Annotated in this window: 43 protein-coding genes and 3 pseudogenes (1 of these 46 running past the window's edge); 19 read left to right on the top strand and 27 right to left on the bottom strand. The window is 72.9% G+C overall.

Annotation, left to right across the window (positions count from 1 at the left end):
* Positions 1 to 1,659, bottom strand: the 5' portion of a protein-coding gene (locus tag AAH979_RS23840; RefSeq protein WP_346260340.1) for a histidine kinase. 297 nt of this gene lie to the left of the window's left edge; 1,659 of the gene's 1,956 nt are visible here — the first part of the coding sequence; it begins with the start codon at positions 1,657 to 1,659; the stop codon falls past the left edge of the window.
* A gap of 130 nt (positions 1,660 to 1,789) precedes the next feature.
* Here AAH979_RS23840 and AAH979_RS23835 point away from each other — a divergent pair.
* Both AAH979_RS23835 and AAH979_RS23830 read left to right on the top strand, forming a co-directional pair.
* Positions 1,790 to 2,446: pseudogene (locus AAH979_RS23835) on the top strand (ABC transporter ATP-binding protein); the annotation flags it as partial.
* A 127-nt stretch (positions 2,447 to 2,573) separates the two neighbouring features.
* Complete coding sequence (locus AAH979_RS23830) at positions 2,574 to 3,389, top strand: ABC transporter permease (RefSeq protein ID WP_346260339.1); 816 nt, start codon at positions 2,574 to 2,576, stop codon at positions 3,387 to 3,389.
* Positions 3,390 to 3,516: 127 nt separating this feature from the next.
* On the opposite strand, the gene AAH979_RS23825 is transcribed toward AAH979_RS23830, so the two are convergent.
* The 3 genes from AAH979_RS23825 to AAH979_RS23815 all read right to left on the bottom strand — a co-directional run bounded on the left by AAH979_RS23825 (position 3,517) and on the right by AAH979_RS23815 (position 6,319).
* Positions 3,517 to 4,275 (bottom strand): hypothetical protein, encoded by a 759-nt coding sequence (locus AAH979_RS23825; RefSeq protein ID WP_346260338.1) that lies wholly within the window; start codon positions 4,273 to 4,275, stop codon positions 3,517 to 3,519.
* Positions 4,276 to 4,606: 331 nt separating this feature from the next.
* Positions 4,607 to 5,671, bottom strand: a complete 1,065-nt coding sequence (locus AAH979_RS23820; protein ID WP_346260337.1) for a hypothetical protein — start codon at positions 5,669 to 5,671, stop codon at positions 4,607 to 4,609.
* Positions 5,672 to 5,689: 18 nt separating this feature from the next.
* Complete coding sequence (locus tag AAH979_RS23815; protein ID WP_346260336.1) at positions 5,690 to 6,319, bottom strand: MBL fold metallo-hydrolase; 630 nt, start codon at positions 6,317 to 6,319, stop codon at positions 5,690 to 5,692.
* 115 nt (positions 6,320 to 6,434) lie between these two features.
* Here AAH979_RS23815 and AAH979_RS23810 point away from each other — a divergent pair, with 115 nt between their 5' ends.
* Entirely contained in the window at positions 6,435 to 7,451 is a 1,017-nt protein-coding gene (locus tag AAH979_RS23810; protein ID WP_346260335.1) for a DUF4349 domain-containing protein, read from the top strand.
* Between the two features lie 90 nt (positions 7,452 to 7,541).
* On the opposite strand, the gene AAH979_RS23805 is transcribed toward AAH979_RS23810, so the two are convergent.
* Together AAH979_RS23805 and AAH979_RS23800 are read right to left on the bottom strand one after the other, a co-directional pair.
* A complete protein-coding gene (locus AAH979_RS23805) occupies positions 7,542 to 8,795 on the bottom strand; it encodes an amidohydrolase (protein WP_346260334.1) in 1,254 nt (417 codons plus the stop codon).
* A 506-nt stretch (positions 8,796 to 9,301) separates the two neighbouring features.
* Positions 9,302 to 10,885: a methylmalonyl-CoA mutase family protein gene (locus tag AAH979_RS23800; protein ID WP_346260333.1), complete on the bottom strand. Its 1,584-nt coding sequence runs from the start codon at positions 10,883 to 10,885 to the stop codon at positions 9,302 to 9,304.
* A gap of 281 nt (positions 10,886 to 11,166) precedes the next feature.
* Here AAH979_RS23800 and AAH979_RS23795 point away from each other — a divergent pair, with 281 nt between their 5' ends.
* Complete coding sequence (locus AAH979_RS23795) at positions 11,167 to 13,092, top strand: protein kinase (RefSeq protein ID WP_346260332.1); 1,926 nt, start codon at positions 11,167 to 11,169, stop codon at positions 13,090 to 13,092.
* Positions 13,093 to 13,181: 89 nt separating this feature from the next.
* Positions 13,182 to 14,888: a phospho-sugar mutase gene (locus AAH979_RS23790; RefSeq protein ID WP_346260331.1), complete on the top strand. Its 1,707-nt coding sequence runs from the start codon at positions 13,182 to 13,184 to the stop codon at positions 14,886 to 14,888.
* A gap of 43 nt (positions 14,889 to 14,931) precedes the next feature.
* On the opposite strand, the gene AAH979_RS23785 is transcribed toward AAH979_RS23790, so the two are convergent.
* Together AAH979_RS23785 and upp are read right to left on the bottom strand one after the other, a co-directional pair.
* Positions 14,932 to 15,609, bottom strand: a complete 678-nt coding sequence (locus AAH979_RS23785; RefSeq protein ID WP_346260330.1) for a GPP34 family phosphoprotein — start codon at positions 15,607 to 15,609, stop codon at positions 14,932 to 14,934.
* A 157-nt stretch (positions 15,610 to 15,766) separates the two neighbouring features.
* Positions 15,767 to 16,399 carry a uracil phosphoribosyltransferase gene (gene upp / locus AAH979_RS23780; protein WP_318397650.1) on the bottom strand — a complete coding sequence of 211 codons (633 nt, stop codon included), beginning with the start codon at positions 16,397 to 16,399 and terminating at the stop codon, positions 15,767 to 15,769.
* Between the two features lie 134 nt (positions 16,400 to 16,533).
* On the opposite strand from upp, the gene deoC reads away from it, so the two are divergent.
* Genes deoC through AAH979_RS23765 form a run of 3 tightly spaced genes read left to right on the top strand, consistent with a single transcriptional unit; the run spans position 16,534 to position 19,915 of the window.
* On the top strand, positions 16,534 to 17,664 hold the full coding sequence (gene deoC, locus AAH979_RS23775) for a deoxyribose-phosphate aldolase (RefSeq protein ID WP_346260329.1): 1,131 nt from the start codon (positions 16,534 to 16,536) through the stop codon (positions 17,662 to 17,664).
* A 3-nt stretch (positions 17,665 to 17,667) separates the two neighbouring features.
* Positions 17,668 to 19,098: an aldehyde dehydrogenase family protein gene (locus AAH979_RS23770; RefSeq protein ID WP_346260328.1), complete on the top strand. Its 1,431-nt coding sequence runs from the start codon at positions 17,668 to 17,670 to the stop codon at positions 19,096 to 19,098.
* Positions 19,091 to 19,915, top strand: a complete 825-nt coding sequence (locus AAH979_RS23765) for an aldehyde dehydrogenase family protein (RefSeq protein ID WP_346260327.1) — start codon at positions 19,091 to 19,093, stop codon at positions 19,913 to 19,915. The genes AAH979_RS23770 and AAH979_RS23765 overlap by 8 nt, the downstream gene beginning before the upstream one ends.
* A gap of 144 nt (positions 19,916 to 20,059) precedes the next feature.
* Here AAH979_RS23765 and AAH979_RS23760 read toward each other — a convergent pair.
* Positions 20,060 to 21,646 (bottom strand): annotated as a pseudogene (locus AAH979_RS23760) (alkaline phosphatase D family protein); the annotation flags it as partial.
* Between the two features lie 229 nt (positions 21,647 to 21,875).
* Between AAH979_RS23760 and AAH979_RS23755 the strand changes: the two are divergent.
* The 4 genes and pseudogenes from AAH979_RS23755 to cydC all read left to right on the top strand — a co-directional run.
* Complete coding sequence (locus tag AAH979_RS23755) at positions 21,876 to 22,283, top strand: BlaI/MecI/CopY family transcriptional regulator (RefSeq protein WP_346260326.1); 408 nt, start codon at positions 21,876 to 21,878, stop codon at positions 22,281 to 22,283.
* 4 nt (positions 22,284 to 22,287) lie between these two features.
* Positions 22,288 to 23,211 carry a M56 family metallopeptidase gene (locus tag AAH979_RS23750; protein ID WP_346260325.1) on the top strand — a complete coding sequence of 308 codons (924 nt, stop codon included), beginning with the start codon at positions 22,288 to 22,290 and terminating at the stop codon, positions 23,209 to 23,211.
* 238 nt (positions 23,212 to 23,449) lie between these two features.
* On the top strand, positions 23,450 to 25,207 hold the full coding sequence (cydD, locus tag AAH979_RS23745) for a thiol reductant ABC exporter subunit CydD (RefSeq protein WP_346260426.1): 1,758 nt from the start codon (positions 23,450 to 23,452) through the stop codon (positions 25,205 to 25,207).
* Between the two features lie 26 nt (positions 25,208 to 25,233).
* A pseudogene (gene cydC, locus AAH979_RS23740) lies at positions 25,234 to 26,997 on the top strand (thiol reductant ABC exporter subunit CydC); the annotation flags it as partial.
* Positions 26,998 to 27,033: 36 nt separating this feature from the next.
* Here cydC and AAH979_RS23735 read toward each other — a convergent pair.
* Positions 27,034 to 27,375 (bottom strand): helix-turn-helix transcriptional regulator, encoded by a 342-nt coding sequence (locus AAH979_RS23735; protein ID WP_346260324.1) that lies wholly within the window; start codon positions 27,373 to 27,375, stop codon positions 27,034 to 27,036.
* Between the two features lie 153 nt (positions 27,376 to 27,528).
* On the opposite strand from AAH979_RS23735, the gene AAH979_RS23730 reads away from it, so the two are divergent.
* The 3 genes from AAH979_RS23730 (at position 27,529) to AAH979_RS23720 (ending at position 32,419) form a co-directional block, all read left to right on the top strand.
* Positions 27,529 to 28,503, top strand: coding sequence for a DNA primase (locus tag AAH979_RS23730; protein WP_346260323.1), 975 nt, complete (start codon positions 27,529 to 27,531; stop codon positions 28,501 to 28,503).
* 38 nt (positions 28,504 to 28,541) lie between these two features.
* Positions 28,542 to 30,890 carry a transposase gene (locus AAH979_RS23725; RefSeq protein WP_346260322.1) on the top strand — a complete coding sequence of 783 codons (2,349 nt, stop codon included), beginning with the start codon at positions 28,542 to 28,544 and terminating at the stop codon, positions 30,888 to 30,890.
* Positions 30,891 to 31,204: 314 nt separating this feature from the next.
* Positions 31,205 to 32,419, top strand: coding sequence for an ABC transporter substrate-binding protein (locus AAH979_RS23720; RefSeq protein WP_346260321.1), 1,215 nt, complete (start codon positions 31,205 to 31,207; stop codon positions 32,417 to 32,419).
* A gap of 510 nt (positions 32,420 to 32,929) precedes the next feature.
* Here AAH979_RS23720 and AAH979_RS23715 read toward each other — a convergent pair.
* The 5 genes from AAH979_RS23715 to AAH979_RS23695 form a co-directional block, all read right to left on the bottom strand.
* Positions 32,930 to 33,517: an ATP/GTP-binding protein gene (locus AAH979_RS23715; RefSeq protein WP_101369592.1), complete on the bottom strand. Its 588-nt coding sequence runs from the start codon at positions 33,515 to 33,517 to the stop codon at positions 32,930 to 32,932.
* A 1-nt stretch (position 33,518) separates the two neighbouring features.
* Positions 33,519 to 33,896 carry a DUF742 domain-containing protein gene (locus tag AAH979_RS23710; protein WP_101371820.1) on the bottom strand — a complete coding sequence of 126 codons (378 nt, stop codon included), beginning with the start codon at positions 33,894 to 33,896 and terminating at the stop codon, positions 33,519 to 33,521.
* Between the two features lie 108 nt (positions 33,897 to 34,004).
* Positions 34,005 to 34,409, bottom strand: a complete 405-nt coding sequence (locus AAH979_RS23705; RefSeq protein ID WP_130465005.1) for a roadblock/LC7 domain-containing protein — start codon at positions 34,407 to 34,409, stop codon at positions 34,005 to 34,007.
* On the bottom strand, positions 34,406 to 37,834 hold the full coding sequence (locus tag AAH979_RS23700) for a sensor histidine kinase (protein ID WP_346260320.1): 3,429 nt from the start codon (positions 37,832 to 37,834) through the stop codon (positions 34,406 to 34,408). Before AAH979_RS23700 ends, AAH979_RS23705 begins: the two co-directional genes overlap by 4 nt.
* A 581-nt stretch (positions 37,835 to 38,415) precedes the next feature.
* Positions 38,416 to 39,495, bottom strand: coding sequence for an adenosine deaminase (locus AAH979_RS23695; RefSeq protein WP_346260319.1), 1,080 nt, complete (start codon positions 39,493 to 39,495; stop codon positions 38,416 to 38,418).
* Positions 39,496 to 39,600: 105 nt separating this feature from the next.
* Here AAH979_RS23695 and AAH979_RS23690 point away from each other — a divergent pair, with 105 nt between their 5' ends.
* On the top strand, positions 39,601 to 40,461 hold the full coding sequence (locus AAH979_RS23690; protein ID WP_346260318.1) for a putative RNA methyltransferase: 861 nt from the start codon (positions 39,601 to 39,603) through the stop codon (positions 40,459 to 40,461).
* Between the two features lie 11 nt (positions 40,462 to 40,472).
* On the opposite strand, the gene AAH979_RS23685 is transcribed toward AAH979_RS23690, so the two are convergent.
* From AAH979_RS23685 to AAH979_RS23645, 9 genes are all read right to left on the bottom strand, one after another.
* Positions 40,473 to 41,153 carry a DUF4272 domain-containing protein gene (locus tag AAH979_RS23685; protein WP_346260317.1) on the bottom strand — a complete coding sequence of 227 codons (681 nt, stop codon included), beginning with the start codon at positions 41,151 to 41,153 and terminating at the stop codon, positions 40,473 to 40,475.
* Positions 41,154 to 41,369: 216 nt separating this feature from the next.
* Positions 41,370 to 42,650: a thymidine phosphorylase gene (locus AAH979_RS23680; RefSeq protein ID WP_346260316.1), complete on the bottom strand. Its 1,281-nt coding sequence runs from the start codon at positions 42,648 to 42,650 to the stop codon at positions 41,370 to 41,372.
* Between the two features lie 254 nt (positions 42,651 to 42,904).
* A complete protein-coding gene (locus tag AAH979_RS23675; RefSeq protein WP_346260425.1) occupies positions 42,905 to 43,609 on the bottom strand; it encodes a cytidine deaminase in 705 nt (234 codons plus the stop codon).
* Positions 43,610 to 43,639: 30 nt separating this feature from the next.
* Positions 43,640 to 44,917, bottom strand: a complete 1,278-nt coding sequence (locus AAH979_RS23670) for an ABC transporter permease (RefSeq protein WP_346260315.1) — start codon at positions 44,915 to 44,917, stop codon at positions 43,640 to 43,642.
* 6 nt (positions 44,918 to 44,923) lie between these two features.
* On the bottom strand, positions 44,924 to 46,387 hold the full coding sequence (locus AAH979_RS23665) for an ABC transporter permease (RefSeq protein WP_346260314.1): 1,464 nt from the start codon (positions 46,385 to 46,387) through the stop codon (positions 44,924 to 44,926).
* Entirely contained in the window at positions 46,384 to 47,952 is a 1,569-nt protein-coding gene (locus tag AAH979_RS23660; protein ID WP_346260424.1) for an ABC transporter ATP-binding protein, read from the bottom strand. The genes AAH979_RS23665 and AAH979_RS23660 overlap by 4 nt, the downstream gene beginning before the upstream one ends.
* Before the next feature lie 312 nt (positions 47,953 to 48,264).
* Positions 48,265 to 49,329: a BMP family ABC transporter substrate-binding protein gene (locus tag AAH979_RS23655; protein WP_346260423.1), complete on the bottom strand. Its 1,065-nt coding sequence runs from the start codon at positions 49,327 to 49,329 to the stop codon at positions 48,265 to 48,267.
* Between the two features lie 338 nt (positions 49,330 to 49,667).
* Positions 49,668 to 50,009 (bottom strand): hypothetical protein, encoded by a 342-nt coding sequence (locus tag AAH979_RS23650; protein WP_346260313.1) that lies wholly within the window; start codon positions 50,007 to 50,009, stop codon positions 49,668 to 49,670.
* Between the two features lie 124 nt (positions 50,010 to 50,133).
* On the bottom strand, positions 50,134 to 51,180 hold the full coding sequence (locus AAH979_RS23645; protein ID WP_346260312.1) for a hypothetical protein: 1,047 nt from the start codon (positions 51,178 to 51,180) through the stop codon (positions 50,134 to 50,136).
* 99 nt (positions 51,181 to 51,279) lie between these two features.
* On the opposite strand from AAH979_RS23645, the gene AAH979_RS23640 reads away from it, so the two are divergent.
* Positions 51,280 to 51,885, top strand: a complete 606-nt coding sequence (locus AAH979_RS23640) for a TetR/AcrR family transcriptional regulator (protein ID WP_346260311.1) — start codon at positions 51,280 to 51,282, stop codon at positions 51,883 to 51,885.
* 212 nt (positions 51,886 to 52,097) lie between these two features.
* Positions 52,098 to 52,814 (top strand): DUF305 domain-containing protein, encoded by a 717-nt coding sequence (locus AAH979_RS23635; protein ID WP_346260310.1) that lies wholly within the window; start codon positions 52,098 to 52,100, stop codon positions 52,812 to 52,814.
* Positions 52,815 to 52,892: 78 nt separating this feature from the next.
* Here AAH979_RS23635 and AAH979_RS23630 read toward each other — a convergent pair whose 3' ends face one another.
* The 3 genes from AAH979_RS23630 to AAH979_RS23620 all read right to left on the bottom strand — a co-directional run bounded on the left by AAH979_RS23630 (position 52,893) and on the right by AAH979_RS23620 (position 56,171).
* Complete coding sequence (locus AAH979_RS23630; RefSeq protein ID WP_346260309.1) at positions 52,893 to 53,738, bottom strand: sugar ABC transporter permease; 846 nt, start codon at positions 53,736 to 53,738, stop codon at positions 52,893 to 52,895.
* Between the two features lie 2 nt (positions 53,739 to 53,740).
* Positions 53,741 to 54,760 (bottom strand): sugar ABC transporter permease, encoded by a 1,020-nt coding sequence (locus tag AAH979_RS23625; RefSeq protein WP_346260308.1) that lies wholly within the window; start codon positions 54,758 to 54,760, stop codon positions 53,741 to 53,743.
* 106 nt (positions 54,761 to 54,866) lie between these two features.
* The gene (locus AAH979_RS23620) at positions 54,867 to 56,171 is read right to left on the bottom strand and encodes an extracellular solute-binding protein (protein ID WP_346260307.1); all 1,305 of its coding nucleotides are present in this window, start codon (positions 56,169 to 56,171) and stop codon (positions 54,867 to 54,869) included.
* A gap of 229 nt (positions 56,172 to 56,400) precedes the next feature.
* Here AAH979_RS23620 and AAH979_RS23615 point away from each other — a divergent pair, with 229 nt between their 5' ends.
* Positions 56,401 to 57,477 (top strand): LacI family DNA-binding transcriptional regulator, encoded by a 1,077-nt coding sequence (locus tag AAH979_RS23615; RefSeq protein WP_346260306.1) that lies wholly within the window; start codon positions 56,401 to 56,403, stop codon positions 57,475 to 57,477.
* Positions 57,478 to 57,671: the final 194 nt, after the last annotated feature.

Genomic DNA, 57,671 nt, shown 5'->3' with positions numbered 1-57,671 from the left:
CGGCAGTTCCCCGGTCACCCGTACCGGGACCGGGCTGTCCAGCGCCACGGCCCGGAGCGCGTCCGGCAGACCCCGCTCGGCGAGTACCGGCGGATGGATGCCCCGGACCAGGTCCCGCAGTTCGGTCAGCGCGGTCGCCGAGGCGTACCGGGCCTGGGCCACCATCGCCTGCGCGGCGGACGGATCCTCCTCGATCAGCCGCTCCACCCCGGCCAGGCTGAGCCCGACCGCGATCAGCCGGGCCTGCGCCCCGTCGTGCAGGTCCCGTTCGATCCGGCGCAGTTCGGCCGCCTGGGTGTCGACGGCGTCGGCCCGGGTCTCGGTCAGTCGCCGTACCCGCAGCGCCAGCTCGGCCGACCGGGTCGGGGCGAGCAGCAGCCGGTCGTACCGCAGGCGCAGCCGGAGCAGGGCCGGGGCGAGCAGCACACCGACGCCGGCCATCGCCAGGCCGAGCAGCGCGCTGGTCCAGCCGGGAATTCCGCCGAGGTCCGGCGAGAGGTACGTCACGCCGTACCAGAGGTACCACGGCGTGACCCACTCCCCGCTGAACAGTCCCAGCGGCACCGCCCAGGGCGCCCACCAGATCGGCTGCCCGACCAGCCCGAACAACCCCAGCGAGATCAGCGCGGCGGGGACCAGTCCGAGCGCCCCGAGCAGCGGGTTGGTGGCCATCCAGAGCTGGTCCCGCCAGAACGCCGGATCGGTGAAGGTCCACTCCCACGCCTGGGCGCGGATCGCCGACGACCGGTCGGCGTGCAGGGTACGGCCGACCCGGTAGCGGCCGTCCTCCTCCGGCCGGGGCAGCGTGGGAAAGGGCCGGTACGGCTCCGGAATCGTGACCCCGGCCCAGGTGTGGACGTACCGGCGGTAGCGGGTCACCAGCGTTCGGGTCAGCTCGGACACCTGCGGCGACAGGGCGGTCCAGGCGCCCAGCAAGGTCACCAGGTTCAGCAGGAAGCCGCCGAACGCCGCGGCCCCGAGACCGACCAGCCCGGCACCGTGCCAGGCGGCGGACGACCGCCGCGTCGTCCAGCCGGCCAGCCTCGACCGGTGCCACCAGGACCGCTCCGCCGGCTGGAGCAGCAACCGGCTCCACAGGGCGTGCAGCCGCAGCGTCAGCGGCGCGACGGCGAAGCCGAGCGCGACCAGCGCCAGCCCGACCGGCAGCGCCAGCGCCAGCGGCGGCGAGCCGACGACCGGGGCCGTGCCGCCGGTCAGCCCGAGCGCGCCGAGCCCGACCCCGGCACCGGCCAGCACCGGCGGGACCAGCGTGCCGAGACCGCCGACGAAGGGCGTGAGGTGCAGCCAGACCCACTCGCGGAGCAGCGCCCGGTCCTCGCCGCGCCAGGTGATCTCCATCAGGTACGCCGGCAGCCGGGGCGAGCGGTAGAGCTCGTTCTCGTAGACGTACCAGCCGTCTGCCCTGCGCCGCGGCACCGGCGGTCCCGGACGCTGCTCCACCGGAATCGGCACGCCGCCCCAGCGCCCGGCCAGCCGCCGGCCCAGATCGGCCAGCCGCTTGCCGGCCCGGGCCGCCGGCAGGTACGGCACGACCAGGGTGGCCGCCGCCACCAGCAGTACTGACATCCCCAGGCCGAGCAGACCCAGCCCGGCCTGGGCGAGGTTACGGACGAACGCGAGACCGTACCGGCGCGACATGCGTCAAGTCTGGCCGCCCGGCGCCTCGGGCGGACTGCTGCCAGGCGCCCGGCCGGGGTGTAGTTACCTGCACCCCGGCCGGGCGGGTGGACGCATTCCGGGTGACGGCCGGGATTCCTAGCGTTTTGGCATGACAGTCATCGAGATCGGCAACCTGCACAAGCGGTACGGCGACCAGGTCGCGGTCCGCGACGTCTCCTTCGAGGTATCGGCCGGAGAGATCTTCGGGATCGTCGGCCCCAACGGCTCCGGCAAGACCACCACCGTCGAGTGCCTGACCGGGCTGCGCCGGGCCGACGGCGGAACGATCCGGGTACTCGGGCTGGATCCGGCCCGGGACCGCGCCGCGCTGCGCCGCCAGGTCGGCATCCAGCTCCAGGAGAGCCACCTGCCGGACCGGCTGAAGGTCTGGGAGGCGCTCGACCTGTACAGCTCGTTCTACGCCGAGCCGGCCGACTGGCGGGCGCTGATGGACGAGCTGGGGCTGGCGGCGAAGCGGAACACGGTGTTCGGCAAGCTCTCCGGCGGGCAGAAGCAGCGGCTCTCCGTCGCGCTCGCCCTGGTCGGCAACCCCCGGATCGCGGTCCTCGACGAGCTGACCACCGGGCTGGACCCGCAGGCCCGCCGGGACACCTGGCAGCTCGTCCGGGAGGTCCGGGACCGGGGTGTGACCGTCGTCCTGGTCACCCACTTCATGGACGAGGCCGAGCGGCTCTGCGACCGGCTGGCCGTGATCCGGGCCGGTGAGGTGGTCGCGATCGACACCCCGGCTGAGCTGGTGGCCCGGGCCGACGTGCCCGGCGTCGAGCGCCCCACCCTGGAGGACGCCGTCCTCGCCCTGACCGGTTCGACCGCCAGCAGCCCGAACTGACCCGCCCTCCTACCCGCCCGAACCGAAGGATCGAGGAATCCTGATGAATGCCACCGCCCGTCCCGAAACCGTCCCGTCCGGCGCCACCGGCCGGGGGCGCCGAGGCCGTACCGCCGGCCGGAGCACCGGCAAGCTGGTCGTCACCGAGGCGAAGCTCTTCGTCCGGGACCCGCTGGGCTCCTTCTTCGCGGTGATCTTCCCCGCCGCCCTGGTCCTGATCCTCGGCAGCGCCATGCCGGGATTCAACGAGCCGAACGCGGACATCGACGGACGGAAGCCGATCGAGTTCTACCTGCCGATCACCCTGGCCCTGGCGATCGGCACCGTCGCCCTGGTCAACCTGCTGAACACGCTCGCCGCCGACCGGGAGAAGGGTGTACTGCGCCGGCTCTCCACCACGCCGGTCTCGCCGATCCGGCTGCTGGTGGCACAGTTGGCGGTCAACGTGGCCGCGCTGCTCGCCGGCTCCGTGCTGGCGCTGCTCGCCGGTCGGCTGGTCTTCGGGATCGAGGCCCGACCGAACGTACCCGGACTGCTCACCGCCTTCGTGCTCGGCTCGGCCTCGATGGTGACGCTGGCCCTGCTGGTCGCCGCCTTCACTCCGACGAGCCGGGCCGCGACGGGCATCGGCAGCCTGATCTACTACCCGATGCTCTTCGCGGCCGGAGTCTGGACCCCGGGCCCGCTGATGCCGGAGGCGGTACGCCGGGTCGCCGACGTCACCCCGCTGGGCGCCGCCTCCCAGGCGCTCCAGGACACCTGGACCGGCGACTCGCCGCAGCCACTGCACCTGGCGGTGCTGGTCGGCTCCACCGCGCTCTTCGGCGCGCTGGCCGCGAAGCTGTTCCGCTGGTCCTGACCCCACGGGCCACCACCGCCCGCGGACGGGGGTGCGGACCGGCGCCGTGGTTCCGTCGAGGGTGGGCGGAACCACGGCGATCGCGTGCACTCGGCCCGACGGGACCAGTTGGCCGGGGAGGGTGTGGTCAGTCCAGGTTGGGCGGCGACATCCGCACCCCGGTCAGCGCGGCGCCGAGCAGGCTGACCAACTCCACCCGCTCCGCCGGGTCGAGCACCCCGTACGCCTGGGCCACGATCCGGTCGGTCACCGACTCGGCCCAGAGCCGCCGCCGGACCAGCGGCCCGACCGGCGGGTACGGCGGCGACCAGCCGTACGTCACCGCGCCGGACTCGCCCTCCGGACCGGCGAGGATGACCTCCATCGCCGTCATACCAGCCGCGCGTACCGCCATCAGGCTGGCGCCGGAGTAGTACTCGAAGAGCAGGTGCAGCAGCACCGCCGCCCGGGCGGCCGGGGCGGCGTCCGCCGGCACCGGCATGCCCCGCCAGGCCGCGAAGAGCGGCATCCCGGTGGCGTCGGCCGCCACCACGACCGGCTCGACCAACTCGATCAGCCGGGCCAGCGGCGGGAAGCCGGCCAGGTAGTCGATCCCCCAGCGGCAGCACTCGGCCCGGCTGACCTCGGCCACCGCGCTCGGGGTGGCCACCCGGACGGCGGTCTCCCAGCCGTCGGCGACCGCGTCCGGCGAGAGGATGCCGATCGCGGCGGCCACGGTCTCGGTCCGTACGTCACCGAGGACCGCACCGCGACCGGTCACCAGGAACGCCCAGCCGGAGATGCCCATCTGGCGCGCCCGGCGCAGCGTGCGGGGACACTCGATGAAGGCGCTGCCCAACTTCAGCACGGTCGGCCTGGCCGCGCCGGCGGCCTGCTCGGGGGTCAACGACACTGCCTTCCGGTCTGAGTTCCGGGTTGTGCCCGCGTCACCCGGTTGAGTCTGCCTCGCGGACCGGGATTTCGGCAGCCCCGACCGCCAGCCGCGCCGGAACGACGCCGGGCGCCTCCCGGCCCGACCGAGCCGGGCGCGTCCAGCCCGACCGAGCCGGCACGCCCTACCGGCCAGGCCAGGACCTTCGGGCCGCGCCCCGCGCACGGCCCTCCGGCCAGCACCGTCGCACTACGCGCTGCCACCGGTGTCCGGCTCGACGCCGAGGAAGAGCCGGGCGCCCGGGCGTGCATCGGCCGGCCGGAAATCGGTGACGGCGGCGCGTGCCTCAGGGCGTGTCGTCGCCGTCCTCCGCCATCGCCTCGACCGCCGCCTGCACCTCGCCGGCCCGGCGCCGGGCGGCGACCGCTCCCCGCTCGGCGGCCCGCCTCGCCAGTTTGCGCCGCCCGGACTCCTGTTCGGCGGCGGCCCGCCGCCGCTCCAGTTCGGCGAGTTCGGACTCGATCGCGGTCAGCGCGGCGGCGGCGTCCCGCTCGGCCGCCACCGCCGCCGCCAGCTCCGCCTCGGCCCGCTCCTGCCGGGTACGCGCCTCGGCCAGCGCCCGATCGAGGGTACGACGGCGGGCTGCCCGGGCAGACTCCTCGGCCCGGGCGGCCCGGGCGGCTGCCCGCTCGGCGGTCGAGGTGCTCCGCTGCCCACCGGCACCACCCGGTCCCCCCGCCCCGCCTCCGGTACGTCGGCCGCGCGCCGCCGCCCGACCCGCCGCACCGGTCCGGGTCTCCCGGCCCGCCTCCGTGGCCTCGGCGACGGCGGCCTCGGTGGCATCCTCGACCAGTTCGTCGACGGCGCCTTCGGTCAGCTCGTCGGCGTCCGGGCCGCCGACGATCAGTCGCAACTGCGGCCGGGGTACCTCGCCGAAGCCGGCGTAGCTCGCCGCCCGGACCAGCCGGCCGGACCGGGCCTGCTCGGCGACCTCGACATCGGCCAGCGCCGCGTTCAACGTCGCCTCCACCTCGGCCAGCGGCAGCTTTCCGGCAGCCAGTCGGGGATCCTCCTCCTCGGCGAGCACCCGGGCCTGGCCGACCAACGCGCCCACCACGCCCCGCCGCTGGGCGGAGAGTTCCCGCAGGCGGTCACCGCGCAGTTCCCGCTGTGCGCCCCGGAGCGCGGCGGAGAGCTCGACCAGGTCGGCCATCAGCTCCGGACGGCGCAGCGCCAGCAGGTTCACCAGCCAGGCCGCCACGGTCGGCTTGCGCAGCTTGGCTATCTCCCGGGCTGTACTCGGGTCACCGGCGGCCCGGGCCGCGGCGACCGCCTCGGAGCGGGCGGCGACGAAGCCGTCCGGCGGCGCGGTGTAGAGCCGTTCGACGAGGTCACGGGGCAGACCGGGCATTCTTCCGATTCTCCGGGCTCAGTCGACCGCGGTCCCGGGCACCAGGCGGGCGTAGTCACAGTTGGCCAGCAGCGCCATGTTCTTGTCGTAGACCGTGAGCCCGGCATCGCCGAGCAGCCCGTCGTGCAACGCGTACGCCCGGCGCGGGTTGACCGCCCGGACGAAGCTCACCGAGTCGGCGAGCTTGAGCCAGGGACCCGAGATCGGCACGAACAGGGTGTCCACCTGCACCGCCTCCGGTACGTCGAACGAGTCGCCCGGGTGGTACACCGAGTCGTTCACCAGGAAGCCGAGGTTCACCACCCGGGGAATCTCCGGATGGATCTCGGCGTGCCAGCCGCCGTACGCCCGCACGGCGAACCCGGCCGCCTCGAACGACTCCCCGGAGGAGACCGTACGCACCACCCCGGCCAGTGCGTCCAGTTTGGACGCCACCTCTGGATGGGTGTGGACGGTCACCGACGGGCGCCGGTCGAGCGCGTCGGCCAGGGCGTCCACGTCGAGGTGGTCGGCGTGCTCGTGGGTGATCAGCACCGCGTCCACCCCGTCCAGCGCGGCCGGCTCGGTGAGGTTGCCGGGGTCGATGACCAGCACCGCCCCGTCCTCCTCCACCCGTACGCAGGCGTGGCCGTACTTGGTCAGTCGCATCGAGACTCCTCGGTCACCGAATCGTGATGTCTCCAGCGCAGTCTGCCGGAACCGGAGTGACTTCGCGGCACGTCTGACGGAACGCCTCTACGGGGGACGGACGAACGGAGCGGACATGAGCGGACGAAGCAGGACCGTGGTCGGACGGGGCAGGATCTCGGTCGGGCCGGGCCGCCGGGCCGGGCTGCTGGGTGCGGTGGCGCTGACCGCCGCCCTGGCGCTGGCCGGCTGCGGAGCCGACGGTGGGGACAGCGCCTCCGGCACCTCGGCGGACGCCCCGGCCGGCGGTGTCGAGCAGGCACAGCCCGGCGCGGCCGAGGGGCCGCTGGGCGGGGGCGGGGCACCACAGGCCGGCCAGCCGGCGAAGGAACCGACGACCGAGCTGGGGGTCGGCCAGCGCGCGATCGTCTACACCGGCTCCGTGACGGTACGCGTGGACGACGTGGAGGCGGCGGCTGCCCGGGCAGTGGGCATCGTGACCGGGGCCGGCGGCTTCCTCGGTGGCGACAACCGGAGCAGCGACGCGTCACGTTCCGAGGCGACCCTGCAACTGCGGGTCCCGGCCGACCGGTTCGCCGCCGTGGTGGACGAGGTCGCCCGGCTGGGCGAACAGTTGCGCCGCGAGGTGAAGACCGACGACGTCACCGAGGAAACTCTCGACCTGGACGCCCGGATCGCCACCCAGCAGGCGAGGGTGGCCAGCGGTCGGCGGCTGCTGGCCCAGGCGAAGTCCCTGTCGGACCTGGTGATGCTGGAGAGCGAGCTGGCCAAGCGGGAGGCGGACCTCGCCTCGCTGGAGGCGAAGAAGCGCCGGCTGGCCGACCTGACCGCGCTCTCCACGGTCACCGCCGTGCTGCTCGGGCCGAACGCCCAGGTGCCGGAGGACGACGAGCCTGCGGTCGGTTTCCTGGCCGGGCTGGAGGGCGGCTGGAAGGCGTTCGTCGTGTCGCTGCAGGTCCTGTTGACCGTGCTGGGCGCACTGCTGCCGTGGGCCGTCGCGCTGGGCCTGCCGGCGTTCGGGCTGGTCTGGCTGGTCCGCCGGCTCCGCGGCCGGCGCTCCCGGCCGACGCCGCCGGCTCCGCCCCGGAGCACGCCCGTGGTCCCGGCCCAAGCGCCGGCCCCGCCCGGCTGAGCCGTTTCCCGGGTACGCCGGGTGCCGCGTCCGGGGCACCCGGCGGCTCCGGCCCGGATCGTCGCCGCGACCCGGGTCGGGTACGGCGGGTCAGCCGGCCAGGGCCTTGAGCGCGGTCTGCACCAGCAGCCGTACGCCCACCCCGATCGCCCGCTCGTCCACGTCGAACGTCGCCCGGTGCAGGTCGACGTTGGCCGCCGCCCGCCCGACGCCGAGCCGGGCCAGCGCACCCGGTACGTGCTCCAGATACCAGGAGAAGTCCTCGCCACCCATGCTCTGCGGGGTCTCGGCGATCCCGGCCGGGCCGGCCGAGGCCACGGTCGCGGCGGTCAGCACCTGGATCGCCCCGGCGTCGTTGACCACCGGCGGGCGCCCGCGCAGGTATTCGACGTCCACGGTGGCGCCGGTCGGGGCGATCACGTCCCGGACCACCTGGGCGACGATCTTCGGTGCCTGGTCCCAGGTGTCCCGGTCCAGCACCCGGAGCGTGCCGGCGGCCATCGCCTCGTTCGGGATGACGTTGTACTGGGTACCGGCCGAGGCCTGCCCGAAGACCAGCAGCAGTCCGCTGTTCGCCGGCACCCGGCGGTTGACCAGCGCCGGTACCTCGGTGACCAGCCGGCCCAGCGCGTCGACCAGGTCCACGGTCAGGTGCGGCCGGGCGGTGTGCCCGCCCGGTCCGGTCAGCCGGACGGTGATGTTGTCCGCCGCCGCCGTGATCGGGCCGACCCGCAGGCCGACCCGGCCGACCGGCAGGTTGGGGTCGCAGTGCAGGGCGAAGATCTGGGTCACGTCGGTCAGCCCACCGGCCTCGATGACCTCCAGTGAGCCGCAGGGCAGGATCTCCTCGGCCGGCTGGAAGATCAGCCGGACCCGCCCGTCCAGTTCGCCCCGCCGGGCGAGCTGGGCCAGCAGCAGGCCGACCCCGAGCACGACGGTGGTGTGCACGTCGTGCCCGCAGGCGTGGCAGGCACCGTCCACGGTGGACCGGTACGGGACGTCTTTGACGTCGGTCAGCGGCAGTGCGTCGAGGTCGGCCCGGAGCGCGACCACGGGTCCGGACGGCCGCCCGTCGATGTCGCAGATCACCCCGTTGCCCTTCGGCAGCAGGCGCGGCTCCAGACCGGCCAGCGCCAGCTCCCGGGCGATCAGTGCGGCGGTATCGAACTCCTGGCCGGAGAGTTCCGGATGGGCGTGCAGGAACCGGCGGGTAGCGATCAGATCGGGCAGCCGGACGTCGAGCATCCGGTCGAGCCCGAAGGGCAGGGGCTCGGACCCGGGCGGCGTCTCGGATTCCGACGACGCCGGCTGGCTGCCGGTCGGCAGTTGCAACGCACTCGTCACGTCGAATTCTCGATCACTGTGGATGGGATGGGACTCGGACAGCCTAGACCGCCGACGGTGACGCTGCGCAACCTCGTTCTGGTAGTGATCAGACAGCACAGCGTCACGAAAGCCCTGGTAGGAGCGCTCGGCAACGTACGGAGGGCTGCCTATCCCGCCATCAGACCCCGCCATCTGTGCCACACCTCCTACAACGCGTGACGGTTTCACCGGTCACGATCTAGCTCGGCAGCAGCGCCGCACGTCCGATTTGTCGAGGTTCCGACCGCCCTCGGGCAGGCGACGGTGGAGCACCACCGGGTGGGGTGGCGGGGGTCCCCAGGGTGACAGTTGGTGTCAAACGGGCCGCGCACAGGCTGTCCGTCATCCACCGATGGGGCCCGGCCACCTCCCGATACCCGAAAAACCGGGCCGGCACTCCACCGACCGCCGATCACCCGACCGGGGTACCCGCCAGCGGGCGGCGCGGCGCGGCCCGCCCGGGACGTCGGTGCGGTCGCGGGCGGTCAGAACCGGTCGCTGGGCCGGTACGTCCCCCATACCTCGCGCAGCACGCCACAGACCTCGCCCACGGTGGCCCGGGCCCGCAGCGCCTCCTTCATCGGATAGAGCACGTTCTCCGTACCCGAGGCGACCGTGCGCAGGTCGGCGAGGGCGCGCTCGACGGCGGCTGAGTCCCGGTCGGCCCGCAGCCGGGCCAGCCGCTCGCGCTGGGCCGCCTCGATCGCCGGGTCGACCCGGAGCGGCTGGTACGGCTCCTCCTCGTCGACGGTGAACCGGTTGACCCCGACCACCACCCGGTCACCGGACTCGATCTCCTGGGCCACCCGGTAGGCCGAGGACTCGATCTCGCGCTTCTGGAAGCCCGCCTCGATCGCCTCCACCGCCGAGCCGTACTCGGCGACCCGGGCCATCAGCTCCCGCACCCCCGCCTCGATCTCGTCCGTCATCGCCTCGACGACGTACGAGCCGGCGAACGGGTCCACCGTGGCGGTCAGGTCGGTCTCGTACGCCAGCACCTGCTGGGTACGCAGCGCCAGCCGGGCCGCCTTCTCGGTGGGCAGCGCGATCGCCTCGTCGAAGCTGTTGGTGTGCAGCGACTGGGTGCCGCCGAGCACCGCCGCCAGGCCCTGCACGGCGACCCGCACCATGTTCACCTCCGGCTGCTGGGCGGTGAGCTGCACCCCGGCGGTCTGGGTGTGGAAGCGCAGCATCAGCGACTTCGGGTTCTGCGCGCCGAACTCGTCCCGCATCAGGTTGGCCCAGATCCGCCGGGCGGCCCGGAACTTCGCCACCTCCTCCAGCAGGGTGGTCCGGGCCACGAAGAAGAAGGAGAGCCGGGGCGCGAAGTCGTCCACGGCGAGGCCGGCGGCGAGCGCGGCGCGGACGTAGGAGATGCCGTTGGCCAGGGTGAAGGCGATCTCCTGCACCGGGGTCGCCCCGGCCTCGGCCATGTGGTACCCGGAGATCGAGATGGTGTTCCACCTCGGCACCTCCTTGCGGCAGTAGCCGAAGGTGTCGGCGACCAGCCGCAGCGAGGGCTTGGGCGGGAAGATGTAGGTGCCCCGGGCGATGTACTCCTTCAGGATGTCGTTCTGGATCGTCCCGTTCAGCGCCGAGCCGGCCACCCCGGACTCCTCCGCCACCAGTTGATAGAGCAGCAGCAGCACCGAGCCGGGGGCGTTGATGGTCATCGAGGTGGAGACCTTGTCCAGCGGGATGCCGGCGAAGAGGGCACTCATGTCGTCGACCGAGTCGATCGCCACGCCGACCTTGCCGACCTCCCCGTGTGCGACCGGGTGGTCGGAGTCGTAGCCCATCTGGGTGGGCAGGTCGAAGGCGACCGAGAGCCCCATGGTGCCGGCGGCGAGGAGCTGGTGGTAGCGCGCGTTGGACTCGGTGGCGGTGCCGAAGCCGGCGTACTGGCGCATGGTCCACGGCCGCGAGGTGTACATCGTCGGGTAGACGCCCCGGGCGTACGGGAACTCGCCGGGCGCACCGAGCCGGGCGTCCAGACCTGCCGGTACGTCGGCGGCGTCGTAGACCGCCTTGATCGGGAAACCCGACTCGCTCGACCGACCTTCACTCATGACCGGCATGGTAGGCCGGCTCCCGCGCACCGGACTCTCCCGGGCCGAATCGGCCCCGCCGGAGGCGCACCGGAAGCGTCCGGGGATGCCCGGCGTAACGCCCGGCCCGGGTGAGCGGACCGGCACTCGCCGTCGACAAACCCGAACGTTGGGTGAGGGGATCAACACGTACGGTCGAGTTATCGGTAACTCCGGCGGTTGTCTTTCCCTTCTGCGGTCGGAACCCGCAATATAGGGGGGTTCTGTCCTGTGCCCCCTCGATTCTCTTCGGTGGCTTTTCTGTGACTCAGATCCCGACGTGGAGTGGCGGACCGGCCAATCCCACCAACGGACGTGCGGCACCCGGCATCACCATCGGCGGTCGGTACTCGTTGCGGGCGGCGGTCGGCCACGGCGGCATGGGTACGGTGTGGCGCGCGGCCGACACCCTGCTGCGCCGCGACGTGGCGGTGAAGGAGGTCGTGCTCCCACCGGGGCTGGCCCCCAGCGACCGCGACGCGATGTACGAACGCACCCTCCGCGAGGCGCGGGCCGCGGCGGCCCTCCAGCACCCGGCGGTGGTGCAGGTCTACGACGTGGTCACCGAGGGCGGGCGGCCGTGGATCGTGATGGAGCTGCTCGACGCGCGCAGCCTTGCCGACATGGTGATCGAGGACGGCCCCCTCGCGCCCCGCGCGGTCGCCAAGATCGGCATCGCCCTGCTCGGGGCGCTGGAGGTGGCACACGCGATCGGGGTGCTGCACCGGGACGTCAAGCCGGCCAACGTGCTGATCTGCTCCGACGGCCGGTGCGTGCTCACCGACTTCGGGGTGGCCCGGATGCCGACCGACGTCCAGCTCACCACCCCCGGCATGGTGCTCGGCTCGCCGCACTTCATCTCGCCGGAGCGGGCCATGGGCCAGGACTTCGGCCCACCCAGTGATCTCTTCTCACTCGGCGTCACCCTCTACACCGCGGTGGAGGGGCGGCCGCCGTTCGACAAGGGCGACCCGATCGAGACCATGCACGCCGTGGTGGAGGACCCGCCCGCGCCGCCGGTCCGCTCCGGGGCGCTGACCCGGGTGCTGCTCGGCCTGCTGGAGAAGGACCCGGCCCGCCGGCTCGACGTGACCGCCTCCCGCACCATGCTCCGCGAACTGCTGGCCGGCCCGCTGGCCAGCAACGCCGCCGGGCACATGGTCACCGACCCGTACGCGGTGGTGCCGTCCCAGCGCTCGCCGTGGCAGCAGTCGGCACCCGGCGTGCCCCAGTCACCGGCACCGGCCGGAGCCCAGGGCCAGTCCACCCGGGCGGCGGCCAACGGTGAGATCGGCGGCCGGGCAATGCTCGCCCCCAACGAGTCCCTGGCCGACCGGATCGCCCGGAACTCCCACGACGCGGCCACCTCCAACCGGCCACCGGCGGCCGGCGCCAACCCGCTCGACACCCCGACCGGGGCGATGCCGGGCTCGGCCGGCCGGCGCGGCGGGCCGCTCGACACGCCGACCGGGGCGATGTCCGGGCACGGCGGTCGGGGCGGCACGGTGCACACGGCCAGGGGTGGCGGGCTCGGTCGTGGCCTGGCCGGCGCCCGGCAGGCCGGCGACTCGGTGCTGCGCACGGTCCAGGGCTGGCCCCGGAAGATGCAGCTCGCCGTGGCCGGCGGGGTGGCCGCGGCGCTGCTGATCGGCATCGTCGCGCTCTCCCTCGGCGGCGGCGAGGACCCGGCCGACACTCCTGCACCGCAGGCCGGGCCGACCAGCCAGGCACCGGTCCAGGCGGGCTTCGCCACCCAGTCGCACAGCTCGAAGGGTGTCTCGGTCAACGTCCCCAAGGGCTGGAAGAAGAACGTCGGCGGGGTCTTCACCGACTACACCGATCCGGAGGACAGCGGCCGGCGGGTCCGGATCCTGGTGGAGCCCGGCGGCAAGACCCCGATGGGCTTCATGAAGGTCGCCGAGGGCGGCCTGAAGAAGAACGGCAGTAGCTGCAAGAAGCCGTACGCCCAGGTGGCGCTCCAGGAGGTCGAGGTCGGCGGCCAGCCCGCCGCCGAGCTGGAGTACACCTGCGGCGAGGGCTCCAGCAAGCGGCACGGGGTGTGGCGGGCGATCACGGAGGACGGCAAGGCGTACTCGTTCTATCTGACCACCCCGGACGAGCGGTTCGAGGAGAGCAAGCCGATCTTCGACGAGATGGTCAAGTCGTTCCGGCTCACCAGCGCCGGCTGACACGTTCCCACCCGGCCCCGCCCCGACGTACACCACGCCGGGCGGGGCCGGGCTGCGTCCGGGGGCGCCTGGCGTGCTATCACAGTCCGATGGCGGCAAAACCGAACCAGCGGGACGGCGTATCCCCGGACGAGTCCACCGACGAGCTGGCCGGGCTACGCGCCCGGGCCCAGGCGTGGCTCGACGACGACCCCGACCCGGTGACCCGGGACGAGCTGCGGGGCGTACTCGACCGGTTGCCGGCGAGCGCGGCCGAGCTGGCCGACCGGTTCGCCGGACCGCTCACCTTCGGCACCGCCGGGCTGCGGGGCCCGCTGCGCGCCGGCCCGAACGGGATGAACCTGGCCGTGGTCACCGCGGCCGCGGCCGGGCTGGTCGGCTGGCTCGCCGCCCGCGACGCGTCCGGCCCGCTGGTGATCGGGTACGACGCCCGGCACGGCTCGAAGGAGTTCGCCGAGCGGACCGCCCGGGTGGCCACCGGCGCGGGGCGGCCCGCCCTGCTGCTGCCCCGGCCGCTGCCCACCCCGGTGCTGGCGTACGCGGTCCGGGCCCTCGGCGCGGTCGCCGGGGTGATGGTCACCGCCAGCCACAACCCGCCACAGGACAACGGCTACAAGGTCTACCTGGGCGCCTCGACCGGCGGCCCCCGGGGCGCGGGCGCGCAGATCGTGCCCCCGGTGGACGCCGAGATCGAGGCGGCGATCCGGGCGGTCGGGCGGCTGGCGGCGGTACCGCTGGGCGAGCCCGGGAAGGTGCTCGGTGACGACACCGTCGCCGGGTACGTCCGGGCCACCGCCGGGCTGATCGACCCGGCCGGGCCGCGCGGGCTGACCGTGGCGTACACCCCGCTGCACGGGGTGGGTGCCGCCGTGCTCACCTCGGCCTTCGCCCGGGCCGGGTTCGCCGTGCCGGGCATCGTGGCCGAGCAGGCCGAGCCGGACCCGAACTTCCCCACCGTCTCGTTCCCCAACCCCGAGGAGCCGGGCGCGACCGACAAGCTGCTCGCGCTGGCCCGGGAGATCGGCGCGGACCTCGCGCTGGCGAACGACCCGGACGCCGACCGGTGCGCGGTGGCGATCCCCGACGGGGTACGCGGCTGGCGGATGCTGCACGGCGACGAAGTCGGCGTGCTCCTCGCCGACCACCTGAGCCGGCAGGGCCGCACCGGCCTGTACGCCACGACGATCGTCTCGTCGTCCCTGCTCAGGGCGTTGTGCGCGGCGCGTGGCCTGCCGTACGGCGAGACGCTGACCGGGTTCAAGTGGATCGTCCGGGCGGAGTCCGGCGACGCCGAGCTGACCTACGGCTACGAAGAGGCCCTCGGCTACTGCGTCGCCCCGGACCAGGTACGGGACAAGGACGGGATCAGCGCCGCGCTCACCTTCGCCGAACTGGCGGCGACGCTGAAGGGGCAGGGCCGGACCGTGGCCGACCGGCTGGACGAACTGGCGCGCGAGTTCGGGGTGCACCTGACCGACCAGCTCTCGGTCCGGGTCGACGACCTGACCGAGATCGGGAACACGATGACCTACATCCGGACCAAGACCCCGAAAACGCTGCTCGACGAGCCGGTGATCTCGGTGCAGGACCTGGCTCCGGAGGCGGACGTGCTGATCCTGCGTACCGACGCCGCCCGGGTGGTGGTCCGGCCGTCCGGCACCGAGCCGAAGCTGAAGGCGTACCTGGAGGTGGTGGAGCCGGTGGTCGACGGCGACGTATCGGCGGCCCGGGAGCGGGCCGCTGCCTCGGTACGCGCGCTGCGCACCGAGACCGCCGCGGCCCTCGGCATCTGGTAGGCCGGCACCCGCCGGCCCCGGGCCGCTCCGCGCCGGCCGGCGGTCAGGTCCGGCTGCCCAACGCGGCGTCGATGGCCCGGGAGAGCGCGGCGATCACCAGCGCCACCGAGGGGCGGATGGTGGACTCCTCCAGGCTGACGTCGTCGGTGAACCCGGCACCCCGGGCGATCTCGGCCAGCCGCTTCCGGGCGTCCTCGGCGGCCGGCCCGGTCAGCCCGAGACTGGGCTGTACCCGGATCGCCGCCATCACCGCGGCGAGCGCGGCGGTCCGCTCGTCCGGTACGGCCTCCGCGGTCAACGCGTTCACCAGCCGGGCCCGGATCTCCGCCTCGACCGACGGGTCGAGCACCGGATACCGGTGGATGTGGATGTAGCCGAGTTCGGTCTCGTCGACGTCGCTGATCACGCCGCGGGTGCAGAGGTCGTTCAGGATCCGGTCGCGCAGCCCGTGCCGGAGCCGCTGCACCCAGGAGGCCGGCGTGTGCGGGGTGTCCGCCGCGATCCGGGCGAGCACGTCGTCGGCGATCGGGTCGCCGGTCGGCGTGGCGTCGGTGGCCACGATCGAACCGTCGGAGAAGGCGACCCGGCCGGCGAGCGCGAGGTCGACCAGCACGGCGGCGGCCATGCCGAGGTCGAGTCCGATCCGGGAACCGGTCGCCTTGCCGGATTTATCGTCGTAGCCGAGTAGCAGCAACTCCTCGGCCAGCCCAACACCAGTCATGGCCCGGAACGGTAGCCGTTCCGCGCCAGCCGCGCATGCGTCCCGGCCGGACCCGCCGCCCGGTTGCCTGGAATCCGGCTGACCGGTTCGGTGGAATCGGAACCGCTGCCGTGGAATCAGCGACGGTTCCGGGGCACCGGGGCCGGTCCGGTGCAGATCAGAACCGTGGCATGCCGCCGAACTGCCGGTCGCCGGCGTCGCCGAGCCCCGGCACGATGAACATCCGGTCGTTGAGCCGCTCGTCGATCGCGGCGGTGACCAGCCGCAGCGGCAGCCCGGAGCGGTCCAGCCGCTCGATGCCGGCCGGCGCGGCGAGTACGCAGAGCACGGTGATGTCGGTGCAGCCCCGATCGGCGAGCAGCCGGCAGCAGTGCTCCAGCGAGCCGCCGGTGGCGAGCATCGGGTCGAGTACCAGCACCGGCCGGCCGGTCAGGTCGGTCGGCAGCGACTCCATGTAGGCACGCGGCTCGTAGGTGTGCTCGTCCCGGGCCAGCCCGACGAAACCCATCGACGACTCGGGCAGCAGGCCGAGCGCCGAGTCGGCCATGCCCAGCCCGGCGCGGAGCACCGGTACCAGCAGTGGCGGGTTGGCCAGCCGGATGCCCTGGGTGGGTGCCACCGGCGTGTCGATCGGGAACTGTTCGACCGGCAGCGAGCGCGCGGCCTCGTACACCAGCATGGTGGTGAGTTCGTGCAGCGCGGCCCGGAACGACGCCGAGTCGGTCCGGGCGTCGCGCATCACGGTCAGCCGCGTCTGGGCCACGGGATGGTCAACCACGAGTACGTCCACGGTCGCTCAACCTACCGGTAACCCCGGGCCGGACCTTCTCCTGGTCACCGGGTCCCCGGAGCACCAGGTGCCGGCGGCCGCCGGACGGCTATGGCCAAGATCACACCTCCCGGCCGGTGCGTAGACTTGCCCGCATGACGGCGACAACGGCGTCGGCGCGGTCCGACCTGACCGAGGTGGGGCGTTCCGAGGCGACTCTGCGGACCTTCCTGCACGGCCTGCCCGGCGTGGACCAGGTGGGCGCGGAGCAGCGCACGGCGATGCTCGGCACCCGCTCGATCAAGACCACCGCCAAGGCGTGGGCGATCGACCTGGCGATCCGGATGGTCGACCTGACCACGCTGGAGGGCGCCGACACCCCCGGCAAGGTACGCGCGCTGGCCGCGAAGGCGCTCCGCCCGGACCCGGCCGACCCGTCGTGCCCGCCGGTCGCCGCCGTCTGCGTCTATCCGACGATGGTCCCGGTGGCCGCCGCCGCGCTCTGGGGCACCGAAACCGGTCCGGGCTGGCCGGGCGGCGGGAGCGGCGCGGGCGGAAGCGTTCCCCGGCTGGGGCTGCTCGGCGAGCCGTCCGACGGTCGGGGCCCCCGGGACGGTGCGAGCCCGGCCGGCGACGAGGCCAGCCCGGCCGGCAACGGCGCGGGGCTGCCCGGCGCACCGGGCCGGGTGCACCTGGCCAGCGTGGCCACGGCGTTCCCGTCCGGACAGGCGCCGCTGGAGGTCCGGCTCGCGGACACCCGCTCGGCGGTGGCCGGCGGGGCGGACGAGATCGACATGGTGATCAACCGGGGCGCCTTCCTCTCCGGCCGCTACCAGGAGGTCTACGACGAGATCGTCGCGGTGAAGGCGGCCTGCGGGGACGCCCACCTCAAGGTCATCCTGGAGACCGGCGAGCTGGCCACCTACGACAACGTCCGGCGGGCCTCCTGGCTGGCGATGCTGGCCGGCGCCGACTTCATCAAGACCTCGACCGGCAAGGTGCCGGTGGCCGCGACCCTGCCGGTCACCCTGGTGATGCTGGAGGCGGTCCGGGACTTCCGGGACGTGACCGGCCGGCAGGTCGGGGTCAAGCCGGCGGGCGGGATCCGGACCACCAAGGACGCGATCAAATACCTGGTACTGGTGAACGAGACCGCCGGCCCGGACTGGCTGCACCCGGACTGGTTCCGGTTCGGCGCCTCCAGCCTGCTCAACGACCTGCTGATGCAGCGCACCAAACTGAGCACCGGCGTCTACTCCGGCCCCGACTACTTCACCCTGGACTGACCCATGTTCGAATACGCCCCGGCGCCGGAGTCGCGCGCCGTAGTGGACCTCAAGCCGTCGTACGGGCTCTTCATCGGTGGCGAGTTCGTCGAGCCGGGCGACGGCGGCCAGATCAAGTCGATCAACCCGGCCTCGGAGGAGGTGCTGGCCGAGGTCGCCGAGGCCGGCCCCGGCGACGTGGACCGGGCGGTCCGGGCGGCCCGCCGGGCGTACGACGAGGTCTGGGGGCCGATGCCGGGCCGGGACCGGGCCAAGTACCTGTTCCGGATCGCCCGGATCGTCCAGGAGCGGGCCCGCGAGCTGGCGGTGCTGGAGTCGCTGGACAACGGCAAGCCGATCCGGGAGTCCCGGGACGTCGACATCCCGCTGGTCGCCGCGCACTTCTTCTACTACGCCGGCTGGGCCGACAAGCTCGGCCACGCCGGCTTCGGCCCCGACCCACGCCCGCTGGGCGTGGCCGGTCAGGTCATCCCGTGGAACTTCCCGCTGCTGATGCTGGCCTGGAAGATCGCCCCGGCGCTGGCCGCCGGCAACACCGTGGTACTCAAGCCGGCCGAGACCACCCCGCTGAGCGCGCTGCTCTTCGCGGAGATCTGCCAGCAGGCCGACCTGCCGCCCGGGGTCGTCAACATCGTCACCGGGGCCGGCGAGACCGGTCGGGCGCTGGTCGAGCACGACGGGATCGACAAGGTCGCCTTCACCGGCTCCACCGAGGTCGGCCGGCAGATCGCCCGCTCGGTGGCCGGCACCCGCAGGAAGCTCACCCTGGAGCTGGGTGGCAAGGCGGCGAACATCGTCTTCGACGACGCCCCGGTCGACCAGGCCGTGGAGGGCATCGTCAACGGCATCTTCTTCAACCAGGGCCACGTCTGCTGCGCCGGCTCCCGGCTGCTGGTCCAGGAATCGGTGTACGACGAGGTGCTCGCCTCGCTCAAGCGCCGGATGGCCCGGCTGCGGGTCGGTGACCCGCTGGACAAGAACACCGACATCGGCGCGATCAACTCGGCGGCGCAGCTCGACCGGATCCGGACGCTGTCCGAGATCGGGTCGTCCGAGGGGGCCGAGCGCTGGTCCCCGCCGTGCGAGCTGCCGGACCGGGGTTTCTGGTTCGCTCCGACCATCTTCACCGGGGTCAGCCAGGCGCACCGGATCGCCCGGGAGGAGATCTTCGGGCCGGTACTGTCGGTGCTGACCTTCCGTACCCCGGCCGAGGCGGTGGAGAAGGCGAACAACACGCCATATGGCCTGTCGGCCGGGATCTGGACCGACAAGGGCTCCCGGATCCTCTGGATGGCCGACCGGCTGCGCGCCGGGGTGGTCTGGGCCAACACGTTCAACAAGTTCGACCCCACCTCGCCGTTCGGCGGCTACAAGGAGTCGGGCTACGGCCGGGAGGGCGGCCGGCAGGGGCTGGAGGCGTACCTCGATGTCTGAACGGGTGGCGGTACGCAAGACGTACAAGCTCTTCATCGGCGGGAAGTTCCCGCGCAGCGAGTCGGGGCGGTCGTATCCGGTGCAGAACTCCAACGTGGCACTCGCCTCCCGCAAGGACGTCCGGGACGCCGTACTGGCGGCGCGGGCGGCGGTCAAGGGCTGGTCGGGCGCGACCGCGTACAACCGGGGGCAGATCCTCTACCGGGTCGCCGAGATGCTGGAGGGCCGGCGGGACCAGTTCGTCGGTCTCGGTGTGCCGGCCGCCGAGGTGGACGAGGCGATCGACCGCTGGGTCTGGTACGCCGGCTGGGCCGACAAGCTGACCCAGGTGTACGGCGGCGCGAACCCGGTCGCCGGGCCGTACTTCAACCTCTCGGCACCGGAGCCGACCGGGGTGGTCGGGGTGCTCGCCCCGGCCGAGCCGGCCCTGCTCGGGCTGGTCAGCGTGGTGGCTCCGGCGATCGTCACCGGCAACACGGTGGTGGTGCTGGTGGCCGAGGCGAGCCCGCTGCCCGCGATCACCCTCTCCGAGGTGCTGGCCACCTCCGACCTGCCCGGTGGGGTGGTCAACCTGCTCACCGGCCGGCCGGCCGAGACCGCGCCCTGGCTGGCCGGGCACATGGACGTGAACGCGCTCGACCTGACCGGGGTCGCCGACCCGGCGCTCGCCGCCGAGCTGGAGCGGGCCGCCGCCGGCAACCTCAAGCGGGTGCTCCGGCCGGCCGACGGACCGGTCGACTGGACCGCCGATCCCGGCATCGGCCGGATGATCGCCTTCCTGGAGACCAAGACGGTCTGGCACCCGAAGGGCGTCTGAGCCGAGGGAGGTACCCCGGGCGTCCCGGCGGCGTCCGGCCGCCCGGCGGTGGCGTCGTCGCCGGCCTCCCCCGACGTGCCGGGTCCGCCCGGCGGGGTGCGCCGCGCGGACCCGGCGGTGTTGGTCGGGGGCTGGGCCCGGCTACACCTGCCGGGCGCCCGGCCGGCCGTCCGGCACGACGAACGAGGCGTACGTCGACTCCGGCGCGTCCGGCCGGCTGACCGTGCTGACCATCCGCAGGTCGGCCCGGAGTTCCGAGCGGGTGACCCGGCAGCGCACGTAACCGCGCCGGTCCCCGTCGAAGAACCGGATGTGCGGGTTGTACTTGATCATCGGTCCGTAATACGGCCCGTAGACGTCGCCGTCACCGTTGGTGGAGATGGAGGTGCCGACGATCTCCGAGGCGACGACCGGCGAGGACGGGTCGTCGAAGTCCCGCAGGATGTCGTTGACGAAGGTGGAGTGCCAGTCGCCGGTGACCACCACCGGGTTGCTGACCTGGTGCCGTACCCATGCCTCGGTGAGCCGGTTCCGGGCGGCCGGGAAGCCGTCCCAGGCGTCGTGCCAGAGCCGCTCCCCGGCCGGGCCGTCGTGGTCCAGCCGGGCCAGCATCACGTTGCTGCCCAGGATGTTCCACCGCGCGGTCGAGGCGGCTAGGCCGGCGTAGAGCCACCGCTCCTGCTCGGCGCCGAGCATCGTCACCGCCGGGTCGTACGCCTCGGCGCAGGCGTCGGCCTCGCCCCACCCGCACGGCGGCACCGAGCGGTACTGCCGCCCGTCGACCAGGTCGAGCTGGGCCAGTCGACCCCAGCGCAGCCGGCGGTAGATCCGGGGTCCGCCGGGCCCGGGTCGGGCGGGGGCCCGTACCGGCTGGTGCTCGTACCAGGCCTGGTAGGCGGCGGCACGCAGCGCGCCGATCTCCCCCTCGTACTGCGACGTGCTGTTGGCGTAGTCGTTCTGCACCTCGTGGTCGTCCCAGGTGACCATCCACGGAAAGCGGGCGTGTGCGGCCTGGAGGTCCGGGTCGCTCTTGTAGAGGGCATACTGCATCCGCCACCGCTCCACGTCGCGCGGCGCCGCCCGGAGTACGTCCGGGGTGGACGTGCCCCGGTAGCCGCCGTCGGCCGGGATGCCACCCTCGTAGACGTAGTCGCCGAGGTGCAGCACCAGGTCGAGATCCTCGCCGGCCATGTGCCGGTACGACGGGTAGTAGCCGCTGTCCCAGGACTGGCAGGAGGCGAAGGCGTACGCCAGCGTCCCGCCGGTCGCGGACGCCGAGGGTGCCGTACGGGTCCGGCCGGTCGCCGACACGTCGTGCCGGTACCGGAACCGGTAGAACCACTCGCCGTCCGGCTTGAGCCCGTCGACCTCGACGTGCACCGAGTGCGCCAACTGTGGCGACGCCCACGCGGTCCCGTTCCGGACCACGTGCCGGAACCGCTCGTCCCGGGCCACCTGCCAGTGCACCGGTACCGGCCGGTCGGGCATCCCGCCGCCGGGCTCGAACGGCTTCGGCGCCAGCCGGGTCCAGAGCACGACTCCGGTGGCCGTCGGGTCGCCGCTGGCGACGCCGAGCGTAAAAGGGTAGTCGCCGCCGGCCGGTCGGGGTGTGGCGGCGGCCCGGTCCACCGGAAGCTGTGCCAGGGCGGCGGCTCCGGCGACCCCCGCCACGCCGGTCAGGAAGCGGCGGCGGTCGACGGCGGCAGCGGGTGGCATCGGTCTGTCGGTCATGCCGGAAGGTCTATCGACGCCACGTGACCGGCAGGTGGCGGCCGGATGTGCGGGGAAGGGCCCTCGGCTGGCGCCTCGTCCGGTTCGACGGGGGCGGCGGCGCCCGGCACCCTCGCCCGGTTCGACGGGCCGCGACCGTCGCTCCGCCCGGCCCGGCGGGACCGCGACGCTCGCTCTACGGGGGTTGGCCGGCCGGCAACTGTACGACACTGAGTAGTAGAATTGCCGCGTGACGCGACTCGGTGATCTCGAACGTGCGGTGATGGACGTGCTCTGGGACCGGGGCACCGGTACTGGGGCGACCGTCCGCGAGGTGGCCGAGGCACTGCGCGACCGCGAGCTGGCGTACACCACGGTGATGACGGTGCTCGACCGGCTGGCCGGCAAGGGCATGGTCGAGCGCGAGCGGGAGGGGCGGGCCTGGCGCTACCGGCCGGCAGCCAGCCGTGAGGCGCACATCGCCCGGCTGATGCTGGACGCCCTCGACCTGGCCGGCAGCCGGGACGCCGCGCTGGTCCGGTTCGCCCGGTCGGTGACCGGGACCGAGGCCGAGGTGCTGCGCGCGGCGCTCGCCGGGGAGGCCGACGACACCCCGGCGTCGACCGACCGGCCGCCAGCCGCCGAACGGCAGGGCTGAGTCGATGCTCTACGCCGCGCACTTCGCGCTCGCCGTCCTGGCCTGTTATCTCGCCGCCCAGGTACTGGCCCGGTCCGGCCGGCTGGGCGCCGGGTGGGCGTGGCACAGTCCGCGGGTCGCGATCGTCTGCTGGCAGTTCGTCGGGCTGGCCCTCGGGCTCTCCGCGATCGGTCTGCCGATCTCGCTCGGGCTCGCCCCGTACGGCCAGGGCACCGGCTCCGCGCTGCGGTCGCTTGCCGGTGACCTTTTCGGCGGCGGCGACCTGCCGCCCGGCCTGGGGGTGACCCACCTCGGTCTGGTCGGCATCGGCGTGGGTGTGGGTGTGGTGCTGCTCGGCTCGACGGCGCGGAGCCTGCTCGGCGCGCTGCGCGCCCAGCGCCGGCACCGGGACCTGCTGACCCTGGTCGCCCGGGATGACCCGGCCGCGCCCGGCGCGCTGGTACTCGACCACCCCAGTGCGGCGGCCTACTGCCTGCCCGGGGTACGCCCGCAGGTGGTGGTCAGCGCCGGTACCCTGAGCCTGCTCGACCGGGCGCAGCTCGCGGCGGTACTCAGCCACGAGCGGGCGCACGCCGACGAGCGCCACGACCTGGTACTGCTCCCCTTCACCGCGCTCTGCCGGGCCCTCCCCGGCGTCCGCTGGGTCCACGCGGCACACGACGCCGTCGCCCTGCTGGTGGAGATGCGGGCCGACGACAAGGCCCGGCGCCTGCACGCCGACGGCCCGCTCGCCGCCGCGCTGCTGCGGTTCGCCAGCGCCGGTGCCCGGGTCACCCCGGCCGGTGCGCTCGGCGCCGCGGACGGCGAGATCGACGCCCGGGTACAGCGTCTGCTGGCCGCCCGCCGACCCGGCCGGCTGCCGGGCGCGACCGCGCTGGCACTGGCGACGGCCCTGGTCACCCTGCCGGTGTCGCTGTTCCTGCACTGAGCCGCCGAGCATCTACTACGCCTCGTAGTAAGATGGCCCTGTCACGGAAGCTGCCCGAAGAGATGCGTGGGACATGGGTCTTCGATGGTCGCCGGCCCCGCCGGCCGGACGGGGCGGCGCCACCGGCACCGCTCCGGATCCCGGCACCGCCCCGGATCCCGGCACCGCCCCGCACGACGCCGCCGGCCGACGCGGACGCCGGCCAGCGCCGGCCGGTCGCCGGCAGCCCGGGGCACCGGTGAGCCGCCGCCCGTTCGACCCCCGCCTGCTGCACCGGGTACCCGGTGCACGGCGCCAACTCGGCCTGCTCGGCGCGCTCGGCGTCGCCGCCGCCGGGCTGGTGATCGCCCAGGCCACCACGCTCGCCACGGTGCTGGCCGAGGCGGCCGGCGGCCGCCTCGACCGGGCCGCGCTGGCCGGCTTCCTGGCCAGTGTGGCCGGCCGCGGGGCCCTGCTCTGGGTGCAGGGCACGGTGGCGGCCCGGGCCGCCGCCACGGTCAAGGCCGCGCTCCGCGCCGACCTGCTCGACGCCGTCGGCCGGCGCGGCCCGGGCTGGCTGTCCGGGCAGCGTACGGGTCAGCTCGCCACCCTGGCCGGGCGCGGGCTGGACGCGCTCGACGCGTACTTCACCGGCTATCTGCCGCAGCTCGTGCTGAGCATCACGGTGCCGCTGGCCGTACTGGTCCGGCTGGTCTTCGCCGACTGGAGCTCCGCCCTGGTCATCGCGGTGACGCTGCCGCTGGTCCCGATCTTCGGAGCACTGCTCGGCTGGCAGGCTCAGGCCGCTACCGAACGCCAGTGGCGCCGGTTGGCACTGCTCGGCGGCCACTTCCTGGACATGCTGCGCGGGCTGCCCACCCTGCACCTGTTCGGCCGGGCCCCCGCCCAGGTGACCGTGGTACGCGCGATGGCGGACCGGCACCGCCGGGCGACCATGAAGACGCTGCGGATCGCCTTCCTCTCCGCGCTCGTACTCGAACTCGTCGCCACCCTCTCGGTCGCACTGGTCGCGGTGCCGATCGGTCTCCGGCTGCTCCACGGCGGGCTCGCCCTGCAGACGGCGTTGCTGGTGCTGCTGCTCGCCCCCGAGGCGTTCCTGCCGCTGCGCGCCGCCGGCAGCCAGTTCCACGCCAGCCAGGAGGGGCTGACCGCGCTGGACGAGGCGTTGACCCTGCTCGACCCCGAGCCGACCGCCCGCACCGCCGGCCAGCCGACCGCCGCTAACTCCGGGAAGCCGGCCGCCGCCCGGCTGACCGGCGGCCCGGACGACCCGGACCACGAACGCCACTACCAACCGGGTCGGCACGGCGAGATCAGGTTCGAGTCCGTGACGGTCGAATACCAGCGCAGCACCGCGCTGCGCGACGTCACCCTCACCATCCGGCCCGGCGAGCGGATCGCCGTCGTCGGTCCGAGCGGCGCCGGCAAGAGCACCCTGCTGCACCTGCTGCTCGGATTCGTCAGCCCCAGCAGCGGGCGGATCACCGTCGACGGTACCGACCTCGCGGCGCTGGACCTGGCGCGGTGGCGCCGGCAGCTGGCCTGGGTACCGCAGCGGGCCCACCTGTTCGGCAGCTCCCTCGCCGAGAACATCCGGCTCGGCGCGCCGGACGCACCCGTCGCGGCGGTCCGGGCCGCGGTCCGGGCCGCCGACCTGGCCGAGCTGGTCGCCGACCTACCGGACGGCCTCGACACCCGGCTCGGCGAGCGCGGCCACGGGCTGTCCAGCGGGCAGCGGCAGCGGGTCGCGCTGGCCCGGGCCTTCCTCCGGGACGCCCCGATCGTGCTGCTCGACGAGCCCACCGCCCGGCTCGACGCCGGTTCGGAGGCGGCCGTACTCGCGGCCACCCGGCACCTGGTGGCCGGGCGTACGGCCCTGCTCGTGGCGCACCGCCCGACCCTGCTGGCCGAGGCGGACCGGGTGCTCCGGATCGAGGACGGGCGGGTGACCGAACAGGAGCCGGTCACGGCGCTGCCCCGGGAGGTGGTGGCGTGAGGCTGCGACCCGAACGTGCCGTCTGGCGGCTGGCCCGCCCGTACCTCGGTCGGCTGCTCGGCGCCGGCCTGCTCGCCGCCGGCACCGAGCTCGCCGGGCTCGCCCTGCTGGCGACCGCGACCTGGCTGCTGGTCAGCGCCGCCGGCCGGCCGCCGCTGGACACCCTCACCGTGGCGATCGTCGCGGTACGGGCCCTGGCGATCGGTCGGGGCGTGCTGCGCTACACCGAGCGGCTGGCCGGGCACGACGCCGCGCTGCGGGTCGTCACCGAGGTCCGGGCCCGGCTCTTCGCCACGCTGGCGGCCCGGCGCACCGCCGCTCCGCAGCGCTCCGCAGACCTGCTCAGCCGGCTCGTCTCGGACGTCGAAGCGGTGCAGGACCTGCTGCTCCGGGTGCTGGTCCCCGGGGCCGCGGCCACGATCATGGGCCTGCTCGCCGTGGCCGGCGCGTCCGCCGTCGACCCGCTCGCCGGACTGGCCCTGGCCGGCGGACTGCTGCTGGCCGGAGTCGCGCTTCCGGCGCTGGCGGCGGTGCTCACCCGGCGTACCGCCGCCCGGGTGGCGCCGTTGCGCGGCGCGCTCGCCGGGGACGCGGTGGACCTGACCGCCGGCGCCGCTGACCTGGCCGCCTTCGGCGCCACCCGGGCGGCGCTGGACCGGGCGGACGCCCGTGCCCGCGAACTCGCCGGGCTGGAACGCCGGACGGCGGCGGTGGGCTGGGCCGTGGACGGTCTCGGGGTCCTGGTGGCCGGTGCGACCAGCGCCACCGTGCTGACCGTGGCGCTGCGGGCGGGCGTCGACGGCGTACTCGTCGGGGTCCTCGCGGTCGGCACGCTCGCCGCCGTCGAGGCGGCCCTGGCGCTGGTCGGCGCGGCCCGGCACTGGGCCCGGCTGCGCACCGGCCTGACCCGGGTGGCCGACCTGCTGACCGCCCCGGCGAGCGAACCGGAGAGGCCGGCCGGCGCTCCGGCGTCCTCGCCGGGCGTCGAGCCGGCGGACGGCTCCGGGACGGAGGAGGTCGCCCGCCAGTGGCACTGCCGGGTCGAGGAGGTGAGCCTCCGATACCGCCGGCCGGGCCCGCCCGCACTCGACGGGGTCAGCCTCGACCTGGCGGCGGGAAGCCGGATCGCCGTCGTCGGTCCGAGCGGTGCCGGCAAGAGCAGCCTGCTCGCCGTGCTGACCGGGATGGTCCGGCCGGACCGGGGCCGGGTCGTGTGCAACGGCGTCGACCTGCTCGACCTGCCCGTCGACCGGCTGCCCCGGATCGTCGGCGGACTGCTCGCCGAGGCACACGTCTTCCACGCCACGGTCCGGGAGAACCTCCTGCTCGGCCGGGCCGGGGCGACCGACGACGACCTGGCCGGCGCGGCCGAGGCGGCCGGCCTGCTCGACTGGGTACGGCAGCAGCCCGCCGGCTGGGACACGATGGTCGGCGAGGACGGCGGTCAACTCTCCGGCGGACAACGGCAACGCCTGCTGCTGGCCCGGGCCCTGCTCGCGGCCCCGGCCGGGATCCTGGTGCTGGACGAGCCGACCGAGGGTCTCGACCCCGCCGCCGCCGACGCGGTGCTTGCCTCGGCGACCGCACACGCCGGCCCGGACCGCACGGTGGTACTCGTCACACACCGGCTTTCCGGTGTGGACCGCTACGACGAGGTCGTCGTCCTCGACCAGGGGCGGGTCACCGACCGGGGCAGCCACGCCGAACTGGTCGGCCGACCCGGCTGGTACCGGGACCAGTGGCTACGCCAGACCGGCGCGGAACGCGACTATCTGGCGATCGGCGCCTGAGCCGGGCATCGACACCGCGCCGATCCGAGCGGCCGGTCAGGCGGGTGCGCCGGGGGTGGGCGCTCCGCCGAGGAACTGCCCCACCGTCGAGCTGAACTCCTGCCAACTGGTCCGCTCGCCCGCCAGGGCGCGCTGCCCGGCACCGGTCAGCTCGTAGGTCCGGCGCTCGCGGCCGTTGACGGTGCTCCAGGTGCTGCTGACGTATCCGGCCCGCTCCAACCGGCGCAGCGCCGGATAGATGGTCCCGGTGGGCAGATCGAGCACGCCGCCGCTGCGGGCCCGGAGCGCCTCGATGATGGCGTACCCGTGCAGCGCGCCCCGCTCAAGCACCGCGAGCAGCAGCGCATCGAGATGGCCGTGCAGCGCCTGGGCGTTCATAAGTAGTAAGCCTACTAATATATGCGACGAAGTCCAACGGGGTGCCGGCATCCACGCCCGCCGCCGGCCTACTAGGGTGTGTGCGCAGAGTCACCGATCCGCCGGCACCCTCGCCGGGTCGGGTGCCCATATCGAGCGCACACGGAGGTCAGCGTGGCCCGCCAGTCGTCCCACCGGCCCGAAACCGACGAGCCCGGCAACGAGCCCGCCGGAAGCGACGGGGCTGTCGACCCCGGGCAGATCGACGGCTCCTCGGAAACCAGCGACGACGCCGCCGGCACCGACGACGCCCCGGCGGCGTCCGGCACGCCGGACCGCTCGCTGTGGGAAGAGGTCCGGATCGACCCGGTCGAGATCGCCCTCCCCTCGGGCGCCGGTTTCACCCTGCGGACCTACCGCCCGGAGAGCGAGCTGACCCCGACCGACATCGAGGACCGGGAGCAGGACGACCTCTTCGCCAGCCGGTCGCGGCAGGCCGAGGTCGACGAGGACGAGGACGACGAGACGGTCGTGATCCTCGACGAGGAACTCGCCGACCAGTTCGCCGAGGCCGACGAGGAGGAGGCGGAGCGGGACGGCAAGGCCAAGGCCGCCGACTCCGACGCCAAGGCCGCCGAGGAGGAGGACGAGGAGGACGAGGGCGAGGAGGTGCCGGCCTTCCTCACCCACCGGGGCAAGTTGCTGCTGTTCAAGAGTCCTGAGGCACTTGTCACATTCGTCAAGTCCGGAGCGCCGCACGATCTGGCCGACCTGGACACCTGGGACCAGCTCGTCGAGCGGATCACGCCGGCCGACGTCGCCCCGCTCGACGAGGACTCCTACGAGCTCGACCTCGTGGTGGAGAACCTCCGTGGCGGGCACGACGTCTGGGACTCGACGCTGCTCATCGAGGCTGGTGAGGTGGCCCGCGACCTGGCCTACGCGCTTCGGCTCCCCGCCGTACTCGATATGCTTTCCCCCGGCTCCAGCCTGGATGACCTCGACGAGGCGCTCCGGGCGACCGTGGCCGGCGGTCTCGGCGGATTCCGGGGTCGGCGGCGACTCAAGAAAATCGGGGCACAAACCGCAAGTCTCGGGTGGCGCACGATTATCGGCAAGATCTCTGCCGCCGTGGACTGGCGCGACTGACCCCTTACCAGGGAGCATCAGTCTTTGGCACACCACTTGTGTCTCGGGAGGAGGACGACGCCGTGGCGCTCGTGCGGGTGTACTGCGGTCTGGCCTCTGCGGACGCGACGGGCCGGCCGGCTTCGGCCGGCGCGACGCTGACCTCCGCGGTGGTCGATGACGCAGGCAGACTGCTCCATGTCTGCGAGATCACCGATGACCCGGCTGGCTACGCCCAGCTCGGCGCGGTGCTCGTCGAACGGAGCAGCGGGCCGAGCGGGGCCGCCGTCGCGGCGGACAGCGACGACCACATGGTCACCTCGCTGCTGAGCGCGGCCGGGCGTCCACTGGTCATCGCCGACGACGACTCCGTCGACGACTTCGCCGAACGGTTCGCCGACGACGAGTCGGCCGAGGAGCGGGAGTCCGCCCCGGCCGAGCGACGCGCCGTCGGGCTCGCCCGGGCGTTGCAGGCCGGCGCGCTCTCCGCGGCCACCCTGCCGCCGCCGCGCGAACTCGCCAGCTTCAAGCCGGTACTCGCCGCGCACGCCGCGCTCGCCAATGGCCGGCACGCCGCCGCCGTGGCCCTGCGCGAGGTGCTGCGCGAGCTGTACCCGGCCGCGCTGCGGGCGTACCCGGATCCGGCCGAGCCGGTCTCGCTGGCCGTGTTGGACGCACTGCCCGAGCCGGGCATGCTCGGCGGCACCAGTGCACGCGGCCGGGACACCTCGGTCGCCACCGACGCCATCGCCGCGCATCTCGCCGCGGACGGCGTCGCCGAGGCCGACGTCATCACCGACGCGGTCACCGCGCTCCGGGTCGCCATCGCGGAGACCCCTCGACGGGGCGCCGCCAACAAGGCCCTCACCTCCGCCGCCGCGGAGACCGTACGACAGGCCGTGGCGGCCGTACGTGCCTGCGACGCCGGTTGCGACGCGCTGGTCGCCACCCTGACCGCCCGGGTCGTCACGGCCCCGGCCCCGGCCCCGAGTCGGCGGGCCGGGCGGCGCGGCGCCGGCGAGGCACCGCCGCCGGCCGGCACCGGACTGCCCGGTCCGGCCCGGGAGCCGGTACCCAGCTCGGGGCGGCGCACCCGGCACCAGCCGGCGGCAGCCGGCAACGGGCCGGCCAGCCCTCAGCCGATGGGACCACCACCGGTGGCGCCGGCACCGGTCGCGCCGCCGCCGATGGCACCGCCGCCGGTCACCCCCTCCTCGGCACCGCCGCTGTCGCCGGCCGCCACGCTCTCCATGCCGGTCATCCCGGTCTCCGGGCCTCCCCGCGAACCACGCTCGGCCGCGCCTTCCTCGGCGCCGCCCGCCTACCACGCCGACACGATGGCGAACCGGCCGGTCTCCGCGCCGCCGCCCCCGCCGCCCGGGATGACGCCGATGCCACCGGCACAGCGTGGCTCGATCCCGCCGGCCGAGGCCGGCGAGCCGTTCCGGGCCACCCTGACCACCGCCGCCATCAACAGCGCCCGCAACGAGCGGCGGCCGACGCCGATCACGCCCCGGCCGAAGACCAACGGAGACGGCACGGCACGTCCGGGCACCATCTCCGCCGCCGGCCTGACCGTCTCGGTGCCGGCGACCCGGCCCGAGCCGCCGGCACCGCCCGGTTCCCGGGCCAACTGGCCGCTGGTGAACTCCGGCGAGGAGCAGGACGACCGGGCGAGCGGGTCGGGATACCCGGGATACTCGGGCGAGCAGTCCGGCCAGCGGGACGCGCCGGTCAGCCCGGCGCCCGCCGACGGGCGGGTCACCCCGCCGTGGCAGGCGGACGACCTGCCCCCGGAGCCGCCCACGCTGCGCCTCGTCGAGCCGACACCGCTGGCCGACCGGAACAACCCGCACAATGAGCTCCCCGCCGACAACCCGCCGCTGCGCCTGGTGGACCGGAGAGAACCGGCGACCCAGACCGGTTCGGGCCTGCCCCGCCGTAGTGCCGAGCCGAGTACGCCGCCGGTCTCCGACGAGGGTGACGGTGATCTGCTGATCTTCGCGGCGGCCAGGTCCGCCTGGTTCACCGGTCACTCCGAGGAGACCGAAGTGGAGTGGTCGTCGACGGCCGACAGCGGTTGGCAGGCCGCCCAGCAGGCGGCACGGCCCTCGGTCGGCGCCTCGACCACCGCCGGCCTGCCCAAGCGGGTGCCGCAGGCCAACCTGGTGCCCGGCTCGCCGCTGCGCGACGAGCGGCCGCTGCGCATCGTCCGCGACGCGGCCCGGATCGCCGAGCACACCACCGGGTACTTCCGGGGTTGGCGCCGTGGCCAGGAGATCGGCGGCTACGCCGTCGGCGGCCGGCCGGGTCGGGAGGCCGCCGGAGGCTGGGACTTCAGCCGTGATCCGGACGAGCGCGCCGACAACCACGACTACGAGTACCGCTCCGCCAGCTACCGGTCCTGACGGACCGGATACGCCACTCCACCGAAAACCCACACCGGCGTCGTCATCGACTTCCAGCCGGTGTGGGTTTTCCGCGTCGACCGGGCTGCGCGTGCTTGCTCGGACACGCTCCGCTCGCGCTGCCCACCCGGTCGACACCGCCGCTCGGACTGTCCGGTCAGGACCCGTCGCCTGACCGACCAATCAGCTTCAGACCTATGTCTACCTGGTGTTTCTCACCACAGTGCACGGAGTTGACGACGCCTGGGAGCTGCCGCCACCATTCCCCGGGACCGTAGGCGACACCTACGACCAGCGCAGGGAGGGTGGCGACGATGGCCGGACCGGCAACGCAGGCGTGGACGTTGAGCCGGCGTGGCCTCCTCGCGGCAGCCGCCACCACACTGCTCGCCGCCTGCGGACGGGAAGACGAGGACCGGGCTGGACCGCGCGGGCCCGGTTCGACCGAGCTGGTCATCGGCGCCAGCCTCGAACTGACCGGCCCCGGCCGGGCACTCGGCGTACTCCAGGAACGGGCGCTGAAGATCACGGCCGACAAGCTCAACGAGCAGGGCGTACCCGTCGGCAACCTGCGCCGCAACATCCGGCTGGTGATCCGGGACAACGCCAGCGAACCGCGGCTCGCCGCCCAGCACGCGACAGAGCTGGCCACCCGGGAGAACGTGCACGCGCTGGTCGGCGGTTGCCTCGCCGAGACCTCCCTGGCGATCATCCCGATCGCGCAGCAACAACAGGTGCCGTTCATCTCCTTCGCCGCCGCCGACAACATCACCGTGCCGACGGCGCAGCGGACGTACATCTTCAAACTCACCCCGGACGCCCGCGACGTGGCACGGGTGCTAGCCCGGCTGATTCGCTCGCAGGGCTTCGAACGGGTCGGTCTGCTGGCCGCGCCAGGGGGGCACGGAGATTCGGGCGTACGGGCCCTCACAGCGGCCCTGAAGTCCGTGGACGTCGACCTCGTCAAGGTGACCCGGCTGCCTCGGGCCGAGAACGCCGACTACCGCCCGGCGGTCCGCAAGGTGACCGGCCCCGATCCCGAGGCGGTGGTCGTCTGGGGCACCGCGCCGTTCTCCGGCAAGGCGGCCCGGGTGCTACGGCAGACCGACTACGAGGGCCGGATCTTCTTCGACGCCGGGGCGGTCGCCGAGGAGACCCTGTCGGAGGCGAACGCACCAGCGGTCGAGGGCGCGTACGCCGTGCACCCCAGCTCGCTGGGCAGCTCGTCGCTGACGAACACCAGCACGGCCGGGCTGGACCGGCGGGACTTCGTCTACCGCTACATCCACCTGCACGGCTCGTCCAGCGGGTTCGCACCGTACGCGTCGGACTCGCTGCGACTGATCGTCAACGCCGCACGGCTCGGCAAGAGCGTCGACCGGGGTCGGCTGCGCGCCTACCTGGGCAACCAGATCATCGAGGGGATCGCCGGGGCGTACTCGTTCGCGCCGATCCGGCACGGCGGGATGGAGCCGGACTCGCTCGGCGTCTTCACCGTGGTCTCCGGCGCTTGGAGCCGGGTCTCCTGACCAACACGAGGCCGCAACGTTCCTGAACCAGGTCTACGAGCGCGCCTTCCCGCGGCCGACCTCTCCGCCGGGCGCGATCACCGCCGTGCCGCAGGCAGCCGGAGGCAGCCGGAACGGCGGGACGGCGACCTCGCGCGGCCCGCTCCCCGAGGGTGAGCATCCGATTCGGATACCGGTCGACCGGATCCCCGGCGGCGCTCCCGCCGGACCCGGCCCTCGGCCCGCCTCGCGTCGCTCGGCCGTCGCCCGGGGCCCGGCACCGGGTGCTGGTGCGGGAACTCCGGCGGGATCGGCTCGCGGCGTGATTGGCAGGCGTCGTGTCCCGGCACCGGTGGCCGTCCGCCGCTACGACGCCGCCACCGCAGTGGAGGGTGCCGGACGGCCCGGCGGAGGGCGCATCCGCACCGTCGCCACCGGCACGCGGGCAGCAGGTCACCCGGCGCGGGCCAGGTGACCTCGTCGGCGGTGCCGGCCTATCACCGGACCACCGACGGGCGAGGTGCTCGCCGGTCAGGCCGGGGCGACGGCGCGCGAGCGCCGCATGGTGAGCACGTACTCGACCAGCGAGATCAGCACGTGCTTGGTCGACTCCCGGTTGCGGGCGTCACACGCGACCACCGGCACCTCGTTCGAGATCGCCAGCGCGTCCCGCACGTCCTGCGGGTCGTGGTACTGCATCCCGTCGAAGCAATTGATCGCCACGAGGTACGGCAGTCGCCGGTGCTCGAAGAAGTCGATGGCCGCGAAGCAGTCGGCCAGCCGGCGGGTGTCCACCAGGACAACCGCACCGATCGCTCCCCGCACCAGTTCGTCCCACATGAACCAGAACCGCGTCTGGCCCGGGGTGCCGAACAGGTAAAGGATGAGGTCCCGGTCGATCGAGATCCGACCGAAGTCCATCGCGACCGTGGTGGTCGTCTTGCCCGGCACCTGGCGGGTGTCATCGACACCCACACCAGCCGACGTCATGATCGCCTCGGTGGTCAGCGGCGTGATCTCCGAGACCGAACCGACCAGTGTTGTCTTGCCGACGCCAAAGCCACCGGCGATGACGATCTTCGCCGATGTCACGCGCCCGGCCGTTGGGCGGTGCGACATGTCAGAGCCTGCGAAGTCCACTCAGCACCCTCTCCAGCAGTTCAGTGCCCACCGCGTCGTTTGAGTCGTCCAGAATTGTCGGTTCGTGCACCGCCACCAGGCCATCGGCGGCCATGTCGGCGATCAGGACCCGAGCCACTCCGAGCGGTAACTGCATCCGCGCCGCGATCTCCGCGAGCGACTGCAGCCGACCATCACACAGCGCGGCGATGTATTGATGCTCCCGGCCCTGGCCGCCATTGCCGTTACCGGCGGACCGACCGCGCACCGTCGTCTCGACGAGCGCCTCCAAGGCGATGTCGAGCCTCGGCCTGGTACGACCACGGGTAACGGCATATGGCCTCACCAGCGCGCCCGTCGGCTCGTCGCGTTCGGCCATCATCGCCGTTCACCCCCTTCTCGTCGTACCCGAGAACTCAAAGCCTGGAGTTCGTCATTGTTGCATTGTCGTCGCACCGGCCAGCGAACCACACCGGCCGGATACCACCTAGCTCAGCATCCCCGCGGCGGCCCGGGTCGGCGGCGTCAGCGCGTCACCCACCCGGTCGACGAGCAGCGCCATCTCATATCCCACCTGTCCGACGTCACAGCTCCGGGCAGCGAGCACCGCGAAGGACGAGCCGTCCGAGATGGACATCAGGAACAGGAAACCATTGTCCATCTCGACCACCGTCTGCAGCACCGCCCCACCCTCGAAGCAGCGCGCCGCCCCCTGGGTGAGGCTGACCAGGCCGGACGCGATCGCGGCGAGCTGATCCGCCCGGTCGCGCGGAAGGTCCCGTGACGACGCCAGGAGCAGACCGTCCGCGGAGACGGCGATCGCGTGGGCGACGCCGGGCACACGATCGGCGAAGTTGGCCAAGAGCCAACCGAGATCCTGCGTAGATGTCATCCTTCATGCTCCTTCTGGCCGCTTGCGGTCGCGGGGCCCACCTCGGCCTGCGAGGACTGCTGCCCTCCCGGAGTCGCCTCCGGGTTGATCGACTGGTCGTCCGTCGGGTGCGTGCGGCCACGCTGCACCCCACGGTGGTACGCGGACAAGAGCCCGCGTACCGCCTCCGGCGTACGACGCTGCACCGAGGTGGTTGGCTTCTCCACGGCTCCGGGCACCAACTGGGCCATCGGCACCCGCTTGGGCAGCCCGGTCTGGGTGGTCTGGCCACCCGTGGTGGCGGCTGCCGTAGCCGCCATGGCTGCCCGCCAACCGTCGTCGGCAGCCGTACGCCAGCCACCGTCACCCGGCCGACCGGTGCCGTTGGTGATCGGCCCGCTCCCCGGCTGCTGGCCACCGGGCCTCGGACTGTCCACCGTTGCCGCGTTGCCTGTCGGTACGGGTCCGGTCTGGGCCGCGTCGGGAACGGCGGTGTCCACCGCGACGGCCTGGCTGGGCGCCTGGGAAGCCGCGCCGGCTCCCTGCGGCTGTCCACCGGTCTCCTCGGGCTTCCGGCGGGTGCGGAACCAGGCCGACTCCAGCTCGCGGAAGATCGGCAGTTCCATGGTCTCGTCGGCGAACTTCGGCCGGGCCTCCACGTTGGCCGCGGCGTCCACCGACGGCCGAGCCATCCGAGGCAGCTCGGCGGTCATGTCCAGGGCTGCGGCCAGGCGCTCCGGAACGGGCGGCGCGGCGGCCTCCCGGTCCGGCGTGTTGACCGGCGGCCAGGCCGGCGGCGCGTTGACCGCCGGAGCCGGCGGCTGCGCGGCCGGCGGCGGCACCGGGGCCGGCGCGGGCGGCGGCACGGCCGGCGACGGGGTCTGGCCGAACGGCGGCGCGGAGACCGGCGGTTGCGCGGCCGGCGGCGCCGAGATCGGTGGGATCGGCGGCGCGGAGACCGGCGGCAGCGCGGTCAGCCCGTTCGGCTGCGGATCCGGCGCGGCCGGACGCTGCCGCGGGATGAACCCGGACATCGTCGTCGTCTCGTTCGCCGAGAGGCCGGCCGGGTCCTGCTCGGTGGCCCGCCGCTGCGGCAGCGGCTCGATGTCGTGCCCGTTGGGGATCCGCGGCGTGAACGGGTCGCTTCCGTTGCGGCCCGCCCGGGCGCCGGTCAGGTCGGACCAGGCCGGCATGTCCCTGGGCTGGCTCGGCGCGCTGGTCTGCCCGCCGCCGTTCATCGCCGGCTCGTACGGCCGGTCGAGGGGCGCGCCGTCGCGGTTGCGACCGCCGCCGAAGCTCGGGGCACGGTCGCCGCCGAAGCCCGGACCACGGTCGCCGCCGAAGCTCGGTACCGGCGGCGTGGCCGGACCGCTCTCCAGGGCGAGCGGGGCGCCGAAGGCAGGGCGGGAGGTCGGTTCCGGCGTGACCGGGAGACCGCCCGGCTGCGTCCGGCCGGAGAGTGCCCGGGGGATCAGCATCGCGGTGGGCAGCGTGACGTCGGCGACGGTCCCCCGGTCGGGGCCGGGCCGCAGCTCGACCTTCACGCCGTGCCGGGAGGCCAGCCGGGCGACCACGACCAGGCCCATCATCCGGGAGACGGTCACGTCGACGGCGGGCGGCGTGGCGAGCCGTTCGTTGAGGTCCTGTAGCTGCTCGGCGGTGATCCCGATGCCCCGGTCCTCGACGAAGAGCGTCGCCCGGTCACCCACCCGACGGGCCTCCACCATCACCTGTGAGTCCGGCGGGGAGAAGGCCGTGGCGTTGTCGAAGAGCTCGGCGACCAGGTGCACCAGGTCGTTGACGGCGGCGGCCTGGACCTCGATGTCCCGGTCGACCATCCCGAACTCGATCCGGGTGTAGTGCTCGACCTCGGACTGCGCTGCCCGGAGCACGTCGATCAGTGCCGCCGGCTCGCGCTGCACCCGGGTCGAGTCGGCACCCGCGAGCACCAGCAGGTTCTCGTCGTTGCGGCGCATCCGGGTGGCCAGGTGGTCGAGCTGGAAGAGCTCGGCCAGCCGGTCCGGGTCCTCCTCGCCCCGCTCCAGCCGGTCCAGGTGACCGATGAGCCGGTCGACCAGGATCTGCGAACGGCGGGCGAGGTTGACGAACATCGTCGCGACCGAGGCCCGCAGTGCGGCCTGCTCGGCGGCGGTCCGGACGGCTTCCAGGTGAACGGCGTTGAACGCCTCGGTGACCTGGCCGAACTCGTCCTTGCTGCGTACCGGTAGTGGCTCGGCGATCTGGTTGGCCACCTGCACCGGCGACATCTGCGCGGTCATCTGCGGGTCGCGCAGTCGGGACACCGCGTGCGGCAGACCGTACTGGGCGATGGAGAGCGCGCCGTGCCGCAGCTCGCGCAGCGAGCGGGCCATCGAGCGGGCGACCAGATAGGCGAAGAGCACCGCCAGCAGCAGCATGCTGAGCAGCAGACCGGTCTCCAGGAAGACCTGCCGCTGCACGTCGTCGCGGAGCGCACTCGCCTCGGCGAGCACGTCGGAGTCGAGTCGGCCCTCGACCGAACGGATCAGCTGGGCGTTGCCGACCATCGCGGAGTCCCAGTCGTCGGCGTCGAACGGAGCGTCGGCCATGCTCTCGTTCGTCCGGCCCCGGATCCAGCCGCCGTAGCTGTCGACCTCACGCACGTCGGCGCCGGTGACCGTCTCGTCGTAGAAGGCGGACTCGGAGCCGGTGGCGATCGCCTTGAACGTCTGCAACGCCTGCTGCTGACCGGTCTCGGTGGCGATGTAGTCGGTCTGCAGCGCGGCGGTCAGCCGGCCGTCGATCAGGGCGCGGTGCACCACGACCCGCCGCATCGACAGGAACTCCTTGCCGCGCGCGTTGGCGGCGGCGGCCCGCATCCGGTCGCTCAGCGAGGAGTCGCCGGCGAGCTGCGAGGCCAGGTCCCGGATGTTCAGCAGGTCGTTGATCAGACCCTCGTACGACTGCGCCGCGTCGGTCAGCTTGAGCTTGGAGTTGATGACCTGGCTGCGGATCCCCGGCAGATCGGCCAGGCCCTGGTCGATCTGGGCCAGCAGCGCGTCGAAGTTGGCCGGCAGCTCGTCGAGCTGCGCCCGGCGCTCCGAGTAGGGCCCCTTGGCCTTGTCGACCTCGGGGTGCACCTTGTTGTAGGTGTCGCGGGCCGCCTTCCGGGCGGTCTCGTTGCGTGAGCCGAGCAGCAGCACGGCGCCCGCCCGCTCGTCCTGCAGGTCGTGCACCAGTTCGCCGGAGGTCTGGGCAAGCGTGGCCAGGGTGTGCGCCCGGTTCGCGTCGTCCAACGTCTCCATGTGGTCGACGATGCTGGTCGTACCGACCACGACGACCGCGATGGTCGGCGCGATCATGATCAGGCCCAGCTTCGACCAGATCGGCATGTCGCGCAGCCGGCCGGCGACCGGCCAGCGGAGACGCGACAGGAACGGGTTTGCTGTCTTCGGCCGCTTGCTCACGTCACCGCCTTCCCATCCAGTACCCGGCCAATGGCCCAGGGCACCGCTGATCGACCGACCCGGGCGGGTCGGACCTCCGAGATTCCATCACGCCGCAACTCAAGAAGAAAGCCCAGGTTGTCACCGACTGGAAGCGCATCGGGATGTCCCCGCGATTTGACAGCAGTCTGTCTTTCTGGTGTCACCCAGGGTAGTCACGCATCCTGTCCGTGCTCTACTGCCATCGACCGTCCACAACCGGATGGTCACTGCTCGGCCCGCACCCGGGACCCGTACCGCAACGTATCGAACGTTACCGGCACGGGGAAACCCTACGCCCTCGCGTACGGTGGCTGCGTCCGGCTCCGGTGTCACCGCCAGCCTGGTACCCGTACAGCGCAGAGAACCTTTGCCCGACCGCTCCGGTACGGCAAGGTCGAAGTGCCGGATTACGCGATCCGTGCGGACCACCGAATGGCCGCCCGGACGACCGGACTGACCGGCCCGGCAGTTTTCCCGGCCAAAAGAGATAGCAGACCGGAAATCGTGCGACAACGCCCTCGCTCGGCGGCCGATCCGGACCGGCCCCATCGGTGCGACGGTCAGGACAGCAGCTTGGCGTACGCCGGTTTGATCACCTCGTTGATGATGGCAAGCCGCTCGTCGAACGGGATGAAGGCGCTCTTCATCGCGTTGATGGTGAACCACTGCAACTCGGAGTAGCCGTAGCCGAACGCCTCGACCAACAGCGCCATCTCCCGGGACATCGAGGTGCCGCTCATCAGCCGGTTGTCGGTGTTGACGGTGACCCGGAACCGCAGGTCCCGCAGCAGCCCGATCGGATGCTCCGCGATCGACGGGGCGGCACCGGTCTGCACGTTGGACGACGGGCACAGCTCCAGCGGGATCCGCTTGTCCCGGACGTACGCGGCCAGCCGGCCGAGCACCGGCCGGGCGTCCCCCGGGGTGATGTCGTCGACGATCCGCACCCCGTGCCCCAGCCGGTCGGCACCGCACCACTGGATCGCCTGCCAGATCGAGGGCAGCCCGAACGCCTCACCGGCGTGGATGGTGAAGTGGAAGTTCTCCCGTTGCAGGTATTCGAAGGCGTCCAGGTGCCGGGTGGGCGGAAAGCCCGCCTCCGCACCGGCGATGTCGAAGCCCACCACGCCGGTGTCCCGGTGCCGGACGGCGAGTTCGGCGATCTCCTGCGACCGGGCGGCGTGCCGCATCGCGGTCAGCAACGTGCCGACCCGGATCGGGTGCCCGTTCGCCGCCGCCTCGGCCGCGCCCTCGGCGAAGCCTTCCAGCACCGCCTCCACCACGTCGTCGAGGCCGAGGCCCCGCTCCAGGTGCTGCTCCGGGGCGAACCGGACCTCGGCGTAGACCACGCCGTCCGCGGCCAGGTCGAGGGCGCACTCGGCGGCCACCCGGCGCAGCCCCTCGGCCGTCTGCATCACCGCCACGGTGTGCGCGAAGGTCTCCAGGTAACGCTCCAGCGACCCCGAGTCGGCCGCCGCCACGAACCACCGGCCGAGCTCCTCCGGGTCGGTGGTGGGTAACGGATGCCCCACCGCCTCGGCGAGTTCGACCACCGTGGCCGGGCGCAGCCCGCCGTCGAGGTGGTCGTGCAGCAGCGCCTTGGGGACCCGGACGATGTCTTCGTAGCCGATTGCCGCCATGCACCGACCCTAGTAGCCCGGCCGCCCCGACCAGCGGCGGGACACCGGGCGCCGGAGCGGCGGACCACCGCCGGTCCCGGCCAGGTCGGGCACTATCGTGACGGGGTGCCACCCGAGGTTCTGCGCCGGCTCCGCTGCCCGGTCTGCGCCCGGCCGCTGGCCGCCGTACCGCCCGCCGCGGTGGTCGCGCTGCGCTGCCCGGCGGGGCACAGCTTCGACCTGGCCCGCCAGGGGTACGTCAACCTGACCGCCGGTCGGGCCACGCACTCCGGGGACAGCCCGGCGATGGTGGCCGCCCGGGAGGAGTTCCTCGGCGCCGGCCACTACGACCTGATCTCGACCGCGCTCGCCGACCTCGCCAGGGCGGTCGCCGGGCCGGCACTCCAGACGTACCCGGAACTGGTGGTGGACGCCGGAGCCGGCACCGGCCGGCACCTCGGCGCGGTGCTCGACGCCCTGCCCGCCGCCGTCGGGCTGGCCCTGGACGTCTCCAAGCCGGCGCTGCGCCGGGCCGCCCGGGCCCATCCCCGGGCCGGTGCCGCGCTCTGCGACACCTGGCGCGGGCTGCCGCTGGCCGACGGCGCCGCCGGGCTGCTGTTGAACGTCTTCGCCCCGCGCAACGGACCGGAGTTCCGCCGGGTACTCCGGAGCGACGGCGCGCTGCTGGTGGTCACGCCGACCGCCGAGCATCTCGGCGAACTGGTCGACCGGCTCGGCCTGCTCCGGGTCGACCCGGCCAAGGAGGCCCGGGTCGCCGGCAGCCTGGCCGAGCACTTCGCGCCGGGTCCGACGGCGGTGCACCGGGCCACCCTCCGGCTCGACCGGACCGGGGTGCGCACCCTGATCGGGATGGGACCGAGCGCCTGGCACGCCGAGCCCGACCGGCTCGACCCGCGGATCGACGACCTCCCGGAACCCGTCCAGGTGACCGTCGCGGTCCAGGTGACCGCCCACCACCCCCGCTGACCGCCGGCCGGTCAGGTGGAGAGGTCGACCTCCTCCCACCCGGCGGGCGGGTCGTGGAACGGCCCCCGGAACACCACCGCCCACTCCAGCGCCCACCGCCGCTGGCCGATCGCGTTGCTGTCGATCAGCCCGGGCAGCTCCAACCCCTCCTGCTCGGCCTCCAGATAGCCCCAGTCCAGGCAGTAGTAGAAGTCGAGTACGGCGGCCACCTCCGCCGCGTCCCGGGGCGCCGCCAGGGTGCGGGAGCGCCACTGGCCGAAGGTCTCCCCCGCCGCCAGGTTGGGCAACTGCTCCATCAGCCGCTCGTCGCTGGGCTCCGTCGGGTCGAGGTGCCGGCTCAGCCCGAGTACCCAGGCCAGCGCGAAGATCGCGTCGTGGTGCAGTACGAACGACCGGTGGTCGCCCCGGCTGCCCATCACGAACTGCCACTCCGGCGGTGTCACCTGCTCCACCAGGTGCGAGCCGAGCAGCCAGCTCATCCCGGCCTGCGGCGGCATGCCGAAGCACCGCGCCAGTACCAGGTGCAGTACGGCCGTCCGGGCCTCGATCTCGGCGGTGGGCCGCAGCTCGACCGCGTCGCCCGGCTCCCACACCAGCGGAAACTGGGGCGGCGGCACGGGCAGCCCTAACCGCTGCAACTCGACAACGTTGGCGGCCCGGACCGCCTGCGGGTCGGGAGCGGATACGGTCACAGCCTGGTTTCCCGTCACGTCGGAGTCGCCTCGGGCGCCCGCGGCACCCCCGGCACCGGATGCGGTGTGGACCCGCTAGTCGAGCCGACTCAGCACCCCGTGCTACCCCCCGGCGACGGAGGATAGCCGGTCGGCAGCGCGTACACCATGGCGCCCGGCGTGGCAGCCGCGCTGGAGGCCGGCCGGACAGCCCGCGGATCCCGATCCGGCCGACGGCTAACCGATCCGGTCGATGACCAGGGCCGGCAGGGTCGGCGGCTCGGCCGAGATCGACACCGCCTCGGCGGCGGCGGCCCGGGCCGCCGGAATCCGGCCCGCGTCGTCGGCCCGCAGCTCGTACAGCGGCTCGCCGGCCCGTACCGGATCTCCCGGCTTGCGGTGCAGCAGCACCCCGGCCCCGGCGCTGACCGGGTCCTCCTTGCGGGCCCGTCCCGCGCCGAGCCGCCACGCGGCGATCCCGATCCGGTACGCATCGACGGCGGCCAGGTAACCGTCCCGGTCGGCCCGGACGACCTCCACCTCCGGGGCGACCGGCAACGGGGCCTCCGGATCCCCGCCCTGGGCCCGGACCATCGCCCGCCAGACGTCCATGGCCCGGCCGTCCCGCAACGCCCGCTCCGGATCGGCGTCCGGCAGCCCGGCCGCCACCAGCATCTCCCGGGCCAGCCGGAGGGTCAGCTCCCGCACGTCTGCCGGCCCGCCGCCGGCCAGCACCTCGACCGACTCGGCCACCTCGACCGCGTTGCCGACGGCCAGCCCCAGCGGCGTCGACATGTCGGTCAGCAGGGCGACCGTCCGGACCCCGTGTGCGCCGCCCAGCTCCACCATGGTCCGGGCCAGCTCCCGGGCATCCGCCTCCGACTTCATGAACGCGCCGGAGCCGACCTTCACATCCAGCACCAGGGCCCCGGTACCCTCCGCGATCTTCTTGCTCATGATCGAGCTGGCGATCAGCGGGATGGCCTCCACCGTGCCGGTGACGTCGCGCAGCGCGTACAGCTTGCGGTCGGCCGGCGCGAGCCGCTCGCCCGCCGCACAGATCACCGCGCCGACCTCACCCAACTGGGCGATGAACTCGTCGTTGCCCAGCGCGGCCCGCCAGCCCGGGATCGACTCCAGCTTGTCCAGGGTCCCCCCGGTGTGCCCCAGCCCCCGCCCGGAGAGCTGCGGTACGGCGGCACCGCACGCCGCCACCAGCGGGGTGAGCGGCAGCGTGATCTTGTCACCGACCCCACCCGTGGAGTGCTTGTCCACGGTCGGCCGGCGTACCCCGGAGAGGTCCAGCCGGTCCCCGCTGGCGATCATCGCGGCCGTCCAGCGGGCGATCTCGCCCGGCGTCATGCCGCGGAGCAGGATCGCCATGGCCAGCGCCGACATCTGCTCGTCGGCCACCCGCCCCCGGGTGTACGCGTCGACCACCCAGTCGATCTGCTCGTCGGACAGCGTCCCGCCGTCCCGCTTGACCCGGATCACGTCGACCGCAGCGAACCCACCCACAGCTACCTCTTCCCCACTTGCTTGCCGAAACCACGGTCCTGCCTGTCGAGACCACGGTCCTGCCTGTCGAGACCACGGTCCCTTGTCGATCGCGACCACGGACTCGTCACCGGCCCACGGCCAGTGCCCACCGAGCCGGGGCCTGCCGTGCCCGGCGGAGGGATCAAGCCTGACCCCCCGGAGCCGGGCACGGCAGGCCCCGGCCCACCCCGCGCCAGGCCGACTCAGCCCGGCCACCGCGAACCCCGGAAAGATCAGTCGCCCCAACGCCGAGGGATCTCGACCGGCGGCTCCGCCTCACCCGCCCAGAACATCGCCCCGTCCGCGTCGACCACCACCACCCGGGGCGTACGCGCCTGGCCCCAGCTCACCGCCTCGGCCGGGTCGTCCCAGGTCGGCGCCTCCTCGAGTACCCCGGTCTGCACCCCTTCGGCGTCCCCGGCGGCCCGCTCCCAGTACCCGGTCCAGACCTGCCGCCCGCCCGAGACGTCCGGATGCACGAAGACGGTGCCCCGCCCCCGCCAGGCGGCCAGTTCCTCCGGCACCGGAGGCACCTTCACCGACGCCGCGATCGCCTCCAGATCTTCCACCCCGAACGCGTGCGGCAGCAGCTCCGCCATCCGCAGCGGCACCGGCTCCGCCTCGACCAGGCAGTCCGGCCCACCGTTCTCCCAGAGCAGTTGCCGGCACCGCCCGCACGGCATCAACGGCTCACCGGTCGCCCCGACACAGGAGAGCGCGACGAGCCGCCCGCCGCCCGAGGCGTGCAGCGCCGACACCACCCCGCACTCGGCGCAGAGCGTCACGCCGTACCCGGCGTTCTCGACGTTGCAGCCGACCACCACCCGGCCGTCGTCGACCAGCGCCGCCGCCCCGACCGGGAAGTTCGAGTACGGCGCGTACGCGTGCCGCATCACGTCGGTCGCCGCGGCCCGCAGCTTCGCCCAGTCAATCTCCATGGTCACGCCCCCATCCTGCCCCGCCGCTGGTCAGCCCTTGATGTAGGGCTTACCGTCCGCGGCCGGCGCCCGCACCTTGCCGACCAGGCCGGCGACGGCCAGCAGGGTGGCGAGGTACGGCAGCATCGCCAGGAACTCGCTCGGAATGCTGCTGTCGATCGCGCCCAGGTACGTCCCGAGCTGGTCCGCGAAGCCGAAGAAGAGCGCCGCCAGCAGGGCCCCCGTCGGGCTCCACCGGCCGAAGATCAGCGCCGCCAGCGCGATGAAGCCCTTGCCGCCGATCATGTTCTTGCTGAAGGTGTAGAGCGCAAGCGTGTAGGAGGCGCCGCCCAGCCCGGCCACCATGCCGGCGAGCAGTACGTTCCGGTAGCGCAGCGCCAGCACCTTCACCCCGAGGGTGTCGGCGGCGGTCGGGTGCTCACCCACCGAGCGGGTCCGCAGCCCCCACCGGGTACGGAACAGCGCGACGTGGATCACCACCACCAGGATCAGCGCCAGGTAGAGGAAGATGTTGCCCCGGAACAGCGCCGGGCCGAGCACCGGGATGTCGGACAGCACCGGGATCGGCCACGCCTCGAACCTCGGCGGCTGGTTGTATTTCGCCGCCTCCGGCTGCATCAACCGCTCGTAGAGGAAGCCGGTCAACCCGACCGCGAAGAGGTTGAGCACGATCCCCATCACCACCTGGTCGACCAGGTAGCGGATGGTGAAGATCGCCAGCAGCAGCGAGATCAGCGCGCCACCCAGCGCCGCCGCGATCAGCCCGATCCAGGCGCTCGCCGCGATGGTGCCGACCAGGGCGCCGGCGAAGGCGCCCATCAGCAACTGGCCCTCGATCGCCACGTTCACCACGCCGGACCGCTCGCAGAGCACGCCGGCCAGGGCACCGAAGATCAACGGCAGGGCCAGGATGAAGGTACCCCGGACGATGTTGACCAGCGGCATGAAGTTCTGCCCGGCCGGCGCCGCCGACACCTGCCAGCAGAGGAACGAGAGCACCACCCCGGCCACCGCCACGCCGAGCAGCGGCACGAACCAGCGCTTCGGCAGCCCGGCCAGCAGCGCCGCGCCGGCCGCCGCCGCGACCAGCCCGAACAGGATCGCCCCGACGGTGCCGTTGACGGACAGCGCCGCGCCGCCGGCATCCTCGCTGAGCGTGAACCGCGCGTCCGCGCCGGTGGCCAGCGCACCGAAGAGCACCGCCGCGACCAGGCCGAGCAGTACGGCACCGGCGCCGACCTTGCGGTCCCGGGTCCAGAAGCCCGGCCGTACGGTGACGGCCAGCTCCTCGACAGTCATGGTCGACATGTACGCCTACCAGCCCTTCGCCATGCTCGTGGACAACCTGGCGGCCCGGGCGGCCCGGAGCCCGAAGATCGCCTTCACCAGTGCCGGCGCGGCGATGAAGATGACGATCAGTGCCTGGAGCACGGTGACCAGCTCCAGCGAGATGCTGGCGTACGACTGCATCCGGTTGCCGCCGGCCTGGAGCGCGCCGAAGAGCAGCGCGGCGAGCGCGACGCCCCACGGCTTCACCCGGCCGAGCAGCGCCACCAGGATGCCGTCGAAGCCGATCTGGGCGATCACCAGCGGGGTGAGCGCGGTCGCGGTGCTGCCGAGCACCATGTTGGCGCCGCCCAGCCCGGAGAGCGCCCCGGCGATCACCATGACCAGCACGTACGTCCGGCCGACGCTGATCCCCGCGGTCCGGGCGGCGTCCGGGTTGGCGCCGACCGCGCGCAGCTCGAAGCCGAAGGTGGAGCGGTTGAGCAGCCAGCCGACCGCCCAGGTGGCGGCGACCGCCAGCACGATGCCGAGGTGCACCCGCAGGTCGCTGCCGAGCAGCCGGGGTAGCTGCGCGGAACCGTCCACCGGCCGGCTGATCGCGTCCGTCCGGTCCGGATCGTGCACGCCGTCCTGCACGATGATCCAGGCCAGGAAGGAGATGGCGACGTAGTTGAGCATGATCGTGGTGATCACCTCGTGTGCACCGGTACGCGCCTTCAGGAAGCCGGGGACGAAACCCCAGATCGCCCCGCCGAGCGCTCCGGCGAGTACCGCCACGATCAGGTGCACCACCGGGGGCAGCGGGAGCAGGAAGCCGGCCAGCGCGGCCAGGATCACCCCGATGGTCGCCTGCCCCTGGGCGCCGATGTTGAACAGGCCGCCCCGGAAGGCGAGCGAGACCGCCAGCCCGGTGAAGACCAGCGGGGCGGTGTAGGTCAGCGTCTCCGAGATCGGCGCGAAGACCGGCTGCCAGCCGCCGGTGCCGTTCGCCCAGGCCTGCACCGCCGCCGGGTCGAAGACCGCGCCCTTGAACAGGTTCGCGTACGCCTCGCTGACCACCGTCCAGCTCGCGTTGAGCGCGTCGGAGGGCTGGGCGGTGAAGTAGCCCCAGGTGGCCAGCACGTCCGGGTCGGAGACGACGATCAGTACGGCGCCGATAAGCGTGGCCAGCACGATCGCCAGTACGGTCACCGTGACGGTGTTGGCCGCCCAGAGGTTGTGCACGAACGCCTGGAGCAGTTGCCGGCCGCCGCCGTCCCGGTCGGTCAGCCCGTTCCCGGGCCCGCCCGGTGCCGTACCACCGGAATCGGCCGGTGCCGTACCACCGGAATCGGCCGGTGCCGTACCACCGGAATCGGCCGGACCGGCTGCGGTGCCGGCGGCGGCGGACGGATCGGCCGCGCCGACCCCGGCCGCCGTCTCGGCGCCGGGCCGCTGGCCGGCCGGAGACTTCTCCGGCGACGGTGACCCGGGCTCGTTCACGTCGGTCATCGGGTTTCCTCGCTACCAGCGACGTCGGGAGCCGGGGTCACCGGCCCGTCGGGGGTTGCGGTCTCTGCGGTGCCGCCGGTGTCGGCGGTGCCGGCTGTCTCTGCGGTGCCATCCGGTGCGGCGTCGGTGATGCCGGCCATCAGCAGGCCGATCTCCTCGCGCGGGGTCTCCGGCCCGACGACGCCGAGGATCCGGCCCCGGTACATCACCGCGATCCGGTCGGCCAGCCCGATCACCTCGTCCAGCTCGCTGGAGACCAGGAGTACCGCGGTGCCGATGTCCCGCTCGTGGATGATCCGGCGGTGGATGAACTCGATCGAGCCGACGTCCACCCCCCGGGTCGGCTGGGCGGCGACGAAGAGCTTGAGCGGCCGGGACATCTCCCGAGCGATGATCACCTTCTGCTGGTTGCCGCCGGAGAGCGTGCCGACGGCCGCCTCCGCCGACGAGGTGCGTACGTCGAACTCCGGGATCCGCTCCCGGGCCGAGGCGGTGATCGCGTCCGGCCGGAGCACCAGGCCGGAGCCGAACGGCGGCCGGTCGTAGATGTCCAGCACCAGGTTCTCGGCGACGCTGAACTCCTTGACCAGCCCGTCGACGCTGCGGTCCTCGGGGACGTAGCCGACGCCGGCCCGCAGCACCCGCTTGGTCGGCCAGCCGTCGATGCGCTGACCGGCCAGGCTCACCGTGCCGTGCAGCACCGGGCGCAGCCCCATCAGCGCCTCGATCAGCTCGGTCTGGCCGTTGCCCTGCACACCGGCGATGCCGAGCACCTCGCCGGCCCGTACGGTCAGGTCGACGCCGTCGACGGCCCGGACCGACCGCTCGTCGTCGACGACGAGTCCCGCCACCTCCAGCACCGGTTCACCCGGCGCGGCGGCGGCCTTCTGCACGGTCAGGTTGACGGTCCGCCCGACCATCAGCGCGGCCAACTCGTCCTCGCTCGCGCTCGGGCTGGCGGTGCCGACGGTCCGGCCACGCCGGATCACGGTGATCCGGTCGGCGATCGCCTTGACCTCTTTGAGCTTGTGCGTGATGAAGACGATGGACTTGCCGGACTCCTTGAGCGACCGCATGATCCCGAGCAGTTCCTCGGTCTCCTGCGGGGTCAGCACGGCGGTCGGCTCGTCCAGGATGAGCAGGTCGACGTCCCGGGTCAGTGCCTTGAGGATCTCGACCCGCTGCTGCACGCCGACCGGCAGGTCCTCGACCACCGCGTCCGGGTCGACCCGCAGGTTGTAGCGGGTGGAGACCTCGGTCACCTGACGGCGGGCCCGCCGCCGGTCGAGGAAGCCGGCGATGCCGCCCCGGACCTGCTCGGCGCCGAGCATCACGTTCTCGGCAACGGTGAAGACCGGGACCAGCATGAAGTGCTGGTGCACCATGCCGATGCCGGCCGCGATGGCGTCGCCGGGGCCCTTGGCCGCAAGCTGCCTGCCGTCGACCAGTACCTCGCCCTCGTCGGGCTGGAGGAGGCCGTACAGCACGTTCATCAGAGTGGACTTGCCCGCGCCGTTCTCACCGAGCAGCGCGTGGATCTCTCCGGGCTCCACCGTCAGGTCGATGTGGTCGTTGGCGACCAGCTCACCGAACCGCTTGGTGATGCCGCGCAGTTCGAGTCTCAGCGCAACCTCCTGGAGTGCGGGCGATGGTGCAGCCTAGCTGCTGTTCGGACCGGGTCGACAGGGTCGGTCCGTCGATCACTGCGGGCTGTTCGGCCCGCCCGGGCCGGTCTGTCGGCCCGTACCGGCTGGCGTGAAAACCGGCCGCCCCGATCATCGCGGAGATATGTCTCCACGACGATCGGAGCGACCGGATCGTCGGCGTCGCAGCCGTACCGGTCGGCCGTCCGACCTGGTCAGACGGCCGACCCGGGGTCACTTCGGCTGACTGGCCGAGGTGACCTTGATCGCACCGGAGCTGATGTCGGTCTTGATCTTGTCGACCTCGGCCTTCAGCTCCGCCGGCACCTTGCTGTCGAACTCGTGGTACGGCGCCAGCGAGACGCCGTTGTTGGCCAGGGTGCCGAGGTAGCCGGGGTCGTGCGCCAGCTTCTCGCCCTTGGCCGCCGTCACCACGGCGTCCTTGACCGCGTCGGTGATGTTCTTGACCACGGTGGTCATCAGGGCCGGGCAGTTCGGGGTGCTCTGGCAGCCGTCGACGTCGACCCAGATCACCGAGTACTTGCCGCCGGAGGCCTGCGCGGCCGCCGTGGTGCCCAGACCGGCGCCGCCGGCCACCGGCATGATGATGTCCGCGCCCTGGGCGACCAGGGTGTCGGAGACCTTCTTGCCCTCGTCCTGCTTGACGAAGTCGTTGGTGAACGACCCGTTCTGGGTCTGCTTGTTCCAGCCCAGCACCTGGACGTTCTTGCTCTTGGCCTTGTTGTAGTGGGCCACCCCGTCGGCGTAGCCGTCCATGAAGATGGTCACCGGGCCGATCTTCATGCCGCCGTAGGTGCCGACCTTGCCGGTCTTGGTCATCCCGGCCGCCAGGTAACCGGCGAGGAAGCCGGCCTGCGCGGTGTCGAACTGCATCGGGAAGACGTTGCTCTCCGGCAGCTTCGCGTCGACGATGCCGAACTGCTGGTCCGGGTTCGCCTTGGCGATCTTCGAGGTCGCCTCGCCCATCAGGCCGCCGACGGCGAGGATGAAGTCGCAGTCCTGGTTGACGTACTGGGTCAGGTTCGGCTCGTAGTCGGCCTCGGCCTTGGACGCCACGTACTTGATGTCGATCTTGTCGTCGGCGGCCTTGGCCGCCTCCAGGCCCGCCCAGGCGGAGGTGTTGAACGACTTGTCGTCGATGCCTCCGACGTCCGTCACCATGCACGCGGTGTACTTGTCGGCCGCGGCGCCGCCCGCGTTGCTATCGCTCGGTGCCTCACCACACGCGGCGGCGCCCAGCGCGAGCCCGCCCACCGCGAATACCGAGACGATCCGCATCCCACGCACAGAGCGCAAGACGGTCTCCTTCCCATTGCACACCGCCCACCGCGGTGGCAGCCAAAAGCCGGCCTGCGCGTTGCCGCCGGCTGTCCCACGTTACGGACGGGAGCGTACGCCCGCGCCTGTCCACCGGCCGACAATCGTGCCTGACTGTTGAACGCCCGTTACCCTTACGTAACTTCGGGGTGCGCGACATCACTTCCCGGCCCGCCCGGTGCGTGACCTCGACCTATGGGACGTCCCGTTTCGGCTGTTCCGTCCGGGAGGTGCCGCCGGAGCGGCCCCGGCCGGCCAGTTGGCAGCCCGGGTGCCCGGTTAACAACTCGGGCGCGGGGTTAACGCCAGAAGACCGCGACGGCGGCATTGACCAGGGTCAGCCCGATGATCGCCAGGAAGTGGCCACGGTTGACCTCCTCCCGCTTGCGGGAGAAGAACACCATCACGAAGATCATCAAGCCGATCACCAGCTTGGTGGCGAGCTTCGCCGGGGCCGGCTCGTCGCCGTCCCGCAGCGGTGCGGAGAGCCCGATCCCGGTCAGCACCTGGATGACGGCGCCCCAGAGCATCAGCGGGTTGATCCGGATCCGTCCGGTGGCGTACTGGGCGGCGGCACCACCCAGCAGCAGGGCGAAACCGATCAGGTGGGTGTAGAGGAGTATCAGCCGGAGAGGTTCCACGGCGGCCATCCTCCCTCATCGGGTACCCGCACGTCGTCCCCGGCCCGCCGCACGGCCCGGGGACGACACCGGGAGCGGCACGCCCCTTCCGGGAAGTGGTGGCTTCCCGGGGAGGTCGAGGGCACTACATCACCGAGACAGCACGATCATCCGCGCCGACGACGGAGGCGGGTTCGGCGGCGGCCCGCGGGTGGCGGGGGCGGGGGCGGGCCAGCGTGACCAGGAGCAGGCCGACGGCGGCGTAGCCGGCGAGGACCAGCAGCGGGGTGCCGGCTCCGGCGCCGTCGAAGAAGGCGGTCGACCGGAGCAGGGTGCCGCCGGCACCGACCGGGAGCCACTGGCCGACCTCGCCCCAGGGCTGGGGCAGCAGTTCCGGCGCCGCGCCGACCGCCGAGAGCGGGTTGCCGACCAAGAAGACCAGTACCGCGCCGAGCCCGAGACCGGGACGGCCCAGCACCGCGCCGAGCCCGGCGACGGTGGCCGCGACCGCCAGCCCGACGAGCCCGAGAGCGGCACCGACCGCCACAGCGTCGCCGGGCAGCAGGCCGAGCCAGCCCTGGAGTACCAGCGGTCCGGCGACGCCGACCAGCAGCCCGAAGCTGACCAGCCCGGCCAACCGGGCGAGCCGACCGCCGAGCAGCAGTACCAGCAGCGCCCCGAGCACCATGCCGGTCAGCGCGAGCGGCAGGAACCCGGCCGCGAAGCCGGCACCCCGGGGATCGTCCGGGTCGGCCGGTACCACGTCGACCACCCGGACGGGCTGGCCACCGGAGAACTGCCCGGCCGCCTGGGTGAGCAGAGCCGCCACGGTCGGGCTCGCCGCGCTCGCGGTGTGCAGGGTCGCGCCGTCCGGGCCGAGCACGAAGGCGGCGTACGCCTCGCGGTCGCGCAGCGCCCGGTCGGCGGCCGTACCGTCCGGCAGCCGGATCACCTCGAAGGCGCCCGGTGCGGCGGCGTCGAGTTGCCCGACCAGCCGGTCGGTGGCCGGCGCCGGGCCCGCGACGACCACCGGCAGGTCGCGCGGCTCCAGGTGCGCCGCCGGGCCGGCGAAGAGGGGTACGAGCAACGACTGCAACAGCACCACCGCCACGGCCAGCAGTACGGCGACCGCCAGCGGCCGGCGGAGGTGCGTGGGGGTGGGCGGCCCGGAGGGGGCCGATGGACGAGTCATCTCAGGACTCCTTCTAAAACGAATGCTCGTTCTTTTATTCAGCGTCCTCCCGGCGCACTCCGCAGTCAAGGAACGAGCGTTCGTTTTACACTGTGTGCCGTGCCACGCGTATCCGACGAACACCTGGCGGCCCGGCGGCAGCAGATCCTCGACGCCGCCCGGCGCTGCTTCCTGCGCAACGGCTTCCACGCCACCTCGATGCAGGATGTGATCGCCGAGGCCGGTCTCTCGGTGGGCGCCGTCTACCGCTACTTCGGCAGCAAGCAGGAGCTGGTCACCTCGATCGCCGAGTCGGTGGTCGACGGCGCGGACCAACTCTTCGCGGCCCTGGCCACGACCGAGCCGCCACTGCCGCTGATCGAGGCACTTGACCGGGCGCTCCAGTTCGTCGAGTCCCAAACCCGCCAGGACGGAGTCTTTCCGCTCGCCATCCAGGTCTGGTCCGAGTCGCTCCGCGATCCGGCGCTGGCCGAGTTCGTCGCGCGGCTGTACGCCGGCTTCCGGTCCAACTTCGTCGTACTGGCCCGCCGGGCCCAACAGGCCGGTGAACTGCCGGCCGACGCCGATGTCGAGGCGGTGGGTGCCGCCCTCTTCGGCCTGATCCCCGGCTTCGCCCTGCAACGGATCCTCGCCGCCGGCCCGGACCCGAAGACCTATCTCGACGGTGTACGCGCCCTGCTGGCCAGCAAGGGCGTTGAAGAGTAGGTAGAGCCGACGGAAACTGTCGGCACGGCGGCCGAGGTCAGGGCGTACTCGATCTTCCAGGGTCCCGGCGGTCGGGCTACCATCGGCCCAACCCGGGGTTGACGACCCGGCCCCGGCGCAGAGCCCCGGCTACGCCTCGACCGGCCGGCAGGGCGGACGGGAGTCACGCTGTGGTGTTGGCCAGGAGCGCGACCGGCGGCAGTCGCCGACCGGTGATCGTGTTTCTCGCGCTGGTGGAATCGGCGGCGGTGCTGCTCGCCCTCGGCATCGCCGGGATCGCCACCACCCGGGAGGGACGCCAGCCCGCCCCCGTCGCCGCTCCGGCCACCACGACCCCGGCTCCGGTGCCGTCGGCCCTGCCCACCTCGGCCATCGGCACGGCGCCGGTGATCCAGCCCGGCCGGCCGGGCGAGTCGGCCCAGGTGCTCCGGCCGGACCAGCTCACCCCGCCGCCCGGGGCGCAGCACAACGCGGCCGACATCCGGTTCGTCGCGATGATGGTGCCGCACCACGAGCAGGCGTTGCAGCTGGCCGCCCTGGTCCCGGACCGGGCCGGCAGCACCGGCGTGATCGCGGTCGCCGACCGGATCCGGGCCGCCCAGCAGCCCGAGGTCGAGGTGCTGCGGGGCTGGCTCCGGGACCGCGGCCTCGACTCGCTGCTCGGCGGGACCGGTCACGAGCACCCCACCATGCACGGCATGCAGACCCCGGAGGCGATCGCCACGCTCACCGCGACGACCGGGACCGACTTCGACCGGATGTTCGTCGAGATGATGAGCGCGCACCACCAGGGCGCCATCGCGATGGCCCAGGAGGTACTCGCGAACGGCGTCGACCGGCAGATCCGGGAACTGGCCCGGAACATCGCCTTCGAGCAGGCCGTCGAGGTCAACCGGATGCGCGAGGTGCTCGACCCGCAGTCGAGGTGAGCCGGCGCCGGCTCAGCACGGCCGCCACACCTGGAAGGTCCGGCCGTCCTCGGGCGGCGTCAGCACCGTCGGAACGGGTCACCCCTTGGTGCCGCCGCCGGTCAGCCCGGAGACCAGGTGCCGTTGGGCGTAGAGGAAGACCAGGCCGGCCGGGATGGTGACCAGCACCGCCGCCGAGGTGAGGTACTCCCACTGCGGGTTGAACTGGGGTACGAACTGCTGGAGCCCGTACGCCAGGGTGAAGTTCCGGTCCTCCTGGATGAACGCCGAGGCGTACGCCACCTCGCCCCAGGCGGTGAGGAAGGCGTAGAAGCCGGTGACCGCCAGCGCCGGGCGGGCCAGCGGCAGCACCACCCGCCAGAAGATGCCGTACGGCCCGCAGCCGTCGATCGCCGCCGCCTCGTCCAGGGCGGTGGGGATCGAGTCGAAGTAGCCCTTGAGCATCCAGGCGCAGAACGGCACCGCGATGGTCAGGTTGGCGATGACCAGCGAGGCCGGCGTGTTGATCAGCCCAAGCCGGGCCATGATCATATAGATCGGCACGATCAGGATGGCGACCGGGAACATCTGGGTGACCAGGAAGACCGTCATCAGTGGCCGGCGGCCCGGGAAGTTGAACCGGGAGACCGCGTAGCCGGTGGTGGCGGCCAGGAAGATCCCGAAGAGCATGGTGAACGCGGCGACCAGCACCGAGTTGCCGAACCAGCGCAGGAAGTTGGTCTCGCCCAGCACGTACGCGTAGTTGGCCAGCGTCGGGTCCTTGACCAGGGTGAGTTCGCTGCTCTGCACCGCGTACCCCGGTTTGAAGGAGGAGAGCAGCACCCAGAGGATCGGGCCGACCGCGATCAGCGAGGCGACGATCAGCGTGGCGTGCAGCCCCACCGATCGCAGCGGGCTCCGGCCGGTACGCACGGATCGGCTCATGCTCACCACACCTCGCCCTGCTTGCGCAGTGCCCGCCGGTAGAAGATCGAGAAGACGAGCAGGATCGACAGGATCAGCACCCCGTAGGTCGAGGCGAGCGAGTAGTTCCGGATCCCCTCGAAGGCGGCCCGGTAGGCGCCGGTCACCAGGATGTCGGTCTGGCCGGCCGGCTGCCCCTCGGTGACCAGGAAGATGATCGGGAACATGTTGAAGGTCCAGATGGTGCCGAGCAGCAGCACCGTCATGCTGACCGGGCGCAGGCCGGGCAGGGTGATGTTGACGAACCGCTGCCACGGGCTGGCGCCGTCGATCTCGGCCGCCTCGTACAGCTCGCCGGGGATGGTCTGCATGCCGCCGAGCAGCGCCACCATCATGAACGGCACCCCGAGCCAGATGTTGGTGACGATCGCGGTGGAGAGCGAGGTCCACCGGTTGGCGAACCAGTCGACCGGGTCGACGCCGACGGCGGTGAGCAGCGAGTTGGCCAGCCCGAACCGCTCGTTGAAGATGAACTTCCAGGCGAAGGCACTGACGAAGGCCGGCACCGCCCACGGCAGCACCAGCAGTACCCGGTAGAGGCCGCGCAGCCGCATCGGCCGGTTGAGCATGGTGGCCAGTCCCAGCCCGAGCCCGTAGTGGAAGATCACGCAGACCGAGGTCCAGATCAGCGTGACTCCGGTCCACTGCCAGAACTCGCCCACTCCGCCGGTGAGTACCCGGGCGTAGTTGTCCAGCCCGACGAACTCCCACCGGTTGGGGTTCTCCTTGCAGATCTCGCCACCGGTGATCGACCTGGTGCAGACCTCGGCGAGCTGGTTGGCCTCGGTCAGGTCGGTCAGCGAGAGCCAGATGCCGCGGACCAGTGGATAGAAGATCAGTACCGCCAGCACCAGCACCACCGGCAGCACCATCGCCCAGGCGTACCAGTGCTTGTCCCAGCTTCGGCGCAGCCGGGACGGGCCGGCGGGCCGGCGTCCGGGCGGCGCGGGCGCCGGCGCCGGGCCGGCGGTCAGGGTGGTCATCAGCAGCGCTCCTGGGAGGGAGCCCGGCAGGGCCGCCGGCCAGCGCCGGTCGGCCCCGCCAGGTGCCGGACGGGTACGCCGGCCGGGGCCGGCGCCGATGATCGGATCACATGCCGTACGACGGTACGACCTCGGACTTGTACTTCCCGGCAACCTCGTCCAGTGCCGCCTTCGGGTCCTTGTTCTGCACCAGTACCTGGGTGGCCAGTTGGTCGAGCGGGCCGAAGAACTGGCCACCCTCGGGGATCCACGGCCGCGGCACCGCCGACTCGACCACCGGCCGGAACGCCGAGATGACCGGGTTGTTCTTCACCGTGTCGAGCTCGTACGCCGACTTGCGGGTCGGCAGCAGGCCGAGCCGGTCGGCGAGGAAGCCCTGCGACTCCGCCGAACTCATGAACTTGACGAACGCGATCGCCGCCTCGACCTTCTCCTGCGGCATGCCGGACCAGACCACGTAGTTGTGCCCGCCGACCGGCGCACCGGCCCGGGCCGAGCCGGCCGGGACCGGGGCGATGCCGAGGTTCTCCAGCCCGCCGAAGGTCGGCGCGTTCTTGATGTTGTTGACCTCCCACGGCCCGTTGACGATCATCGCGACCTTCTTCTCCTTGAAGAGGGTCATCATGGTGCCGTACGCGTCGTTGGCGGCCGGCTTCGGCGCCGCACCGCTGGCGATCAGGTCCTTGGCGACGTTCAGCCCGGCGACGTTCTGCGCCGAGTTGACGACGATCTTCTTCGCCTGGGCGTCGACCAGGTCGCCGCCCTCGCCGTACATGAAGGGCAGCATGAAGTAGCCGGCCGGGTTGACGTAGACGCCGTCCACACCGGTCTTCTGCTTGACCGCCAGCGCGGCGGCCTTCAGGTCGGCCCAGGTCGCCGGTGCGGTGGCGATGCCGGCCTTGGTCAGCAGTTCCTTGTTGTAGAGCAGCGCGAGCGAGTCGGTCACCTGCGGCACACCGTACGTCTTGCCGTCGTACTTGTCCGCCGAGAGCGGGGTGGCGAGGAAGTCGGACTCGTCGCTGGTCAGCTCCGAACCGTCGAGGGCGTAGAGATAGCCGAGCGAGGCGAACTCCGGCACCCAGGCCACCTCGGCGCGCAGGATGTCCGGGGCACCGGTCTTGGCCTGGGCTGCGGTCTTGAACTTGTTCTGGGCCTCGCCGAACGGCACCGACTGGTAATTAATCGTGACGTTCGGGTACGTCTGGTTGAACTTCGCGACGAGTTCCTGGAAGGCCGGTCCCTCGTTCTTCGGGTCCGAAGTGTCCCACCAGGTCAGTTCCGCCTTCAGGGCGGCGGGGTCGGTCTTCTGGCCCGACTCCCCCGACGGGTCGTCCTCGCCGCCGCAGGCGGCGAGCGTCAGAGCAAGGGTCGTGCAGGCGAGTACGACGATCCCTCTGGCTGTGCGACGCATCTAGCGCTCCTAGTCTGCCGGCCGGGTATCGGCGGGACAGTAGCAAGGAGTTGCCGATTACGAAACCCCTTGCAAACCTCCTTGCAACAACCGGCGCCCAGTGGGCGCCCAGACAGGCCGACTCGCCCCCTTGAAGTTGCCTTTTCATCGGCTCAACCGCACGCCAGACCCCTCTGCAAGTACTTGCCGTGGCCTACGCAAGAAACGACTCGTGGGCTACAGTTCCGCCATGCGTGCACGACTGGCCGACATCGCCCAGCAGGCCGAGGTGAGCGAGGCCACGGTGTCGCGGGTGCTCAACGACCGCCCCGGGGTGGCGCCGGAGACCCGGCAAGCTGTCCTCACCGCGCTCGACGTACTCGGCTACGAACGCCCCGCCCGGCTGCGCAAACGCAGCGCCGGGCTGGTCGGGCTGGTGGTGCCGGAGCTGGAGAACCCGATCTTCCCGGCCTTCGCCCAGGTCGTCGAGTCGGGGCTGGCGCAGGCCGGCTACACCTCGGTGCTCTGCACCCAGACCCCGGGCGGGGTCACCGAGGACGAGTACGTCGAGATGCTGCTGGACCGGCAGGTCTCCGGGATCGTCTTCGTCTCCGGCCTGCACGCCGACACCGCCGCCGACACCGCGCGCTACCGCACGCTGATCGCCCGGCCGCTGCCGATCGTGCTGGTCAACGGCTACCAGCCCGGCCTGCCGGCGCCCTTCGTCTCCTGCGACGACCGGGAGGCCGGCGAGTTGGCCGTGGCCCACCTGGTCGCGCTCGGGCACCGCCGGATCGGCCTGATCACCGGGCCCGGCCGGTTCGTGCCGGTGCAGCGCAGGGTGACCGGCTTCAAGGCCGCGATGAAGCGGCTGGTCGGGCTCCCCGACGCCGAGTTGGACGAGCTGGCCGAGCTGTCGCTGTTCGGTGTGGAGGGTGGCGAGGTGGCCGCCGCGCGGCTGCTCGACCGGGGCGTGACCGGGGTGGTCTGCGGCTCCGACCTGATGGCGCTGGGCGCGATCCGGGCGGCCCGGCAGCGCGGCCTGTCGGTGCCGGCCGACCTCTCCGTGGTCGGTTACGACGACTCGCCGCTGATGGCGTTCACCGACCCACCGCTGACCACGATGCGGCAGCCGGTCACCGCGATGGCGGTCGCGGCGGTACGCGCACTGGTCGACGAGATCCACGGGCACGCGGCGCCGCACTCGGAGTACATCTTCCGGCCCGAGCTGGTGGTGCGCGGCTCGACCGCGGTCGTACCGGGGGTGCTGGACAAGCCGGTGGACGAGCCCCGGCCGCCGGCCGCCGACCTGCCGCTGCCGGTCTGAACCGGACCGCCCTGCGGAGTCGCCCGGCAACTACTTGCGCAAGAACTGCTTGACTCTTTCAGGCGCGGCCCGGCATCCTGCTCTGATCCGCCCCGCGTTCCACGCCCGACGAACGGACACCCCCGCATGAGTGAGCTGCCGGCATGAGCGAGCGCAGCGAGCGAATCAGCCAGTTCAGAGCGGATGTGCCTCAT

This window comes from Plantactinospora sp. ZYX-F-223 (genome assembly GCF_039649625.1).
Classification (GTDB): domain Bacteria; phylum Actinomycetota; class Actinomycetes; order Mycobacteriales; family Micromonosporaceae; genus Plantactinospora.
The sequence above is the reverse complement of the archived record's forward strand: the minus strand, read 5'-3'. Positions and strand labels throughout refer to the sequence as shown.

Coding starts and splice junctions, on each gene's coding strand:
- AAH979_RS23830 (WP_346260339.1), top strand. CDS start 2,574: ATGAATGCCACCGCCCGTCCCGAAACCGTCCCGTCCGGCGCCACCGGC.
- AAH979_RS23820 (WP_346260337.1), bottom strand. CDS start 5,671: ATGCCCGGTCTGCCCCGTGACCTCGTCGAACGGCTCTACACCGCGCCG.
- AAH979_RS23815 (WP_346260336.1), bottom strand. CDS start 6,319: ATGCGACTGACCAAGTACGGCCACGCCTGCGTACGGGTGGAGGAGGAC.
- AAH979_RS23810 (WP_346260335.1), top strand. CDS start 6,435: ATGAGCGGACGAAGCAGGACCGTGGTCGGACGGGGCAGGATCTCGGTC.
- AAH979_RS23800 (WP_346260333.1), bottom strand. CDS start 10,885: ATGAGTGAAGGTCGGTCGAGCGAGTCGGGTTTCCCGATCAAGGCGGTC.
- AAH979_RS23790 (WP_346260331.1), top strand. CDS start 13,182: ATGGCGGCAAAACCGAACCAGCGGGACGGCGTATCCCCGGACGAGTCC.
- AAH979_RS23785 (WP_346260330.1), bottom strand. CDS start 15,609: ATGACTGGTGTTGGGCTGGCCGAGGAGTTGCTGCTACTCGGCTACGAC.
- deoC (WP_346260329.1), top strand. CDS start 16,534: ATGACGGCGACAACGGCGTCGGCGCGGTCCGACCTGACCGAGGTGGGG.
- AAH979_RS23770 (WP_346260328.1), top strand. CDS start 17,668: ATGTTCGAATACGCCCCGGCGCCGGAGTCGCGCGCCGTAGTGGACCTC.
- AAH979_RS23765 (WP_346260327.1), top strand. CDS start 19,091: ATGTCTGAACGGGTGGCGGTACGCAAGACGTACAAGCTCTTCATCGGC.
- AAH979_RS23750 (WP_346260325.1), top strand. CDS start 22,288: ATGCTCTACGCCGCGCACTTCGCGCTCGCCGTCCTGGCCTGTTATCTC.
- AAH979_RS23735 (WP_346260324.1), bottom strand. CDS start 27,375: ATGAACGCCCAGGCGCTGCACGGCCATCTCGATGCGCTGCTGCTCGCG.
- AAH979_RS23720 (WP_346260321.1), top strand. CDS start 31,205: ATGGCCGGACCGGCAACGCAGGCGTGGACGTTGAGCCGGCGTGGCCTC.
- AAH979_RS23715 (WP_101369592.1), bottom strand. CDS start 33,517: ATGTCGCACCGCCCAACGGCCGGGCGCGTGACATCGGCGAAGATCGTC.
- AAH979_RS23710 (WP_101371820.1), bottom strand. CDS start 33,896: ATGGCCGAACGCGACGAGCCGACGGGCGCGCTGGTGAGGCCATATGCC.
- AAH979_RS23705 (WP_130465005.1), bottom strand. CDS start 34,409: ATGACATCTACGCAGGATCTCGGTTGGCTCTTGGCCAACTTCGCCGAT.
- AAH979_RS23695 (WP_346260319.1), bottom strand. CDS start 39,495: ATGGCGGCAATCGGCTACGAAGACATCGTCCGGGTCCCCAAGGCGCTG.
- AAH979_RS23675 (WP_346260425.1), bottom strand. CDS start 43,609: ATGGAGATTGACTGGGCGAAGCTGCGGGCCGCGGCGACCGACGTGATG.
- AAH979_RS23670 (WP_346260315.1), bottom strand. CDS start 44,917: ATGTCGACCATGACTGTCGAGGAGCTGGCCGTCACCGTACGGCCGGGC.
- AAH979_RS23665 (WP_346260314.1), bottom strand. CDS start 46,387: ATGACCGACGTGAACGAGCCCGGGTCACCGTCGCCGGAGAAGTCTCCG.
- AAH979_RS23655 (WP_346260423.1), bottom strand. CDS start 49,329: ATGCGGATCGTCTCGGTATTCGCGGTGGGCGGGCTCGCGCTGGGCGCC.
- AAH979_RS23645 (WP_346260312.1), bottom strand. CDS start 51,180: ATGACTCGTCCATCGGCCCCCTCCGGGCCGCCCACCCCCACGCACCTC.
- AAH979_RS23630 (WP_346260309.1), bottom strand. CDS start 53,738: ATGAGCCGATCCGTGCGTACCGGCCGGAGCCCGCTGCGATCGGTGGGG.
- AAH979_RS23625 (WP_346260308.1), bottom strand. CDS start 54,760: ATGACCACCCTGACCGCCGGCCCGGCGCCGGCGCCCGCGCCGCCCGGA.
- AAH979_RS23620 (WP_346260307.1), bottom strand. CDS start 56,171: ATGCGTCGCACAGCCAGAGGGATCGTCGTACTCGCCTGCACGACCCTT.
- AAH979_RS23615 (WP_346260306.1), top strand. CDS start 56,401: ATGCGTGCACGACTGGCCGACATCGCCCAGCAGGCCGAGGTGAGCGAG.